The sequence below is a fragment of the Streptomyces sp. NBC_00249 genome, from assembly GCF_026342355.1.
Taxonomy (GTDB): domain Bacteria; phylum Actinomycetota; class Actinomycetes; order Streptomycetales; family Streptomycetaceae; genus Streptomyces.
Genome location: NZ_JAPEMV010000011.1, coordinates 169,892 through 225,361, shown reverse-complemented (window position 1 = coordinate 225,361; position 55,470 = coordinate 169,892). Strand labels below are relative to the sequence as shown.

Here is a 55,470-nt window from a genome sequence, read left to right as displayed (position 1 = left end):
AGAGCACCGGCTTGGTGTACCGCCGGCATTCGTCCGGGAGGAATCCGGGGTTCGCGGGCTTCTCCGGCGGCGTTCCGTAGCAGACCTTCTTGGGGTGCTGGACCACGATCTTCCAGCGGCCCGCGTACCGTTCGGGCTCCTTCTGCGGCACCTTGAACTCGATGATCCTCGTCTGGGGAGTCGCCCCGAATCGCAGCTGAAAGCCGGGGGGTACCGTCGACGGGTCGATCATCTCGCCCGCCGGTGACAGGCAGAAGAAGGGGAGGCGCATCCCCTCGTGGTCGTACACGACGACGAGGGCGCTGACATCACCGCGGAGGACGTCGAACTCGATCTCGTGGGTGTCCCCCGGGGCGATCGTGTACATGGGGTCCAGCACCGAGGACGTGTCGACGATCTCCATGAAGATCTGGGTGAAGTACTTCTCCAGCTGGAAGTACCGCATTCCGGTGAGGTCGGTGTCCACGCGGAAGACATGGTTCGGGTTTCCGTCGGCGAGCACGGTCAGCTGGCGCGTGTCGACGTCACCGCTCTTCCCGAGCCCGATGGCGTACGTCTGCACGCCTGCGGGGTGGGGCATGGGCTGGGTGGGGAAGGGCAGCCACGGAGCAGACGGGAACACGTCTTCGCCGAGGATGGTGTACGAGACGCCGGTGCCCGGCTTCAGATAGGCGGTGTTCTCCCTTCCGTCGGTCAGGACGACCAGGGCGCGGGTGAGTTTGGGTGGCGGTGTCGGGCGGGGTGTGGCGATCTCGTCGGCGCCGACCATGGCTCCGCCGGCGATGGCCGTCGAGCCGGCCGGCGGTGGGACGTCGTTCCGTACGTTCTGGAGGATGGTCGCCTGCGTGGGTGCGCTCGTTTTCGACACGTGCGTCATCGGCACCACGACTTCGGGGCCGTCGCTGAAGCGGACGACGGCGACGCGGTCGTCGAGATCCGGCCGCAGGAGTTCCACGAAGAGCTGGCCGGCCGAGACCGCCACGTCCATCTTGACCCGGGAGCCGAGCGGGTCGCTCATGCTGCCCGACCGGTCGATCACCAGGGCCACGTCGAGGGCCACGGGCGGGACGATCTCGGCGGTGAGGGGGAACGTCCATGTCTGGCCGGCCGGGGCGTTGGTCGCGTTGTGGCCGCTCAGCGTCAGCGTCGCGGTGGCGAGCCGGGGCGTGTCGTCGGCGAAGAAGGAGACCGCCACGAGGACGCGACCTGAGCCGGAGGCCCCGCCTCCGCAGGACGTCACGGGGGCGACGGCGTAGGAACGGCCGGGCGGGGTGACCGTCACCGAGCCGTTCGGGTCGGGCAGACCGAACAGCTGGGCATCGGGGCCGGTGATCGAACCGGTGAAGGTCAGCTGCCCGTCTCCGGCGTTGCCGACCTCGAAGACACGGACCATGCGGAAGCCGCGCTGGATCTGCCCGAAGCCGATGGGCGCCGCCGGGGGGACGTTGATCAGTGCGTTGGCCAGGCAGCCGTTGCCGGTGAGGGCGATCGTGTGGGGGCTGCCCGGGGCGTCGCTGTCCACGGTGAGCACGGCCGACTGGGGTCCCTCGGCCGGCGGAGTGAAGCCGACGGACAGGCTCCGCGTCTGGCCGCAGGTCAGGCTGCCGCTGAAGCCGGAGCACGAGAAGCCGGCCACCCCCAGCGGTGGGACGCTCACGTTCAACGGCTTGCTGCCGCTGTTGGTGATGACCAGGGTCTTCGCCGGAGCCGGCACGCCCACGGGGTGGGTGCCGAAGTTCAGGGCCGGGGAGCTGAACGCGATCTTGAACTCGGCGGGGAGGGCCTTCCCCTTGCAGACGAGCTGACTGGCGCCGTTGGCCGGAACCGTGGTCACCGGCAGCGCGGTGGCGGGCCAGGTCCCGACCGCCGTCGGCTCGAAGACCACGGTCACGCTCACGGTCTCGTTCTTGACGAGGCTGACGGGAAGGGGTTTCGATGTCGCCTGCACGCTGAAGGGGCTGACGTTTCCGATCGAGTTCACCGTCAGACAGTCGTCCCCGACGTTCTTGACGATGAACTGCCTCGTTTGCGGAGTGGACGGACAGCCGCCCAGGAAGGCATCCGGATACGACTGCACCGCGGGTGACACATCACATTTCCCGAGGGGCTTCGGGCAGGTATGCGTACGGCTCATTCCGCCGGTGGAGTAGTGGATGACCAGGCTGGTGGCGGTCGCCTCGCCGACGGTCTGTCCGGTCGGGACGATCGGCGATCCCAGCGGGCAGAGGACCGCTCCGGTGTCGCTGCGGTAGATGCCGACGCCCAGGACCTGGCTTCCGGTGCTCCCGTACGCGAGGAATGCTGCCCCTTCACCCTGGCTGGGATTGACCACGGGAAGCGACACGGAATTGGAGTTGGCCAGGACGGTCAGGATCGTGACCGCGGTCCATGTGGTGAAGTTGACGACGAACAGCGTGCGGGTGCTGCTGCCCGCTCCCGCTTCGGCGTCGACGATCACCAGGTACTTGTTCCCGAAGACCTGATAGCGGATCGAATGGTTCGCCAGCTGGGCATGGAAGAAGCTTTTGGTCCCCTGCTGGACGCTGATTCCCGGATTCGGGCCGCCGGCGGCCAGGGTGAGGGTCTTGCCGTCGAAACTGGCGCTCGGGGCGTTCTGCCAGGTGTTGGTGTTGATGAAGAGCCCGTTTTGAATGTTCAGTGGCGTACAAGCCATGAAGCACCTTCCCTGAATGCATCAGGCAGCTTCGTACTGTGCCGCCACGGGCTCTTGCGCAGTCGAGCCTAGGCATGCGGGAACAGGCGTGCCAGGCGGGCTGGGCCGTTCGGAGGGGCGGACGAACCGACCGTGCGGCGTGACTCCTCCTCCTACCACCGGGCATTGGGGCGGGAGTTGAGGGGGAAGGTGTAGGGGACGGCGGGCGCCTCGGCCTGCCACGATGGTGTACCCGTGTACCCGTACAGCCGTGTACCCGTGCAGCCGTGTACCCGTGTGACGACCTCGATTGCCAGGAGGACCCCAGTTGACCACTCCCGAAGCCGCAGGTCCCAAGACGCCCCCGTCCTACCCGCCGAAGACGCCCCCGCCGCCGAAGAAGCCCGTGGAGGCGCCGCGTCCGCAGCCGGTGCCGAGGCCCGCCGCGGCGCTGGCGCTGCCCCGGGCCCGGATGCGGATCAGGAACCGGCGGACGGCGGCGCTGACCTTCCGCGCGGATCCGTGGGCGGCGAAGAAGGCCGCCGCCCATGCCGTGGCGACGGCCCGGACCTGGGGATATCCGGGGCTCGACGAGCAGGACCTGGCGGCGGCCGTCACCCTTCTGGTGGACGCCACGGTGCGGGACGGCGGGAAGCGGGTGAGCCTGCACCTCGGTGACCAGGACGAGAAGATCCTCGTCATCGCGCTCAGCCACCAAGCCGGAACCGCCCCCGAGGGCGGCCTCTTCGGTGAACTCCGGGCCCTGGTGACCCTGGACAGCTGCGGCGACGACCTCGCGGACGACGGCCGCCGCATCTGGGCCCTCCTCGACGCCGCGCCCCGGCGCAGGCCGGACACGGCCGCGTAGTCGGACCGAACGAGAGGGGGTGTTCCGTGCCGGGACCTCACGCGGTGGTCGCCGGGGCCGGGATCGGCGGTCTCACCGCCGCCGTCGCACTGCACCGCCGCGGCTGGCACGTCACCGTCTGCGAACGCGCCCCCGGACCACCCGCCACCGGCGCCGGCATCGGCCTCGCCCCCAACGCCCTGCGCGCGCTCGACGCCATCGGCGTCGACGCCGCCCGTGCCGCCGGCAGCGCCGTCCCCGCCGGCCTGGCCCTGCGCGGCATGGACGACCTCTTCAACGGCTTCCGCCTGCCTAGTGCTGTGGCCGGAAAGGTTTGCCGGGTCGCGGTGTCCGGTGCGGTACCTCGCAAGGCGGAGGGCCGCCGCTCGTACTGGACGTACTCGGGTGGCCCGACAACGCGGCGAGGTGCCGTGCCGGGCGCCGCGACACGGTGAACCTTTCCGGCCACAGCACTAGGTCCCCGGCATCCGGGTGACCTCCGCGTCCCGCAGCGGGTTGCGCAGGACGTTCACCGCCCTGTCGAAGGCCGAGTCCTTCCTCTTGTCGAACTCCTCCTTCGTGAAGACCGGCTCCGTGAGGTGCGGGGGGATTCCCGGGCCGTCGAAGGTGCGGCCCGAGCGGGTCAGGAACTCCTCGTTCGGGAGCCCGAACGACATGCCGTTGGGGAGCTTGCGGACCATGACGTCCGAGAAGACGCCCTGGGTGGGCTGCCCGATGCGGACCGTCCTGCCCGGCCGGTCCAGGAGGGCCTGGGTGAAGGTCTCCCCCGCGCTGAAGGTCGAACCGCCGGTCAGTACGGCGACCGGGCCGGTGTAGCGGGTGCCCTGGGCGGGTGTGACGTACGCGGGCTGGGGGCGGGTGTGCCGGGTGGGGTCGGCGGGGTCGTTGCGGGCCCGCTTGGAGTAGGCGAGGTACGGGGTGTCGGTGAGGCGTTCGGCGATGTGGAGGCCCAGGGCGTCGGAGCCGCCGCCGTTGATCCGCAGGTCGATGATCAGGCCGGTCGGGGGCTGGGTGCGTCGGCGGCCGAGGGCGGTGTCCAGGGCCCTGTCGAGTTCGGCCAGCTCGGCGGCGTACGTGCCCTCCTCCGTGTACCCGGCAAAGCCGGAGATCCGCAGGTAGCCCTGGCCGCCGGGAAGGTCGGCGTAGGTGATCCGGCCCTGGGCGAAGTCCTGGACGTTCCGGGCGTCCTTGAGGTCGCGTTCCACGATGAACTTCTTGACCTCGGCGTCCAGGGTCCCGGAGGGCACGACGGTGCCGGGGCGGACCTGGTAGGAGCGGCGGGCGCCGTCCCGGACGGAGACGTGGGCGTCGTGGAGCGGCTCGACCATCTTGCCGAGGACGGCGTAGAGCTCGTCCGGCGTCGTCCCGGCGTGGACGGCGGGGCGGTACTGATCGCGGGCCTTGTGCCAGTCGACGCCCTTGGCCGCGAAGAAGGGGTAATTCTCCTCGAAGGTCTGCCAGAAGACGTCGAAGGCCGTCAGGGAGTCCTTGGCCGTCTCGTGTGCGCAGGCGTCGGGCAGTGCCGGGACGCGCCGGAGGGTGCGGCTGCCGACGTCGCCGTCCGCTCGGAGGGACGCGCGGTCGCCTTGGGCGCGCACGGTCAGGACGGTGTCGTCGGACGTGGTGTAGGTGCCGGGGGCGGTGCGCCGCGCGGAGTCGCCCTTGAGGCAGCTGACGGCGGTGGTCTGGTACTCCTGGAGGGTTCCGTCGCGGAGGGACAGGACGGTGCCGTAGCCGTCCGTGCGCCAGATTCCGTCGGTGGCCGAAGGGTGTTGGGCGGCGGTGGCGGCCGGTGCGACCTGGGCGGCGAGGGCCAGCGCGACTGCGGTGGCCGTGACGATGCGACGCACGATCTTGCCTTCTCTGTGGGCGAGTTGCTCGCAACAGCGAACAGACCAACCGTCGCCGACACGGCGCGGCCCCGGCCATCCGGCTGCCCGGTCGGCCGGGGGTGGGGCCAGCCCCCGCTACCGGCGGTACCTCGTCGGAGGTCAGCCGCCGGTGCCCGTGCGGGCGCCGTACTTGCCGCCGCGCGACGCCAGCTCCTTGATCACGACCGCGGTGCGCCCGGTGACGTAGGCCCGCCGCAGGGTGTGGCCGTTTCAGGGCGTACGCCGGGCGCCCGTGGAGAGGCGTGCGGAGGGTGGGGCTCCCCTTTGGTGGTGTTTGTCGTTTTCGGTCAGGTGAGACCGATTTCAGGTCGTTGTGGCCGAGGATCCGGCCCCCGGGGCGAAGGCGCCTCACGCTGGGACGGAGCCCCGCGCCCGCCGGGACGGGGCATCGCCGTCGAGGCGTACAGGGGGAAGGGGGAACAGCATGGGGGTACGTACACGGATGCGCGGGAGCGGCGTCGTGGTGGGGGCCGCGGTGTTGGCGGTGGGGGTGGCCTCGGGGCCTGCCGTGGGGGCGGACCAGTGGCGGCCGAGGCCGGGGACCCTGTACATCTCCGACCTGCCCAAGACCGAGTCGTGGCGCGCCGCCCCGGTCTCGCGCGGCTGGGGCGAGGCCTACGACTGCCTGGCGCGCTGGCCCGAGGGGCAGCCCGAAGTGAACGTCTGGAAGCGGGACTTCACCACCGCCGAGACCGCGTCCGCCCAGCAGAAGGTGGTGGTCTTCGCCACGGAGGCCGAGGCCATCACGTTCGCGGACACGACCCGGCGGAACTACGCCGACTGCGCGAACCGCCCGCAGGAGCCCGGTGTGACCGCGACCGGCTACGACCACGGCGTGGTGGACGTGGAGGAGGGCGCCACCCTCCAGGGGATGAGCACCTTCGACGCCGACGCCCAGGACCGCCCCGACTTCAACTACCTGTGGGGTGTGGGCCGTGACGGGGACACGGTCACGCTGGTCCTGTGGTCGAGCTACTGGGGCGAGCCTCCGGTGGCCGCCTGGAAGAACACCCTGCGGACCGCGGTGAACAAGCTGTACTGAGCGGACCCGCGCCGTGGGCTATTCCTCGCGGGCCGGACGCAGTACCCGGCGTACGGCGCCGCGCAGCCACTGGTGGGCCCCGTCGGCGGTGTGGCGCGGATGCCAGGCCATGCCGATCGTCAGGGGTGGCAGCGGCAGCGGGATGTCCAGCAGGCGCAGTCCCATCGCGTGCGCCGCGTCTCCGAGGGGTGAAGGGGGCTCGCCCGGCAGGGCGGTCGGCACCAGGCAGACCACGTCGCCGACCGCGGCCAGCGCCATCGCCGCCAGATGTCCGGGCAGGACGGCGCCGACCTGCCGGGCGAGCCCCCGCTCGGCCAGGGCCGCGTCCAGCGGGCCGGTGAAGCGTCCCCGGCGGCTGACCGCCACGTGCTCGGCCGCGGCCAGCCTGGCGGGCGTCAGGGTTCCTTCGGCGAGCGGGTGCCCGGCCCTGACGCCGGCCGCCATCCTCAGCGTGACCAGCTCCTCGACCCGGGTCTCCGGGTCGACGTGGTCGATGGCGCCGATCTCCAGATCGATCCGGCCGTCGCGCAGTGCGGGGCCCGCCTCCCACTCCTCGGCCAGCACCCGCAGCGAGACGCCCGGTGCCCGGCGCCGGGCCAGCCCGAGCAGCCCCGGGGCCAGCGCCGCACCGACCAGGTCCGAGGCCTGGACGGTGAAGGTGCGCCGCAGCGCGGCGGGGTCGATCCCACCGCTCGGGGTGAGCAGTGCCTCCAGCCGGCGCACCACCGCGGCGGCCTCGTCCCGCAGGGCCTCGGCGCGGGGTGTGGGCACCATCGCCTGCCCTGCCCGTACCAGGAGCGGGTCCTGGAGCACCCGGCGCAGCCGGGCCAGGGTGCGGCTCATCGCGGCGGGGGAGGTGCGCAGCCGGGCGGCGGCACGGGTGACGCTCTGCTCGGTCAGCAGGGCGTCGAGGGCTACGGCGAGGTTGGCGTCGAGGTTGGGGTTGGCGTCGAGGTTCGGGGTGGCTTCGGGGTTCGGGGCTGGGCTGCTGCTCACCGGCATCATTCCGTTCCGGGCAAGGATTGGTTGCTGAAGTTCCCATTGTGGCAATGCGGTTGGGGTCCGCACGATGAAGGGGCCGTACCGATCCGACCCCGACCCAGACCGTGAGGTTTTCATGATCGTCATTACCGCCCCCACCGGGAACATCGGCAGGCGGCTGCTGCCGCTGCTGGTCGAGGCCGCGCCCGCGCTCGGCGAGGAGTTGCGCGTCGTGGTCCGCGATCCTGCCCGGCTCCCCGAGGCCGTACGCGGACGGGTCGAGGTGGTCACCGGCTCGCACGGCGACGCCGCGACCGTCGAGCGCGCCTTCACCGGGGCCGACGCCGTCTTCTGGCTGGTGCCGCCGGACGCCTCGGTCGCGCCCGACGAGGCGTACAGCGGCTTCACCCGCCCGGCCGCGCGGGCGTTCGCCGCCCACGGCGTCGGCCATGTCGTGGGCGTCTCGGCGCTCGGCCGCGGCACCCCGCAGGCCGCCCGGGCCGGGCTGGTCACCGCCTCCCTGGCCATGGACGACCTGATCGCCGACTCCGGCGTCGCCTACCGCGCCCTGGCCAACCCGTCCTTCTTCGAGAACCTGCTGGAGGAGGCCGGCTCGATCCGCGAGAACGGCGTCTTCACCGACACCGCCGCCGCGGACCGTCCGGCCCCGCTGGTGGCCGTCGCCGACATCGCCGCGACGGCGGCCGCTCTGCTGCTGGACCGCTCCTGGACCGGCGTCGGCAGTGTTCCGGTGCTCGGCCCGCAGGACCTCTCGCCCGACGACCTGGCCCGCATCATGACCGAGGAGCTGGGCCGTCCGGTCCGCTACGAGCGCCAGCCGCTCGAGGAGCTGCGGTCCGCCCTGCTCGGCCACGGCCTCGACGAGGCGTTCGTCGAGGGCATGGTCGACATGAAGCGCGCCAAGGACCAGGGCCTGGACTCCGGTGTCGACCGCTCGCCGCAAGCGGGCCCGCAGGCGGGCCCGGCCACCGGATTCGCGCAGTGGTGCGCGCAGACCCTCAGGCCCGCCGTCCTCGCCGCCCCGGAGGCAGCCGATGCCCGCTGACCGAACCGAGCCGCCGGTCACCGCGTTCATGCTGGTCAAGACCACGCCCGAGTGGCTGGCGATGACCGTGGCCGAACGCGTCCACGCCTTCACCACCCACGTCGTCCCGGTGATCGAGGCCCGCACCCGCGGCGTCCGCTCCCGCTTCTACGACACGGAGTTCTACTCGGCGCGGGTCACCGACGTCTGGGTCTGGGAGGCGGACGACCACGACGCGTACCGGCTGCTGATCGACGCGCTGCGCGAAACGCCCTTCTGGGACCGCTACTTCGACGTGGTGGACCTGCTCGTGGGCACCGAGAACGGCTACGCCCGCACCTACGGCCTGGAGCCGGTGGCCACCCTCGCCACCTGACACCCTCCCCGGCCGGCCGTCAGCACGGCCCCGGAGCGGGATCAACGCCCCTGGTTCTGCCGCGTCGCCTGCTCGCGGAGGGCGTGGATGAGCGTCGTGACGTGGGGGCGGTCGCTGCGGCCGATCGCCGCGACGCCGATGTGCCGGACCGGTCCCGGCGGTGTGATCGGGACGGTGCGCAGGCCGGGGATCTCCGGGGTGAGCGCGATGGAGGGGATCAGGGAGATTCCCATGCCGGCGGCGACGAGGGAGCGGGCGAAGAAGTAGTCGGTGGTGGAGCCGCGCACTTCCGGGTCGAAGCCGGCGCGCTCGGCGTAGCGGCGTAGGTACGCCTCGGTCTTCAGGCAGCCCAGCACCCAGGGTTCGGCCGCCAGCTCGGCGAGGTCGAGGGCGTCGTGGCCGGCGAGCCGGTGCCCTTGCGGCAGGACGACGTGCAGGGGGTCTTCCAGGAGCGGCGTCCACTCCAGGCCGACGCCGGAGCCGGAGCCGGAGCCGATGCCCGGCCCGGCGGGCAGCGGGCCGTCGAAGTGGTAGGCGAGGGCGAGGTCCACGGCGCCCTGGCGGACCAGCGGCAGGGTGTCTTCCGGTTCGCCTTCCCTGATGTGGAGCACGGTACGGGGATGGGCCGCCATGAGCTGCGTGAGGGCGGCGGGCAGCAGGAGCCTGCCGCCGCTGGTGAAGGCGGCGACGGTGAGTTGGGTGCGGCCGGTGCTGAGCCGGGCGACCTGCCGTTGGGCGTGTTCGAGCTCCGCGGCGACGGATTCGGCGGCGCCGACCATGATCCGCCCGGCCTGGGTGAGGGTGACGCCGCGGGTGCTGCGGGCGACGACCTGCGTGCCGAGGCTGCGCTCCAGGGCGGCCACCTGCTGGGAGACGGCCGAGGGGGTGAGGCGCAGGACCGCGGCCGCCCGGTTGAAGCTGCCGTGTTCCGCCACCGCCCGCAGGACGCGGAGCCGCTGCACATCGATCAACAGTTTTCCTTAATGCGTACCCAGTAAGTCAGGACTTCTGCTGATGACGATAGGTCTCCAGGATGGGGGCATGCAAAGGATCTGCGTCATCGGCGGAAGCCGGTACTTCGGAAAGCTCCTGGTCAGGCGCCTGCAGGCGGCGGGCCACCAGGTCACGGTGATCAACCGCGGCTCCACACCGCCACCCCCCGGCGTCGAGCACCTCGTCGCCGACCGGAACGACGAGGCCGCCCTGACGGCAGCGCTCGGCTCCCGTACCTTCGACGTCGTGGTGGACCAGGTCTGCTACACGCCGGTGCAGGCCGCCATCGCCGCCCGCGCCTTCGCCGGCCGCACCCGGCGCTACGTCATGACCTCCACGATCGAGGTCTACGACCCCGCGAGCGCCGCGCTGCCGGCCGTCCCGGCCGGCACGCCGGTGCCGGAGGGGATCGTGGACCCGGCCGCCTGGCGGGTGGCCATGGACCTTCCCTGGCACGACGACGCGTACCTGGAGGCCCACTACGCCGAGGGCAAGCGCCAGGCGGAAGCCGTCCTCACCCGCGCCGGCGGCTTCGCGTTCGCCTCCGTGCGCAGCGCCCACGTACTGGGCGGCGGCGAGCGGGAGTTCACCGGCCGGCTCGCGCACTACACCGAGCGCGTCGCCGCGGGCGGGGCGATCGCCGTGCACGCGAAGCCGCTGCCCACGGTCTTCATCCACTACGCGGAACTGGCGGACCTGCTGCTGTGGGCGGCCACCGCCGAGTTCACCGGCCCGGTCAACGCCTGCTCCGACGGCCCGCTCGACGTGTACGCACTCACCGCGGCCGTCGCCGCGCAGGCCGGCCGGGAGCCCGTCCACCGGACGGTCCCGGCGGGCGAGGAGGCGTCGCCGTTCTCCTTCGACCGTCACTACGCGATGAGCAACGCCCGCGCGAAGGAGCTGGGTTTCCCCTTCTCCCGCACCACCGACTGGCTGCCCGGCGCCGTCGCCGAAGCCCTCACCACCGAGCCGTCCCCCAGCGTCTGAGGAGCAGGTCGCCACCATGCAGTACCGCACCATCGCAGGCACCGCCGTCAGCGCCGTCGGCCTGGGCGCCATGCCGCTGTCCATCGAGCACCGTCCGGACGAGGCGCGGGCGATCGCCACCGTCCACGCCGCCCTCGACGCGGGCGTCACGCTCATCGACACCGCCGACAGCTACCACTGGCACGCCGACGAGGTGGGCCACAACGAGCTCCTGATCGCCCGCGCCCTGGCCCGCTACGGCGGCGACACCTCCGGCGTCCTCGTCGCCACCAAGGGCGGCCGCGGCCGCCCCGGCGACGGCAGCTGGACCGTCACCGCCACCCCCGCCCACCTCAAGCGGGCCGCCGAGGCCTCCGCCGGGCGCCTGGGCGTCGACGCGATCGGCCTGTACCAGCTGCACAAGCCGGACCCGGCCGTGCCCTGGGCGGAGTCCGTGGGCGCGCTGCGCGAGCTCCTCGACGCCGGCACGATCCGGGCCGCCGGCCTCTCCAACGTCACCACCGCGCAGATCCTCGAGGCCCGTCGGATCCTGGGCGACGGGCTCGTCTCCGTCCAGAACCAGTACTCGCCGGCCGTGCGCGACAGCGAGCCCGAACTGCGGCTGAGCGAACAGCTGGGTCTGGCGTTCCTGCCCTGGAGTCCGCTCGGCGGCATCCGGCGCAGCTCCCTCGACGGCCCCTCCGGCCCCGCCTCGGCCGACACCGCCTTCCACCGCATCGCGGCCGAACGCGGCGTCAGCCCGCAGCAGATCGCCCTGGCCTGGCTGCTCGCCCGCTCCCCCGCGCTGATCCCGGTGCCGGGAGCCGGCCGCCCGGCCTCGATCACCGACTCGGCCGGGGCCGCGGAGCTCGAGCTGAGCGCGGAGGAGCTGACGCGGCTCGAAAGCTCCCTGCCGGGCTGAGGCGGGTACGTAGGTCACGGGCCGTGGCCCGGCCCGCTCCCGACCGGCGACCGCCCGGCAGCGGGCTCAATCCGCGGCGGCCTCACCCCGCTGGGCACGCCACGTCATCAGCGCGTGCACCAGCAGAGCCACGAAGGCGACTCCCGATGCGATGCGAACCGCGTTCCAGGTGATCGCGACGACCGGGCCCAGCCCGGCAGCCTCCGTCTCCAGCCGCATGGAGGTCTCGTAGAAGGCGGTCAGCGGGATGAGCAGCCGCAACGGGAGACCGACGACGCCGCGCGTCCGCGCAAGGTTCCCGAACAGCCCCACAGGGGCCCCGAGGACGAAGGCCGCCGTTCCCCAGGCAAAGATCTTGGAGCCGAGGTCCTCTCCGGACGCGTAGGCGACGCCCAGGCCGACGGGGGCGGTCGGGAACACGAACTTGAAGACGTAGTACACGATCACGGCCACGGCCAGCGTCGAGGAAGCCAGCAGCGCCGACTCGATCCTGGAGCGGCGCGAAAAACCGACCAGAAAGGCAAACCCCGCCCACGCCCACCCGCTGGAGAAGACGAGACCGACGGCTTGGCTGACCGGATGGTCGAACTTGCCCATGAGCGGGCCGACCACGCCGAGGACGACGGCCGCCGCGAGGGCGGACACGACGGGGATGACGCGGGTGCGCGGAATGTACACGATCGCTCTGTATCGATTCTGTTCTGTGGTCGGGGTTCTGCGCGGGCTGGGGGTGGGCGCGGGGTCAGAACCAGTGCAGGCAGTGCGGGGAGCGATCGGCGCGGAAGAGGGCGTCGGCGAGGCTGGCCGCGCCCGGGTGGTGGGCGCGGACGTGTCCGGCACGTACGAGCGTGCTCGGGACGGTGCCGCCGAGGTAGAGCGAGCCCAGGTCGCGGACGTCCAGGGACAGGTCGGGTTCCCGGTCGGTCGGTACGCAGTCGGCCTGGCCGCCGCGGACGGTCAGCAGGTGGCGGCCGCGCTCGCCGAGGAACGGGTCGTCGACGTCGAGGACGAGCTCGCCGTCGGTGAACCAGCCGCGCGCGGTCAGCGCACGCGGGACGTCCAGCAGCCGCACCGACAGCCAGTCGGTGTCGCGGCCCACCTCGCCGGCGCGGAAGTCAGCGAGCTGCCAGCGCAGCGGGTGGTCGGGCGGGACGTGCTTGAACACGACCTGGGAGACCAGGTCGTGTCCGAGTACGAACCGGGCCAGGGACGTGAAGACGGCGTCGTCGGTGGTGATGGTCTCGTCGACCGTCAAGGTCCTGGCCTCGTCGATGGAGTAGCTGGCGTACCCGTCGGGGACGCCGTCGGCGTCACGGTGGACGGCGATGTAGCGCGGCGCCGGCGATATCGGGGGCTGCCCCGCGCGCAGGGCCCACCAGCGGTGCGGCCGGGACAGCGCGCCGGGCTGGGCGCGGCGGTAGCGGTCGTAGACCCCCTCCAGGATCTCCGCGCACTCGCCACTGCGCAGCACCTCGACGGAGCCGGCGGCCTGACCGGTCGCCGGTACGTCGGCCACCGCGCGCGCCCGGGGAGCAGCGAGGGCGGCCTGCTTGCGCGGCACCGTCAGCCGCGCCGTGTACGTCGCCGGTCCGTAGCCGTACCTGCCGTAGATCGTGGCCTCGGAGGCCAGCAGCACGGAGAGGAACTCGCCGCGCGCCCGCAGCTCGGCGAGCTGATGCCGCATCATCGCGCTGAGCACGCCCTGGCGCCGGTGCGAGGGCAGGACGCCGACGGCGGTCACCCCGGAGACCGGGACGAGGGTGCCACCGGGGAGGGTGAGCTCGAAGGGGTGCGCGGCGGCGGTGCCGACGGGCCGCCCGTCCGCCGTCAGCGCGAGCAGGCCGCGGTCCGTCTCGAGCGCCGACCACCAGAGCCCGCCGCCCTCGATGGGGGTTTCCGGGAAGCGGCCGAACGCGGCGTGGAGCGTGTCGACGAAGACGTCAAGGTCCTCATCGGTAGTGGAACGTATCTCCATGGGTACCGCTGCCTCCTCGGGATGCCAGACACCACGACTCGCGGTGCCTGGCCACAGTGCAGCGACGACCCACGGCCAGGGCAACCGAATTACGGCCGGGACCGGGACCGGGGCCGGGGCCGATCGCCGCGACGAGGCCTCCGGTCGGGGGGCGCCGCTGCCCCGCCAGCGGGTCTGTCAGTGGCCGGCGGGCAGCTACGGGCGCCAGCGTTCGTAGAGGTGCCATGTGAGGTGGCCTGGGAGTTGGTGGCGCCAGAGCCACCAGGGCAGTCTTCGGCGCGGGACGAAGGTCCACAGATCGTCGTCGGCTTCGTTGCCGCGTGGCCGGGCACGCAGCAGGTCGAGGCATTCCTGGTTGACCGTGCGGTGCAGCCGTGCCACGTGTGCGAGGGCCACCGTGCCTTGATGCCGGCGTGTCGGGTCGGTGGCGCGTAGGGCCCGGGCGACGCGGGGCAGGATGGCTTCGGGGTCAGGATGGTTCAGGGCAAGCCCGATCACCGCGCAGCCGACGTGGGGTTCGCCGCGTTCGAAGGCGGCGTCGACCATGGCCGGGTCGTCGACGCCGAGGAGCCCGGTCCCGTTCTCCCAATCGGGGATCCAGGGCGGTTCTTCCCGGCTGTCTGTCTCATCCTCCATGGTCGGAGGGTAGGACGGCTTCCATGCCCCTGGCCACCGGGAATGCCGCTGACGACGTCCTCCGGCTCACTTCCGGGTCTGCGCTGGTCGGCGGGGCGGAGACCCCAGCCGGCTGCTCCCGCGGGGCAGTCGGGCCCTGGTCAGATCGTGACCGGGCCGTGGGCGGTGGCGAACTCGACCGAGACCAGGCCCGGTTCCTCATCCTCGACCCAGGTGACGTCGATCTGGTCGAGGGGGTGGTCGGCCGGTTCGCCGAGGAATTCGGCGATGGAGGCGGCGTCGCCGGCGATGGAGACCCCGTGGATGGTGGTGGAGGTGCGCGGGTCGGCGCTCGGGCGCTCCTCGATGGGGACCGACCACTGAAGGAAGTAGGGCAGTTGCGGGTCCTCCAGCAGTTCCAGCAGGCCGATCTGCTTCCACCTCAGGTCGAACCCGTCGGGGCGGACACGGTGGCCCTCGGCCGAGGTGCGGCCGAGGCGGGCCTCGACCGGGGCGATGTCGTCGACGGAGACCACCCAACCGAGCCAGCCGCCGCCCTCGGCGGCGCGGCGCGCGACCGCCTGGCCGAAGGGTGCGCGGTCGGCGGCGGGGTGGTCGAGTGTGGTGACGACCTCGACGTAGGTTCCGCCGCTCAGCGGGAGAATGAAGTTGCGGGTGCCGAATCGCGGGTGCACGCCCCCGTCGACGAACCCGGCGCCCAGGGCCGATCCGATCCACTGGACGGTCGAGACGAAGCTGTCGCGGGCCACCGCATAGGACACGTGATCAAGTCGCACCGCGCCATCATCACCCGACGACCCGCACAAATCCCGACGCCACGCCCGCCGCCCCGGCCGCGTCGGCCGTGGATTCAGACGTGGAGCGGATCGATCACCGTCATCCCGGCGGAGGAGGCCCGGTCGAAACCAGGCAGCAGCGCTGCCGCCTCGGCTTCCCCGAGCCGGCCGAGGCGTCATCCGTTCAGCAGACGTGTTCCTTGCTGTGGTCAGCGGAGACGACCTGCCAGGGGCCACGTCCGGCGACGTTTGGGGGTTCACCCGTGCGGGAGCGGCCCACGACGCTAACGTGAGAGGCCAGCATCCGGGCGGTGCTGGGGGAGGGCTGATGCCGACGACCGTGGTGGGGTTCCAGCTCGGCAACGACGACAAACACCGGCAGGTGACCGTCGTACTGACCGCGACCGGTGTGCTCCACCGCGCCCACGGCGCCCCCGGGCGGCTGCCCCGCATGCCGCGCCCTGACGTCCCGTTCCAGCTGACACACCCGGACCGGGGCTGGGCGAAGACCGAATCTCCCTTGGCCCGGCCGATCCTCTCCCTGCGCGAACTCCACACATCCTGGACGAAGAAGGGCTACACCCACCCGCTCGTCCCTCCGGCGTGCGTGCGCCTGGACGTGGAGGAACATCCGGTTGTGAAGGGGCAGTACGGTACCGCCCGCCCACATCCCGAACTGGCCCGGGCCTTTCTGAGTGCGGCGCCGTCGAACACCCAGCAGTCGCTGGATGAGGCCATCCACGACTTCCGCACAGCTCTCGGCCTGCCCACCCGCCCCAAGAGCGTCCTCTGGCGCCCCCGCCGGAGTCCGGTACCGCCCCGGACGGAAGCGATGCTGCGCACCCTCGCTCACGGCTCACAAATCAACTCGCCCCAACGGCTGGCCGTGGGCTGGAGCGTTTCACCGCAGGCCGTCACCCTTCGCGTTGGCAGGACAGGCGAAACCCTCGACCGCCCAGCCGTCCTCGAACTCCAGGCTGCACTCACCGCGTGGCTGCGCCTCACCCAGCCCCCGTCCCCATGACCCGCATGCCCGGGCATCCTCCCGGTGGCCCAGCCGCAGCGGTCGAGCACGACCTGCAGTGGCCCCTCGGGGCGCCGGCCACCCGTCGGATCAGCCGGCGTCGGTCAGGGTGACACCCAGCAGGTCCTCAAGCTGGGAGACCGTCTTCTCAGGCTGCAGCGCGTGCACCCCCGCGAAGCCGAGCTTCTCCGCCGCCCGCACGTACTCCTCGGTGTCGTCGACGAATACGCACTCTTCGGCCGACAGGCCCAGCAGCTTCAGCATGACCTCGAAGAGCTCCGGTTCGGGCTTGCGCATCCCGTGGCACTCGGAGATGACGACACCGTGATAGAGGGTCTCGAGCTCGTAGCCGTCGTACAGGTCCCAGGGGGCGAGTCCCACCGAATTGGACAGGATGCCGACCTTGATCCCGGCCCGCTTGGCCGCGGCGGCCGCGTCGAGCATGACGCGTTCGGGTCGCAGGTCGGTGAAGATCCGGCCCATCAGGTTGTCCGGAGAGACTCCGAGCTTGGGGGCAGCGGCCTCGTTCCAGTCGGTCTGGGTGATCGCACCACGCTCCAGCTCGTGGGTGAGACGTATGCCTTCTGCGTCCATGTACAGCGCCTTGATGCACGCGCCCTGGGCCAGCCCCTCGCGCTGTTCGAAGGCCAGCACGGCCGGCAGCAGCGGCGTGGTGAGCACCCCGCCGAAGTCGAGGACGAGGCCGGTGCGGTGAGACATACGGGAACTCCAGGGGTGTGAGGGGTAGGGGCGGGGCCGGGGGTACGGACGCGCGGTCGGCAGTAGTCCCGGCCCGTCGTCATCGGGGGCTGTCAGCCGCGGATGAAGGACTGCACGATGTGTGCGCTGTGCTTCGGGACCCGGTTGCGGTCGAACAGCCCGAAGGGAACGGTGTAGCCGTCGAGCCATTCGTAGTTGTCCACGCCATTCCACAGGTGCACGCCCGTGATGTCCATTCCGCCTGCGATGGCATCGCGGACCTGCGACCGCTGCGGTGAAGTAGTAGCTGAAGCCGTACTGGTCGAAGGCGTCCTCATAGCGCGGTGTCCGGGCCAGGTTCAGCCAGGTGTCCCAGATGACCGCGTCGATGAGAGCGGTGGCCCCCGCCGCTTCGGCACTGTCGTCAGCCGGGTGCAGGGACATCAGAGCTTCGTTGGTGGAGGTGGGCTTGCCCGATTGGCGCAGCCGGAGTGCGGCCTCGAAGTCCGCCTGGTGAACGGCCTGCAGAACGGTGAGGAACTCCTCCTGGGACGTGTGCCCGGGAGGGAACGTGCCCCGCAGGTAGGCCTTTTCCGCGTAGCCGGCCGGGTTGTTGACCGGCATCCAATCCTCGACGAGGTCGCCGAACGTCTCGGCGACGAAGTCGACGTGGCGGGCCCATGCCGCCGCGGCCGTCGGGGCGAGGAAGCCGCCCTCGGCCGCGAACCAGACGGGCAGGGCGGTGTGCAGCAGGCACGCCCACATCGTCAGGCCGGCCCGACGGCCGGCCCCGAGGATCTCCCGGTAGTGCCTTGCACCGCAGCCGAGGGGACCGGCCCACGGAAGTTGATCTCCGTGGAAACGTATCACCGGCGGTGCCGCGCAATTCCAATCCGGTGCACAAGGCAGGTGCTGTGGTCCGCCTGACGGATCTGGGCCCGGAGACGGAGCCTGTCGGCGAACGGGACTTCGGCGTCTCGCTCGACTTTGCCTCTGTGCGGGTCAGTACGCTGTCCGGCGGCAAGACCGAACGAGGCGGGACAGGGATCAGTCGGTATCGAGGCCGTCGATCAGGCGGTTGAGGAACCGGGTGAAAGTGGCTTCGGGGGTGACGGGACGCCCCGGGGCCGAAATGGCCTCGGCGAGTTCCGGGTGGTGGCCGTCCGTGGCGACGGCGACGAGGTAGCGGGCTTCGGCCGCTGCCCGGTCGGGGGACTGCGAGGCTTCGGCCTGCGCGATCTCGTGGCCGACGTGCCCGGCCACGAACCCCGTGAGCTGGGCGAAGATCTCCATCTTCGCCATCCCGTCCAGCCCGGCGGGCCGCAGGGCGGCGAGCGCATGCTCCAGGAAGGCCAGGGTGTTGGGCCCGGGGACGCGCCGGGTGGACAGCGCGGCGGGCAGCCAGCGGTGCCGCAGCATGTGGGCGCGCTGGAGGTGGGCGATGGCCTTCAGGTCGGCGCGCCAGTCGCCGGTGAGCGCGCCCGTGGTCGGCAGTTCGCCGCTGACGTGGTCGACCATCAGGTGCAGCAGGGTCTCCTTGTCGGGGGCGTAGCTGTAGAGCGACATGACGCCGGCTCCGGCCCGTTCGGCGACCTTCCGCATGGTGACCGCTTCGATCCCCTCGGCGTCCGCCAGGGCGACGGCCGCCTCGGTGATCGCCTCCCGGCTGTAGGTGGGCTTGCGGCCCCTGCGCGGCTGGCCAGAGCTCAGCCAGAGCTGCTGGGGGTCGACGCCCGGGGCGCCGGCCTCTCCGTCACGCGGCATGCTCCACGCTCCTTCCTTGATCGACAGCCCTTGTGGGCCTCAGTCAAGTATTCTATTCTCGTACACGGTACGAGAATAGAGGGGGAACGATGACGTCACGCACGCACGGTTCTGTGCTGAGCCCGACCTGGACACCGCCTTCCGGGAAGCCGCCCCTTTCCTCACGGATGATGAGGGCGACCTGGCGACGTCTCCCGGCCAAGCTGCACGATGTCGGGTGGGAGCCGGGACTGGTGGTGCCGGCCGCCGACGGCAGCCCGCTGATCACGGACCACTACTTTCCGCGCGCCGAAGGCGACTTCCCCACCCTCCTGGTGCGCTCGCCGTACGGCAGGGGCCTGCCGTGGTCCCCCATGTACGGGCTGCTCTTCGCCGAACAGGGCTTCCACGTGATCGTGCAGAGCTGCCGCGGCACCGGCGGTTCGGGAGGCACGTTCGACCTGTGGCGCAACGAGGCCGCCGACGGCCGGGCCACTGTGTCCTGGCTGCGCGAGCAGCCTTGGTTCAACGGCACGCTGGGTACCGTCGGCCCCAGCTACCTGGGCTACGTGCAGTGGGCCCTCGCCGCGGACCCGCCGCCGGAGCTGAAGGCGATGGTGGTGCAGGTGGGCCTGCACGATCCCCACGCCCTGTTCCACGCGCACGGTGCGCTCAACCTGGAGACCGCCCTCGCCGTCGGCGCGGGCATGACCTACCAGCACCAGGGCATGGCACCGTTCGTGAAGGCGACCCTGCGCCTGCAACGACGCCTGCGTGAAGTCACCACCGCGCAGCCGCTGCGCGGGGCGCACGCCTCGGCCCTCGGGGGCGAAGTGCCCTGGCTGGACGACGTGATGACGCACCCGGACGCCGAGGACGCGTACTGGCACGGCGCGTCCCTGGGTGAGGTGGCGGAGCGGCACAGCGTGCCCACGAGCCTGATCACCGGATGGCACGACGCGCTGGCCGACCAGACCTTCGAGCAGTACGACCGGCTGCGTCGGGCCGGATGCGAGACCTCCCTGCTTGTCGGCCCCTGGACCCACACCTCCGCCCTGCAACAGGGATGGCCCGAGGTGTTCGCCGAGAGCCTCGCCTGGCTGCGCGCCCACCTGTACGCCGACCCCTCAGACCTGCGTCCCACGAAGGTGCGCGTGCACGTAGGCGGCGAAGACGCCTGGCGGGACATGGACGAATGGCCGCCGACCACGGCCGTCAGCCCGTGGTTCCCCACCGCGCAGGGAGATCTCACCCAGCAGGCCCCCACGGACCGCGCACCAGTGACGTCGTTCCGCTACGACCCGAGCGACCCCACCCCGTCCCTCGGCGGCCCGCTGCTCTCCCGGACCGCCGGCCCTCGCGACAACAGCACCCTGGAGGCCCGGGACGACGTACTGACGTTCACCGGCCCCCCGCTGACCGAGCCCGTGGACGTCCTCGGGCCGATCTCGGCACGGTTGAGCATCTCCACGGACACCGGTCACACCGACGTCTTCACCCGCCTGTGCGACGTGGACGCGCAGGGCCGCTCCGTCAACATCTGTGACGGGCTGGGCCAGCTGCGGACGGACGGGCAGGAGCCGTCGCAGGTCACCGTGGAGATGAGCTCGACCGCCCACAGGTTCGAGGCCGGCCACCGCATTCGCTGGCAGATCAGCGGAGGCGCCCATCCGCGCTACGCCCGCAATCCCGGCAACGGGGAGTCGCCGGTGGACGCCACCACCTTCACACCGGTGCGCATCACGCTCCACGCGGACTCGGCGCTGGTGCTCGCGACGCCCGCCCACGGTTCCGGGCTCAGCCCTGCGGAGAACGGCTGACCAGCCGGCCCCGACGGCCCATCGCCGCCCTCCTGCCCGATCACACCGCCATCGAGCAGGGGGCGTCCCGGCGCCGGAACTGCCGGTCACCCTCGACATGCCGGACGAGGTCGCCGACTTTCTGCGCGCCGCCGACCGGAGCCCGTCGAGCGGGCCGCCCTCGACCACGGAGTGGCCGTACGACGCGGCCGGGCTGCACCCTGCGGTCGTGATCTCTCAGAACTACTCATTCATGAGAAGGACCGAGGTTCTCGGTGTCGGCAATCGTGGCCCATCGGCGTGTGAGACGGCGGCATGCGTGGACGAGTTCGGGTGGGTGGAGGTCGGTGAGTTCGGTGTCGAAGGTGGCGAGGATGCCGGCGATGCCGGCCCAGGACCAGGCGCCGAGAGTGAGCCGGCAGTACTCGGTGTCGAGGTGTTCCACGACGGAGCCGCCTGGTGCCCAGCGGGCCACGATGTGAGCGGGCAGGTTGAGCCGGGCGGTGCCGGTGCATTGCCAGACGGCGGGGGTGTCGCCGCGGTCGTGGGTGCTCATCACGAAGTGGGCGAGGTCGGGGTGGGGAAGCGCGCGGGCGGCGAAGCACTGTGTGGTGGGGCGGGGGTGGAGTCGATCTACGCGGCGCACTCGCCATTCGTTGTCGGTGAGGTCGTAGGCGACCAGATACCACCGGGCGGCCCAGAAGACCAGGTGGTGTGGCTCAATGCGGTGGGCGGGCAGGTGGTCGGGGTCACTGGGTTCGGGGCGTGTGCCGTCGGGACGCAGTGTCTCGGTGACGAGTAGGTGGCGGTGGCGTACCGCGGTTCCGACGGCGGTGAGGGCCGCCGGGTCGATGGGCGGCGCGGGGAACTCCCAATAGTTCTGCAGCCGCGTCAGACGCAGCGATTCCATGGATGCCCGCAGCGCAGGGGGCATGGCCTGGTGCAGAGCCGCCAGTGCCCGCGCCGCGTCGTCCCTCAGGCCGAACATCGCGCTTGGCGCGGTCTGCAGGGCCACCGCGACCGCGAGGGCCTGGTCGTGGTCGAACAGCAACGGCGGCAGGGTTCGCCCGGCTCCGAGCCGGTAGCCGCCATCGGGGCCGTGGATGGTAGCGATCGGGTAGTCGAGCGCGCGCAGAGTTTCGATGTCGCGGCGGACAGTGCGTTCGCTGGCCCCGAGCCGGGTGGCGAGCTCGCGCAGCGGCCACTGCCGTCCCGTTCCGAGCAGGGACAACAGCCGCAACGCCCGGTGTGAGGTGTTCGCCATCGTCCCACTCTGACACCGGTACTGGCCACTCGGTGTCCACTACCGGTGTCACGGTGGGTTCTGTTCAGTGAGCAGCGGCGGAAAGGACGGTGTCGGATATGCGGGTAGTCGTGGTTGGTGGCGGGATCGGCGGGCTTGCATTGGGGGCGGGGCTGCGTCGCCGGGGGTTCGAGGTGGCGGTATTCGACCGGGACACCGATGTGGCGGCGACGGGCGGCTACCACATCACCCTGGATGAGCGGGCGCAGGCGGCGCTGAAAGACCTGGTGGAACCGAAGATCATGCAGCGGCTGCTGGCATCGGGGTCGGCGCTGCGACTGCGCGAGCGCGACGCGTTCTGGGATCGCCGCGGCCGGCTGCTGGGCCACGGGCCGGACCTCAGCGACAGTGCAAGCATCGACGTCGATCGGATCACCCTGCGGATGCTTCTGGCCGAAGCCGTCGGAGATGACCTGCACTTGGGATGCAACGTGTCCGGCGTCGGCCACGATGACCACGGCGCGCCCCGAGTGCTGTTCACCGACGGGGCGCCGGTCTCAGCGGATCTGGTGGTGGGCGCGGACGGCACCCACTCGGTAGTCGCCCGCCACCTGGCGGGAGGCCCGACCAGCAGCCCGGCGGGCATCATCGGGTTCTCCGGCCGCACCCTCCGGCGAGACCTCGGCCCCGGCGAGCAGCAGCGGCTCAGGCCACGATCGGGGCTGGCGATCGGCCCGCGCGGAGGAGCGCTCTACGTCGGATTCCTCGACCCGGTCGGCAACACCGCGCTCGACGCTCCCGAGTTGCGGATGTCGGTCACCACCGGACCCACCTACATCTGGGGCGCCATGTTCCCCGAATCCACCAGCACCGATTCCCTGCGCGACCTGCGTGGCGGCGAACTGCAGGCCGCGCTGCTCGGCCGATTCCGCGAGCGGGGCTGGGCCGAGCACACACTCGAGGTCATCGCCCAAGCCGACCCGCACAGCGTGGCCGGATTCCGCTTCAACGCCGCTTCCACCCGCGCGGAGGATCTCGCACCCTGGCCTGCGGGTCGTATCACCGCGCTGGGCGACGCTGTCCACGCCACACCGCCCACCGCCGGAATGGGAGCGGGCGCGGCCATCCGCGACGCCGCCAGCCTGCTCACGCACGTCAGCGCCGCTGCCGACGGCACCGCCACCCTCACCGACGCCGTGGACCATTTCGAGGCCGGCATGCGCCAGCGCGGCAGCGAAGTCCTCACTCTGGCCATGAAGACCGTCCGGTGGATCCTGGCCACCGACACCACGCTCGGCGCCGCAGCCACCGTCGTGAGCACCCCGATTCTGGCCGCAGCCGCCCGGCTACGTCACTGACGAGCCGCGCGACGCCCATGCCCTGCACTCAGAACAAGAGGTCGCGCACGGGCCGGTCGCCGCTCGCGGGAAGCCAGGTTCATCAGGTAGCCCGGGACCAGTGGATGCCCCTTCAACGGCTACGGGCGGATCCCGTAGCCCGTTTGCCGATCAGTGCGCCCCCGCGGGATCCGTTCCGGTGGGGGCGCACTGCTGGGCGCGGTCAGCCGTTGCAGACGCGGCCCCGGCAGTACCGCGGATTGCCGCGCCCACGGTCATCGCCATCGTCGTCGCCGGTCTCGGGGACGTCCGGGACCTCGGGCGCCTCGAACGTCGGCACCGGAGCCGGCGGCGGAGTGGGGGTCGGCTCGGGGTCGCCCGGAGCGCGGCCGGTGAGTGTCTTCCACCAGACGGGGCATTCGGCGTCGGGGGCTACGACTTGGAGGTAGGCCCAGCCGAAGCCGGTCAGGGTCCCGACTTGCTGTCCGGCTTGCGGGTGCGTACTGCACACCTTCCAGGGGCGGGGGTCGGTAATCTCTGTCCAGTGCTGGCTTTCCTCGTACATGGGGTCCAGCCACACCCGCTTGTCGGGCGTGTACCCGGGGATCAGCGCGAGGGCTTCGGCCGGGGTCTTGCCTTTCAGGTCCGGCATGACCGGCATGACCGGTGGGGGCGGTGGGGGCGTCCACGACGGCACCGGGGCCCGGGTCGAGCTGCTTACCGACGGCGACGGCCACGGCTTCGGGTCCGCCTCGGGTGCCTCGCAGCCGGACAGCGCCGAGTAGACGAACAGGAACAGCACGAGCAGGCCGCCGACGCAGCCCAAGCATGCTTCCCGGTCCTCCTTCTTCTTCTGGGGGGTACTCAACAGGATGCCTTCGGTCGCGTCTGAGGACATGCCAGATCCGGCATGGGGCAGTGGGCAGGGCGTCGCTGGGTACGGCGCCGGGGGTGTGGGGCGCTACGGCGGGGCGGTCTGCCACCGTCATGCGCATGCTGCGTGAGCACGACGAGCACACAACCGCGATGGAAAGCGCCGGCTGACCCGCGGCCCAGCCCTTGACGCTGACTCCGCGAGATGAGTGATCACCTCGTGCCCGTATTGGCTTGTGCGCCCACCAACTACCAGTAAGGCCCCTGGGGATGGGCGCCGCGCAAGAGGCCAGTGATCGTCACGGCGGGGGTTGAAACACCCCCGTCAGGCTTCGGGCGGAGACGGCGCGGCATGGTCTCACCAGAGAATCGGCCCGTCCTCGGCCAGAAAGGCGCCCGTCGGGCCGTCCTCGCCCGCCGTCGCCAGGTCAACCGCGACGGCCGCGCCCTCCTCCGCCGTGCGTATCCCGCTGTGGCGGTTGAGGTCGGTCGCGCAGTAGCCGGGACTCACCGCGTTGACCAGGATCCCTTCGGCGCGCAGTTCATTGGCGTAGAGCACGGTGATCGCGTTCAGCGCGCTCTTCGAGGTGCAGTAAGGGAGGAGGATCGAGGAGTAGGCGGACCACGGGCTGCCCGGGTCGGCCAGGTGGGTGAGGGAGCCGAGTTCGCTGGACATGTTGACGATGCGTGCGGCGGCGGAGCGGCGGAGCAGGGGGAGCATGGCGTGGGTCACCGCGATGACGCCGAACACGTTGGTCTCGTAGACCTGCCGGACGGTGGCGGCGGGGGTTTCACTCGGCTTTTGCGGTCCGGCGGCGATCGCGGCGTTGTTGACGAGGATGTCGAGGCGGCCGAACGTGGCGTCGATGTGCTTGGCGGCGGCCTGGACCGAGGTCTCGTCGGTGACGTTCAGCGGAACGAACCGTACGTCGGCGCCGCCCGCGCGAAGCTCCTCGGCCGCCGCCTCGCCACGCTCGGCGTTGCGGGCGCCGATCAGCACGGTGATGCCGAGGGCTGCGAGCCTGCGCGCCGTTTCCTTGCCGATGCCCTTGTTCGCGCCGGTGATCAAAGCAGTCTTCTGCGAAGTCGTCATGGCACCCAGCCTCCCCTCACCCACGGGCGGCAGGGAAAGACCAGAAGACTCTGGATCTATAGTCCACAGATATGAGTGAGCTGGAGGTGCGGGAGCTGAGGTACTTCATCGCGGTCGCCGAGGAACTGAACTTCAGCCGGGCCGCGCAACGCCTGGGGATGGCGCAGCCCCCGCTGTCGAAGGCGATCGCTCAGATGGAGTCCCGGCTCGGGGTACGCCTGCTGGAGCGCACCACCCGGCAGGTGAGGCTGACCACCGCCGGTCAGGTGCTGCTCGACCAGGCCCGGATCGCGGTCGACGCGGTGCACGCGGCGGCCCGGCGTGCACGCCGGGCCGGTCAGCCGACACCCCAGCTCGTCGTGGCGGTCAAACCGGGAGGCGATGCCGGGCTGCTGCGGGAGATCCTCGCCGCCTACCGGGGAACGGGTTCGCATCTGCCGCCGCCTGAAGTCGTCGTCGGCGGCAGCGGAGAGCCGATCGCCATGCTGCGGGACGGCCGTGCCGACGTAGCGCTGCTGCGCAGCCCGTTCGACGGTCAAGGGCTGGATTCCCAGACGCTCGTGGTCGAGCCGCGACTGGCCGTCCTCCCCGCCGCGCACCGCCTGGCCGGACGCCGGCGACTGCGGCTGACCGACCTCAAGGGCGAACCGATCCCGCGCTGGAAAGGGGCCGCCCCCTCCACCACCGCCTACTACACCGGATGCGACGGAGCGGAAGCAGGCGATGGCCACACAGGCTTGGCGCCGGCCGACACTCCTGAGGGGCCGCTCGTGGCCAGCGTCGAGCAACTCCTGGAGGTGGTCGCGCTGGGCCAGGCGGTGGCGTTCCTGTCACTCTCCACCACCGAGCGGCACCAGCGCCCGGACATCGCATACCGGCCGGTCACCGGCCTCAGCCCCAGCGCGGTCATGGTCGCCTGGCCGGAGACCTCGCGATCCGCGGCCGTCGCCGCCTTCGTCCAAGCCGCCCACGACGTCGCCGCCCACCAGCCTGACCACATGACCGCACTGGCCTGACCGGCGTACTCAACCCCTGGTCGCGCCGCCCACGCGCTTCTTTCCTCGCCCCGATACCAGACAGCAACCGGCGCGAAGAATGGCCAGCCCCCACCCGTCACCGCCATGCGCATGCCGCGGGAACACGACCAACAGGCAGTGATGACGACTGACCGCGGACGCCGGCACCGCCCGGCTGCTGCCCCGGCTGCTCAAGGGCCGCACCGGCGGGCCGGTGTTCGTCACTCACCGCCGCCCCGGACCGGGGAAGGTCGTCAGCCCGCGCGGCGTATGCCCTGACATCGGCTTCGCCCGGCTGTCGTACGGGCAGGCCCGCGCGCTGCTGGACGAGTGGCGATGGCCGTGAGCATGTACGCCATGTACGCCCCCCATTAGCCCGCAGCCACTGACCTGGCCACCAACAGAGTCACCCCGCGGTCTCCGCGCGTCATCCGACTGTGCCGGAGATCGGACGGCAGAATGCGCCTGAGGGCCTTGGTGTAGGCGCTGTCGGAGTCGCATCTCGTTTGTCTGTGTCATCGGCCGGCCTAACAGGCGGGCCCGTGTCGGGTGGCGGGTCCGGGTCTCTCGGGCTGGACGTTCCCCGAGGGCGCACCCTGATGTTCCCGTCCGTCGGCCGCCGCCACGGCTCCAACGGACGACGGGAGATTCTTATGAGCGCCTACCCGGCGATCGCCGATCACGGGATGGTCGGTGACCTCCAGACGGCCGCGTTGGTGTCCTCCGACGGGACGATCGACTGGTGGTGCACGCCCCGGTTCGATTCGCCCAGCGTGTTCGCGTCGCTGCTCGACAGCGAACGCGGGGGTTACTGCCGGCTGGCCGCGCACCTCCCCGGCGGGCAGGAGCCGGTGGTCCGACAGCTCTACCTTTCCGATACCGCTGTTCTGGTCACCCGTTTCATGGCGCCGAGCGGAGTCGGCGAGGTCGCCGACTTCATGACCCCCCTGACCACCGGGACCCCGACGGACCGGCACCGCCTGGTGAGGGTGGTGCGGGTGGTGCGGGGCAGCATGGACTTCCGCCTGACCTGTCGGCCGCGGTTCGACTACGGTCGCGCCTCGCACACCCTGGAGCGGACCGGCGAGGCGTCCACGGTTTTCCACGGCCCCGGCACCGACCTGCACCTGCAGGTCACCGGCCCCTTCGTGCTCCACCCCGATGACGACGACCTCACCGCCCGCTGCACCCTCACCGCCGGGCAGACCGCCGCCGTGGTCCTGACCTCCGACGCGAGCGGCGCCGCCGCCCCGGCGGAGCTGGTACCCGACGAAATCCGGGCGGAGCTGGAGGCGTGCCGGAGGTTCTGGCACGGGTGGTTGCGCTCCTCCACCTACCGCGGCCGGTGGCGTGACATCGTCAACCGCTCCGCGATCACCCTCAAGCTGCTCACCTATGCCCCCACCGGTGCTCCGATCGCTGCCGCGACCATGGGGCTGCCCGAGCAGATCGGCGGCGAACGCAACTGGGACTACCGCTACACGTGGGTCCGTGACTCCTCCCTGGCGGTCAGGGCGCTGTCCGATCTCGGGTTCACCGAGGAGGCCGCGGCCTTCCGCCGGTGGCTGCGCGATCGCCTGGAGGCCGGCGGCACCGCCTCGGGCGAGCCCCTTCAGATCATGTACCGCATCGACGGGGAGCCCCACCTGACCGAGGAAGTCCTGGACCACCTGGAGGGCTACGAGGGCTCGGCCCCGGTACGGGCGGGCAACGCGGCCGCCGACCAGATCCAGCTCGACATCTACGGTGAGGCCGCCGACGCCCTGGCCCAGGCCGGAGAGATGGGAGGAATCCGTGGCTGGAAGAAGTTCGCCGACGTGCTGGACTGGCTCGCCGACCACTGGGACCGGCCCGACGAGGGCATCTGGGAGACCCGCGGCGGGCAGCAGGAATTCACCTACAGCCGCCTCATGACCTGGGTCGCCTTCGACCGCGGCATCAAACTCGCCACCCTCCACTCCCGGCCCGCCGACACCGCTCGCTGGGCGCAGGAGCGCGACGCCGTGTTCCGGCAGATCGTCGAACGCGGCTGGAACGAGGAGCGGCGGGCCTTCGTCCAGCACTACGCCACGGACGTCCTGGACGCCTCCCTGCTGCTGATGCCCCGTGTCGGATTCCTCTCGCCCACGGACCCGGCCTGGCTCAGCACCCTGGACGCCATGGAGCAGGAACTCGTCAGCGACAGCCTCGTCTACCGGTACAACCCCGAGGCATCCCCGGACGGACTGCGCGGCTCCGAGGGCACCTTCAACCTCTGCAGCTTCCTCTACGTCGAGGCACTGGCCCGCTCGGGCCGCCTCCACCAAGCCCGCTACGCCTTCGACAAGATGCTGACCTACGCCAACCACGTCGGCCTGTTCGCCGAGGAGATCGGCCCGTCCGGCGAACAGATGGGCAACTTCCCCCAGGCGTTCACGCACCTCGCGCTGGTGGCCGCGGCCATCGCCCTCGACGAGCAACTCGACACGGCGGAACGCGGTGGCACCGATGGCTGACCCCACCCCCGCCCCGAACACACCCGCCGCCCTGCGGAGGGTCATCGCCCCGCTCGCCCTCGCCCAGTTCATCTGCAGCTTCGCCGGCTCCAACATGAACGTGATGATCAACGACATCAGCGAGGACCTCGACACGACGGTGCAGGGCGTCCAGGTCGCCATCACGATCTTCCTGCTGGTCATGGCCGCCCTGATGATCCCCGGCGGCAAACTGACCGACCGCTACGGCCGCAAACGGTGCTTGCTCACCGGCCTCGTCGTCTACGGCGTCGGCGCCCTGCTCAGCGCCGCCGCACCGGGCCTGGGCGTCCTCATCCTGGGCAACTCGATCCTCGAAGGCGTCGGCACCGCCCTGCTCATCCCGCCCGTCTACATCCTCACCACACTGCTCTTCACGGAGATGACCTCACGCGCCCGCGCATTCGGGACGATCATGGCGCTCGGAGGCATCGGCGCCGCGGCCGGCCCGCTGATCGGCGGACTCATCACCTCGGCACTCAGCTGGCGGGCCGCGTTCGTGTTCCAGGCCCTGGTGATCGTCGTGATCATCGTCCTCAGCCGCCGCATCGAGGACCCCTTGCCGCCGGACCCGACCCGCCCCTTCGACACCGTCGGCACCGTCCTGTCCGCCGTCGGCCTCGTCCTGGTCGTCACCGGAATCCTGGCCGCCGACGACAACGGCTGGCTGATGCTCGCCCTCCTCGCCCTCGGCGCGCTCTTCCTGTTCGCCTTCTTCCGCTGGGTCCGAGCCAGGGAACGCGCAGGCAAGGAACCGCTGCTCTCCACCAGCCTGTTCCGCATCCGCAGCTCCAACCTCGGCCTCGTCACCCAGAACACCCAGTGGCTGCTCCTGATGGGGGTGTCCTTCACCGTGGCCTCCTACCTGCAGGTCGTCCGCGGCTACGACGCGATCCAGACCGGAGTGATCTTCACCGCGGCCACCCTCGGAATCCTCGTGTCCTCCCTGGCAGCCGAACGCCTCGCCAAGCGCCACGCCCAGCGCACCCTCATCCTCACGGGATTCGTCACCACCATCGCCGGCATCGTCGTCCTGATCGTCGTGGTCGGTGGTTCCCCCAGCCCCTGGGCCTTCGCACCCGGACTCCTCCTCATCGGCCTCGGACTCGGCGTGATGCTCACCCCCTCGGTCAACATCGTCCAGTCGAGCTTCGCCGAGGACCAGCAGGGCGAGATCTCCGGCCTGTCCCGCAGCGTCTCCAACCTCGGCTCCTCCCTCGGCACCGCGGTCGCCGGCACCATCCTCGTCGCCGGCCTCACCAGCCACGCCTACGCCGCCGCGATGATCACCCTGGCAGCCGTCGGACTCATCGGCCTCACCGCCGCCGTGCTCCTCCCCCACCACCCGCCCCACACCCCCGCCCCCACCGGCCGACAAGCCTCACCGAGCCCGACCGGCGATGAGTGAGGAAGAGGTTGCCTGTCCGTCGTCCCGGAGGTGGTGGTGCGGCGCCGAATCGCTCCCTGCCGACCTCATGCCGGGTGGATGAGGCGGCTTTCGTAGGCGAAGATCACGGCCTGTATCCGGTCGCGGAGTTCGAGCTTCTGCAGTATTCGCCCCAGATGGGACTTCACGGTCGCCTCCGCCAGGTACAGGGTGGCCGCGATCTCGGTGTTGGACAGGCCGCAGCCCACCTTGATGAGCACCTCGCGCTCACGGGCGCTGAGTCGGCTCAGCCGCTCGTTGCGGTCGGCGCTGCTGCCGTCGGGGATGTGCGGGCGGAAGTTCTCCAGCAGGCGGCGGGTGATCCGCGGTGAGACCACCGCGTCGCCCGCGGCCACACTGCGTATCGCGGTGAGCAGTTCCTCGGGCCTGGTGTTCTTCAGCAAGAAGCCCGAGGCTCCGGCGTTGAGCCCGGCGAAGGCGTATTCGTCCAGGTCGAAGGTGGTGAGGATCAGTACTCTGCTCTTCGGGGAGATCCGGATGACCTCTCGGGTTGCCTCGATCCCGTCGGTCCCGGGCATCCGGACGTCCATGAGGACGACGTCGGGGCGCAGATCCCGGGCGAGGCGTACGGCCTGGATGCCGTCCGCCGCTTCGCCGACCGGTGCCATGTCGGGCTGGGTCTCCAGGACCGTGCTGAAGGCCATACGGAGCAGCGCTTCGTCGTCGGCGATCAGGATGCGGATCGTCATGCGGACGCCGCTCCGCTGCTGTCGAGGTCGAGGTCGAGGCGGGTGTGGACTCCCCAGCCGCCGCCCGGGAGCGGTCCGGCCCGCAACGTCCCCCCGTGGGCGGCCGCGCGCTCGCGCATGCCGGAGATGCCGTGGCCGGACGGTGTGGCGCCGGGAAGCGGCGGGCGGGGGCCGCTGTCGGTGACGTCCACTGTGACGGTCTCGGTCGAGCACCGTATCCGGACCTTCGCGTGTGTGCCGGTGGGTGTGTGCTTGAGGGTGTTGGTCAAGGCTTCCTGTACCAGGCGGTAGACGGTCAGTTGTGCGGTGGCGGGTATGTGGGTGTGGCCGCCCTGGACGTCGACGCGGGTCGGCAGCCCGGCGGCGCACATCTGGTCGGCGAGGGCTGCCAGTTGTGCGATGCCGGGCAGCGGGTGGCGCTCCGCGTCCGGTTCGTCGGTCCGCAGGACGCCCAAGGAGCGTCGCATGTCGGTCAGGGCCTGCCGGCCCGTCTCGGAGATCTGGAGCATCGCGGTGGTGGCCTTGTCGGGCGACCGGTGCTGCGCGTAGACGGCGGCGTCGGTGAGCGCGACCATGACGGACAGGTTGTGGGTGACGATGTCGTGCATCTCCCGGGTGATACGTGTCCTCTCCTCGGCGACGGCCAGCCGCTCCTGCTGGTCATGCTCTTGCTCCAGACGTGCGGACCGTTCCTCCAGGGCCGCGAGGTAGGCGCGTGTGGTCCGCACGTTCACCCCCAGGACGGCGGCGGCGACGACCATCGCGGTCACCGCGACGAAGGGGGTCAGGAACGCGCCTTCCGTCGCCCAGCTCAGACAGGCCAGCAGGGCCCCGCCCTCCACGATGGCACCGGCGACGAGCGTGCCGCGCCGGCCCGAGTTCGCGGCCACCGTGTAGAGAGCCACCAGCAAAGCGATGTCCGCCGGCAGTTGGACGTCCATCAGCCACTGGACGAAGGCTGCGGCTGCCACGACGCCGAACACCGTGAGCGGGGCCCGGCGCCGCCACACCAGGGGCAGCGCAAGGGCCGCGGTGAGGGCCACGGCCACCGGCAGCTCCTGCGGCGCGCGCGTGGTCATGACGTTGAGCAGGAGCAGCGCCGGCAACAGCCAGTCCCACACCATGGGCGGCAGCCGGAGGCCCCAGCGCCGGACGGCTCTCCCCGGTCGCGCCGCTCGCACGGGGGCCGGGTCGGCGTACCTCGTCAGCCGTACGGTCGTCCTCGTCAGCCGTACGGCAGTCCTCGTCCGCCGCGCGCGGTCCCGGTAGCGAACCGGGTGGGCATCGCCCGGCTCTGAGGCCGCCTCGGTCATCACACGTCCCTGTCGATTTCAGCAGCATGGTGGCCCCGGCCGGGGCCACCACCGCGTACAGCCGGAGCCGGGTCGGGTCGGGTACAAGGAGCGCACACCCCGCGCTCCCCGGCGCGTACCGCGGCTCTGTCACGGTAGGCCGCGGGCCCGCGAAGCACATGAGCCCACCGTCTGATGGCACCGCGCCGACGTACGACCGCAGGATGAGTCCCGCTACCTTCCGCGGTCGCAAAGCGGCCGTTCACCTGGCGTGCTCGATTGCGACTCCGGTTGCAACACGGTGGCGACCCGGGACCGATGTGGCAGCGCGTACCCCGCGCCGAGGATGGCCGGGTGACCGAGATCATCACGGGACTGCACATGTCCCCCCTGGAAATCCTTGCCTTGCTGGGTGCCGCCGCGCTGGTAGTGGCGCGCTGGCTTCCCCTCGCTGCCCGCCCACGCGTCACGATCGCGGCGGGGGCGGTTCTCGTGCTGTCCGCGATCGTGCTGGGTGTGGTGGGGATCCGCTGGCAGATGCTGCCGGTACTGGCAGGCGCCGCCTTCGCGTTGCCGTTCGCCGTCTCTCCTCTGATTCGACGACGTACCGGCCGGCCGGCGTGGCGGGCCCGGTGGTGGCTGGCGTTGCCGGGATCGGTGGCCTGCGTGGGCCTGATCGCCACGGGCCCGTCGGCCGCCTGGGCCTTTCCCGTACCCGTGTTCCCCGAACCGTCCGGCCACTTCGCGGTCGGCACCCGCGTGATGCAGTGGACCGACCCGGACCGCCCCGAAACCGCCACCGCCGACCCGCACGACCGGCGCACGGTCGTGGTCCAGCTCTGGTACCCCGCGCAGAAGAGCCCCGCAGGCGCGCAGCGGGCCCAGTACCTCGGACGCACGGAGCACGAGGCGCGCACCGTCTCCGACGCCCTCGCGCGCTATGCCGGCCTGCCCGGCTTCCTGGTCGACGGCGTCCCGCGTGCCCACACCCATTCGGTCTTCGACGCTCCGGTGGCCGACAAGGGCGGACGGTTCCCGGTCGTGCTGTTCTCTCCCGGGCTGGGCGGAGTGCGCACCCAGAACACCGCCTGGGCGGAGGAACTGGCCAGCAACGGCTATGCGGTCGCCGCCCTCGACCACCCGTACGACTCCGCCGCCGTCGTCCTCGCCGACCGCCGGACGATCAACACCAAGATCGTCTCCACCGGCGACGACGACGAAGACAACAAACGGGCCGCCGAAACAACGGGAATTCGGGCCGCGGACCTCAGCTTCGTCCTCACTCAGCTGGACGGTCTGGGCCGAGGTGAGATCGCCGGCCCGCTGACCGGACGCCTGGACACCGGCCGGGTCGCGGTCACCGGCCACTCCGTGGGTGGTGCCGCCGCCCTGCAGGCAGCCCGGCAGGATCACCGGTTCGATGCCGTCATCGATCTGGACGGCTACCCGCACGGCCCCACCTCCCCCTCCCTCCACCAACCGACGCTCGCGCTCACCCAGGCCATCACCCCCGCAACCGACCCGCAGTACATACCCCGCCTCACCAAGGCCCTCGAGCTCAACACCGCGACGAGCTACCGGCTCACCATCCCCGGCGCCGCACACCTCACCTTCATGGACGGCCCCCTGTACCTGCCGCCTGTGCCCTCGATAGCCGGCTCCCTGGGCCGCACCGAGAGCCCGCGCGTCGTCGCCGCAACCACTCTCGCCTTCCTGGACACCACCCTGCGGCACAAACCCGGTGACCTGCCCGGCGTTCTGTCGGCCTACGGCGGCCTCAGCGTCTACGGCCCGAGCAACAACCGCTGATCAGCTGTGTGGCGGCAGCCGAACGGCACGGCCGTTTCCCGTTCCCCAGCCGGAGTGCGGTCCGCGGTGCCGTCCCCACCGCGGACCAGCGCGCCGGGCCGGCCTGTCGGCAAACGCTGCCGGCCCCTCGACGGCACCGCGGCGGTCCCGGCCCAGCGCAAGAGCCGCCGCGCGTACGAGAACCGCGTCAGCACCCTCACCCCGACCGGACCATGATCCGGGTCAGCGGCTACCGCTGATTTCCGTTCCTCGCGGGGGGGTGATGGAGCGGTGCGCGATGCTCGCGTCCGCTCCCGGCCCCTCCGTACGGGGTGCTTCTTCGAGCCGGAACGTGTCGAGGAGCAAGCGCAGTCGGTCGGGTGTCAGCTCGCCCTGGGAGAGGGCGCGGAGCGCGGGCCACAGCATGGCGGGAGTTCCCTTCTGCAGCGGACCGGGTCGGCTACCGGGACAAGTGGATCGGGTTGCTCCAGGCACGCCGCCCGTGCGCGTCCTCGACGGTGACCCGGCAGTGGCCGTCGCCGAACATCTTGAGCGGCAGGGAACACTCCGTCAGGCCCTCCCCCTCCACGAGCTGCACGCCCGGTACGCCTCCCGTGACCATCACCTTGCGCGCCGGGGAGCAGCGGACCGTAAGGGCTTGGCCCTGTCCTCCCGAAGCTGCCACGAAGTGACAAGTAGCTCTCTCTAGCAAATCCGGGGTGAGCTTGTCCGGGTTTTCGATCTTTCCGGATTCTTGAGGAGCCGCTCGGCGACGTTGGTCCGGTCACGAAGACCGGCGGGAGTGCGGAGTGCGGCAGGAGTGGGAGCCGGAGGACTTGATCGAGGTCTGGACGCTGTGTGGAGGAGGACCAGGAGCGGCTTCGGAGCAAGTCGGGGGCGGCGAACCGGCTGGGTTTCGCGCTGTTGCTGAAGTTCTTCTGCTTCCGAAGAACTGCCGAGGAACACGGAACTGACCGGGGCGCCCCATACGTTGAGCAGGGCAGGGCCACGCCGTGCGCACCCGGCGAGCACCGAAGGGATGGGGGGACGCGTGCCGCAACAGAGCCGCTCCGCGCGCCTGGCCGCGTCCGCGCTGACCCTCGTCGTCACCGTCCTCGCGCTGTTCGTCCCCGTGGCCGGGGCGCAGAGCATGCCCGTGCCCGCCGACAGGCCGCTCGCCCACCACACTGTGGCGGGGCACGACGGACAAGGGGCAGGACCGGACGACGTCCCGGCGCGGCATGTCGCGGTCACGCACCGACCTGACGCCCACATCCCGGGCCCGCAGCCTGCGGGCCCCGCGCGTACGGCCGTCGACACGGCCCCGCGCCGCGCACTGGGCGGGCCCGACACGGGCCCCGCCACCGCACTCGCGCCGCCGCGCAGGCCGGCCGAGTCCGCCGCCCCGCGCGGCCCGCCCCACCGATGAGCACGCAGACCGTCATCGACGCCTGACCCTTCTGACCCGGCGCACACCGCGCGGGGCCGGTCACGCGTCCCTCCGTCCTGCCCTCATCGTGGAGTACGCATGTCTCGCGCACCCTTGTCCCGCCCACCCTTGTGGAGAGCGATCGTCGCGCTGGCAGCCGTCGCGCTGTCCCTCTACATCGCCCTCACCCAATCCGCCCGCCTCGGCCTCGATCTGCGCGGCGGCACCCAGATCGTCCTGGAGACCCGGGACTCACCCACCGTCAAGGCCGACGCCGCATCCACCGACCGCGCTCTGGAGGTCCTCAGGCAGCGCGTCGACGCCCTCGGCGTCTCCGAACCCGGCATCGCCCGCTCCGGCGAGAAGCGGATCATCGTCGAACTGCCCGGAGTGCAGGACCCACGCAAGGCCGCCGAGGTCATCGGCCGCACCGCACAGCTCACGGTCCACCCGGTGACGGGGGCGACACCCGACAAGGGCTCCGCGAAGCCCGAGGCCGACGGATCGCGCACCCTGCCCGACCCGGACCAGCCGGGCAACCACCTGAAGCTGGGCCCCACCGCCCTCACCGGCGAGGGGGTCGAGGACGCCGAGGCGGTCCTGGACCAGCAGTCGCTCAGCGGCTGGATGGTCTCCCTCGACTTCCGCAAGGGCGCGGGCGACACCTGGGCGAAGATCACCTCGGACGCGGCCTGCGCGCCTCAGGGCGCTCCGGAACGCCGCGTCGTCATCACCCTCGACAACAAGATCATCTCGGCGCCCGGCGTCACCGCGGACGTGGTGTGCGGGACCGGTATCACCGGCGGCTCCACGCAGATCAGCGGCGACTTCGGCCGGGCCGAGGCGCGCGACCTGGCGGCGCTCGTGAAGGGCGGCGCGCTGCCGGTGCCCCTCGACGTCCTGGAGCAGCGCACGGTCGGCCCGACGCTCGGCGCCGACGCAATCGAGGCGAGCACCAAGGCCGCGCTCATCGGCATCGCCCTGACCGCACTGTTCATCACCGTCGTCTACCGGCTCCTCGGCGCGCTCGCCGCCTTGGCCCTCGCGCTGTACGGCCTCATCTCGTACGCCGCTCTGGTGGCGCTCGGCGCGACGCTCACGCTGCCGGGGCTCGCCGGGTTCGTCCTGGCGATCGGCATGGCGGTGGACGCGAACGTCCTGGTCTTCGAACGGGCCAGGGAGGAGTACCTGGGCGTCCGTTCCAAGGACTTGGCGAAGCCGGTGAAGACCGGCTTCGCGAAGGCGTGGAGCGCGGTGATCGACTCGAACGTGACGACGCTGCTCGCCGCGGGATTGCTGTTCTTCTTCGCCACGGGCCCGGTCAAGGGCTTCGGGGTCACCCTGTGCATCGGCGTCCTGGCATCGATGCTCACGGCGCTCGTGATCACCCGCGCGCTCGCGGACTTCGCCGTCGCCCGCAGCTTCGTACGCAAGCGCCCCGGCCTGACGGGCATCGCCTCGACGGGCCGGGTCCGCACATGGCTGTCCCGCCGCAACCCGAACCTGGTCCGCCACCGTCGCCGCTGGCTCGGCGCGAGCGCACTCCTGGTGGCGGTGGCCGTCGCAGGAATCCTCATCCGCGGCCTGGACTTCGGCGTGGAGTTCACCGGCGGCCGCCTCGTCGAGTACAGCACCAGCAGGTCCGTCGACGCGGACACGGCCCGCAACGCCCTGTCCGACGCGGGGTTCCCGCGCGCGGTGGTGCAGGAGTCCGGCGACGGCGACATCACCGTACGCACGGAGAAACTCACCGACGACGAACAGCAGCGCGTCAAGGCGGCCTTGGAGGAGCCCGGCGGAACCGTCACGGTGGAGCGTGACGAACAGATCGGCCCGAGCCTCGGCAGCGAACTGCGCCAGAAGGCGCTCCTGGCCCTGGGCATCGCGGTGGCCGCCCAGCTGATCTACCTCAGCGTGCGGTTCCGCTGGACCCTGGCGGCAGCGGCAGTCTCTGCGATGGTCCACGACGTCCTCCTCGTGGTGGGCCTGTTCGCCTGGCTGGGCAGGCCGGTGGACAGCGTCTTCCTGGCGGCGCTGCTCACAGTGATCGGCTACTCCGTGAACGACACGGTGGTCGTCTTCGACCGCGTCCGCGAAGCGCGCCGCCGAGACCCCCGAGGCGACCTGGAGAAAACGGCCAACCACGCGGTGGTCCAGACACTCCCGCGCACGGTGAACACGGGCATGGGAGCCCTGTTCATCCTGACCGCACTGGCGGTACTGGGCGGCGACTCGCTGGCGGACTTCTCCGTGGCGCTGATCGCGGGCGTCCTGGTCGGCATCGCCTCGACCATCTTCACCGCGGTCCCGATCGCGATCGCCCTGGAACACCGCAACCCGACACCCCCACCGGCACGGGGCCGCCGCGCCGCGAAGGAAGTCCCTGACGGGTACAGCTCGTTGGAGGCACGGAGGAAGAAGGAGAGGGGGACGGGGGCGGCCGTCTGAGCCCGCGAGGACGGCCCTGAGGTCGAGGGCAGCCTCCATCACACGCCGACCGGGCCTCCACGGAGCTCCGACAACCGCGGCCACGCTCCGCGGAGGCCCGGTCGGCACGATGCCCGGGGAAGCAGCATCTCTGTCACCATCATGACTTTCGGTCACGGGATGTGACGCATTCGCTTCCGGATTTCCTCATCAAAGGGTGTTAGCGGGTTCTTGAAGGGCCGTCTTCGAGCGGGTGCACTGGACTGCGGCCCCCGCTGCTGCCCGGCGATGGGGTCGCCCGCCAAGTAGTGGACCGCAACAGTCACCGACGGCGCCACCGGATGCGAGGCCCCCGCACCCGGGGCCAGGGTCGGCAACCTCCCACCGGCTAGTTTGGTCGGATGGATCACGACGTCACCGCGCTGGTCGAGGAGTGGCTGGCCGGCCCGAACTCCGAGGCGAACGGGTACTTCGGCTACCAGGCCCTCGAGCACTACCGTCCCGCCGTCCTGCACTGGCTGACCGTCGGCTGCAGGCTCGACGGCAGCCCCGACCCGGACCTGTACCTCCAGCCCACCCCCATGGCTCTCCAGAACTGGGCCATCGGCTACGCCGGCGCCGCCCGCTCCCGCGACGCCGCCTGTGGAGCCGTCCGCTCCTTCTACCGCTGGGCCGAGACGCCTGCAGTCGGCGGCGGGCCCGGCCTCGTACCGCCAGGCACCGCCAAGTCGCTCCAGTTCCAGCGTGGCGGCAACTTCGCAGCCGGCCTGCCCGGCCGCGAACTCCTCACCCCCGACCAGTGCCGCTGGCTCGCCCAAGCCGCCGACCGCTACCCCGGCACCCGCCGCGAAGGCCCCCACCGCGCCCGCGCCCTCGTCTACCTCTGCCTCAACCACTACCTCTGGGGCCGCCACAGCGACGACGACGTCCTGCGCCCCGGCCAGATCACCGCCATGCGCCTCAGCGGCCGCCACCAGGAACAGCACCGCACCACCTGGGACGTCCCCCAGAAGAACGCCTCCAGCGACGCCACCCGCGCCATCGACGAATACCTTCCCCACCGCGCGACGGCCCTTCCCGACACCGGACACCTCTTCACCACCGTCAACGGCCGCCCCCTCGAACCCCAATCCCTCATCCGCATTCTTCGAACCGTCGCCGCCACCCACCCCGACCTCGAAGAAACCGCCCCCAAACTCTCCGCCGACGCCGTCACCCACTCCCCAGCCACGTGACGCTTCTTCACACCGTTGTACCCACGCCTCGGTGTTTGTGCTGCCACACGGTCCGGGCGTGTGCGGATGCGAGCCAGTCGTGTGCGGCGAGGGCGTCGGCGATCGGTTCGGCGGTGGTGCCGAGGACGAAGGGGAACGTGGGCGGGCAGGAGCGCGGCCGAGGCCGAGCATCGCGACCGGGTGCTTCGCGGCGGCGGTCACCTCGGCCATCACGCGGGCAGGACCGTGGATGGCGACGAGGAAAGCCGCGTCCTGCAGGTAGAACCGTTCGTCGGTCATCGTGCATCGCGCCGGGCTCGTCGCCACCTGTCAAGGTGAGGCAGGAGCGAGGGCTGACGGCGCTGCGGCACCGCCGGCCGCTGGTGAACCAGGATGCGGAGGAGCTGCCGGAGGCGGAGTGCACGTACTCACCCTGGTCGTACGAGTGAGCGTTAACAGGGCGAAGCCCCTGTTCCTGGTGCTCGGAGAGGGGGCTTCGTGATGACGCGGTCAGTCTGCGGACGGCCGACGATGGCGCTGGCTGTCACGCCCTTCGGTGCTTGATCAGGGGTTCGCCATCCTCAGCCCGGGACCGGTGGAAGGTGGTTGACCGTACGCGGAGCCTGATCGCGTGCGCGGAAGCCGAAGCTGACGAGGATGACGCTCTCTCCGGCACCGAGGGGCGTCCGGCCGTGCGGCGTGATCGCTCCGTCGAACACGACGCATTCTCCCGGTGCCAGGTCGCATTCGAGGTAGCCGTCGGCGTTCATGAAGACGGTGCAGCTCACGGTAGGGGAAGCGGTGAGGCGGTCGTGCTTGAGGCACAGGATCAGGTTGGCTTCCCCGAAGCCGAATTCGTCGAGGTGGAAGTCGAGGAACTGGCCTTCTTCCAGGTAGGCGATGTAGACGCCGGTGTGAGGCTGCTCGACCTCCAGACCGGTCGCCCGCGCTACGACAGCGGCGAGATCGACTTGTCCCGCGAATCGGCTCGCCGCCTCGCCGACGGGCGCGTTCCACTTGCCGTTGTGCAGGTATCCGCCACCGGCCAGGGCCTCCTCGGCCTCCTCCGCCATGCCGGCGAGCAACTCGACGGGGAACGACTGGTCACGCAGGTAGCGGGGGCGCACCCGTTCGTGAGCGGTGAGATCGCGTACGGCGTCCCGGAGAGTGGGAAACCCTTCCTCCCACCCGGCCGGCGTGCGGGCCGTGGTGCGGGACTGGAGCCAGGAAGTCCATCGCCTGCTCCATTGTGCCGCTTCTGCGCCATCACCCTCGGGCGCGTCCGGACTGGTGCCTGCTTGGCTGATCAGCAACTCGACGCGGTCGAGCGCGGCCTGGGTGGATTCGATCAGGCCGGTGTCGCCCTTGGCGATCCGCAGTCGCCGGGCTTCCCACAGGTGGGCACGAGCTGATTCGACGTCACCGCGCTCCATCAGGTGCTTGCCGAGGTGCTGGAGCGCGAAGTCAGCCAGCTCAGGGTGCTGGTTCTGGGCGGCGTCCAGGGCTTTGCGGTAGAGCCCGTCGGCGGTCTCGGCTGCACCGGCGTAGCGGTACGCGTCGGCGAGGTTGAGTTCGGTGGCGATGACAGCGCGGGTGTTGCCACTGGCCGCCGCCAGGTCGAGCGCCCGGCGTAGGAACGTGCGCGCTTCGTCGTGGTGGCCCAGGCTCAGCAAGCCGATGCCGGTCCACCGGGCCAGAACTCTCGCCCGTGCGGCATCCGTACCTTCGGGAAGTGCCAGGAGTTCCTCGCGGAGCTTCTCCATGGCGGTGGTCAGCTGGTCGTGGTCGGTGGGGACCATGCGCAAGTCCTCGCCCTGTGTGATGAGGTGCTGGAGCACTCATCCCTCCCTCGTTCGGTTTCCCGGTCCGGTCGCTGAGGCTAGAGCTGGTCGGTCTGGTGACGCAGGTCGGCCAGCAGTTCCCGGCCGTGCACGGTGAAGTGCTCTTCCAGGAGTTCGAGCTGGCCCATGAGGTAGCGGACGGCCGGCATGCCCTCGTCGTAGGCGGCCTGGATGCTCGCGCGCTCGCTGGCGGTCAGGTCGTCGCGGTCGAGTTCGATGCTGCGGAACCGGAGGAGCTGGTTGTATACGCAGGTCGCGTGGAAGGCCCGGTCCACCTCCCAGAACTGGTTGCGGGCCACTCCCTGCGTAGCGCGCCACGCGATCTCGATCTTGGGGGAGATCTTCGAGGAGTACCCGTCGGCGAAGACCTGGCGCTGGAGGACGTGGAAGCTGACCGACTGGTGGACGGCCTCGTGCAGGAGGTTCTCCGCCAGGAAGAGGTGGGACGGTTCGTCGCTGACGGTGTTCGGCGGGATGTGGTGCCGCGCCTTCTCGGAGAACACAATCACGTAAGGCAGCGCCGGATCGCTGGAGCTGGTCAGGGACGAGGTGCGGACGCCGGGCTTGAGACCCACCCACAGCAGCCCCCGGTCGAATTCCTTGACGCGGGCGAAGCCTTCGGGGTGGACCGAGGCCAGCCGCTCCAGCGCCTGGGTCAGCGCGGTACGGCGCCCGTCGGTGTGCTCGGCGATCTCGTAGTCCGCCAGGCTGATCTCGCGGGCGATCTGCTCGGGCAGCTCGGCGGCGAACCAGTCGAAGCGGGCTCCGGCCACGTCCACGCTGTCGCTGCTCAGGGCGCGGGCGTGCTCGGCGTAGGGGATGCCGGACTTCACGAGGCGCTCCATCAGGGCGAAGGGAAGGGCCTGCTCGGCGCCCTCCTCACGCAGACGAGTCAGCTCCGGATCCTCCCGGTCGAGATCGAAGAACGAGCCGGCCTCTACGCGGATGGCGATGGTGGTCTGCACTGTGGGCCCTCCTTGGTCGAGATGTGCAGGTGGCGGAGCAGGCGGTGGCGGAGACTGATGCGGGGCGCCCCGGGATGAGTAGCGAGACGCCCCGCCGTGCCGTCAGTCAAACGGCATCAGTGAAAATCAGCCGTCAGACCGCGGTTCCCGTCGGCGCGAAGTCTCCGTCCGGCACGGAGTGGTCCAGACGCCGCGTCAGGGACTCGACACGCGTCTCCGGCGCGAAGTCTCCGTCCGGGACCGAGTGGTCCAGGCGCCGGGTCAGGTTGTCGATCTCGATGCTGCTGGTCATGGTGGTGCTCCCTTCGGTGTACGCGAGTGGTGCAGGGGGTGGTGCATCCCGTCCCGGGCGGTGGTGCTGTAGGAGGTGCCGGGCGGGAAGCCGATGGGTTCAGCGGGCGTCGGCCTGGCGGAGCGCTTGGTGGTCGTCGACGACCCACTCGATGCCGCCGCCCTCGGCGCGCAGGAACACGGCCTCGGGGATCACTCGGCGGGTGCGGGGGTCCTCCCACTCGCCGATGAACTGCACGATGCCCTCGCGGGGTCCAGCACGCGGGCGCCTTCGTGGAGCCAGGAAGGGCGGCGGGTCATGCCGGGCCGTCCTCGGTGGTGTTGTCCTCGCCGGCCTGGCCGAGGCGGGCGTGCAGGGCTCCGAGCCGCTGGCAGCCCCGCTCTGCTCGCGCCCTCAGGGCCGGGGAGGGCTGGCCGTACGCCTCGGTGACGTCGGCCCCGACCGTGAAGGCGTGCCACGGGACGGGTTCGGGCTGGTCTTCGGGCTGTCGGGCCAGGGGGCGGCGGGGGAGTTCGGGGCCGGGCATCGAGCGCTCCTCTCCGAGGGGCTGCAGCGGGAAACAGGGACCGGGAGGGCGACTGCGCCCCCGCTGCCGGGGTGGTGCGGCGTCAGCCTCGGTCCCGCACAAGGGGCCTGGTCGATCCCGCGAGATGAACGTACGGTCGCGCTGCGTGCGGTAGGACTGACTGTGGGTACGTGTTATGGCAGGGGCCGCACCGGGGAGCGCGCGATGGCCACGAGACCAAGCACCGGCACGATCGCGGGCTTTGTGCTGCGCACGGCGCGGGAGTCGGTGCCGCTCACTCAGGCGGGGATGGCCGAGGCCCTGGGCGTGGACCTGGCGACGATGCAGGGCTGGGAATCGGGCCGGCGACCGATCGCCAACATGAGGGCGGTTGATCTGCTCAGGCTCCGGCGGAGGCTGGCCGGGCTCGGTGCGGACGCGGCGATCGTCGCCCTGCTGGACGCGGCGATGGACGCGGACCGGATCATCGCCGCCACGCTCCAGCCTGGCGAAGGGCCGCACCCTCTGGCCGAGTGGGTGCACACGCGGGACACCGCCCACATGCTCGCCTGGGCGCTCACCGGTACCCGGCCGCCCTCCCTTGCAGGTATCCCGTCCCCGCGCCGGCGGGGGCCAGCAGCGGCTTCTCCGCTCCTCCCCGCACCAGACCGGTCGGCGTTCTTCGAGCGGCTGCGGACCACGGCGGAGGCGGCTCCTCGGACCGACGCCCAGGGCGTGCTCCTGCACCGCCAGGCCCTGTACCTGACCTCGTACGACAAGAGCCCCGAGGCGGTGGCCTGGACGGCGCAGGCCCTGCACGCCCGGCGTGGCCTGCTGGCCCGTAGGGGGTGGACTCCGCAGTGGGCGGAGGCCCGCTCGACGGCTACTGCCCTGGCCCGGCTCGGTGACCCGGTCCCGCTGCTCGACTTCATCGAGCGGGCGATGGTGGACGACGACGCGGGCGAGGCCGCGAACTTGAACTACTGGGCGTACTGGCTGGGCGGTACCCCGTTACCGCAGTCCGACGACATGTTCATGCGGGACCGGCAGCTCACCGGCTGGGATCCCGTCACGCTGCTGCGAGGGCTGACGTACGGCCTGCACCACGCCCCCGGGTACGTCGACCTGTACGCCCACACGATGTGGGCTCTGCTGACGGCCCACCCGTGGCTGCCGCAGGCATCCGCTCTGCTGGTGCGGGACCTGGCGGAGCGTACCGAGCGACTGCTGGACGGTGGCGGGATCTCCGAAAGATCCCGGCGCGAACTCACCACCGTGAACTACGTTCTACGTGATCGAACCTGAAACCGGAGGTCAGCAGATGGCAGACGAGACGGCGAACGCCCAGGGCACCGCTGGATTCCTCTTCGAGATGGGCGTGCTCAAGAACGCGAAGCGGACCGGCTGGTGGTTCACCGGGAACAACAACCCCGAGAGCATCGCCGAGCACTCGTTCCGCGTCGGCATCGTCGGCGCCGTGCTGGCCATGATGGAAGGTGTCGACCCCGCGAAGGTCGCGCTGATGTGTCTCTTCCACGACACGCAGGAGACCCGGATCGGGGACATCCCGCACATCGGGCGCCGGTACATCGACGCGGCCTCGAACGAGACCGTCACCGCGGACCAGGTTTCCGCCGCGCACCCAGCGGTCAGGGCCGGCGTGCAGCGAGTGGTGGGCGAGTACGAGAACGGCGACACCCCTGAGGCGATCGTGGCAAAGGACGCCGACAAGCTCGAATGCCTGGTGCAGGCCGTAGAGTACCGGGCCCAGGGCTACAGCCTCGTACAGGACTGGATCGACACTTCGTTGAACAGCCTCAAGACGGCGTCGGCGCAGGCCCTCGCCGAGGCCGCCTTGACCATGTCGCCGCTGGAGTGGCGGAAGACCTTCCTGGGGCAGTAGCCGAGCCCGGAAACGAAGAAGCCCCTGCCGCACGTTCGTCCTCATCGCTGGCGGCCTCGGAACCGGCCCATCTCGCCGAACTCTAAACGCGGGGTCTGACAAGGGTCGGAACCGCGAAACAAGCTCAGGCTGCGTCGTCTCGTTCTCGTTCGATGGCGGCGAGTCGGTCTTGAGGCCCTACCCTCCGACCATGGAGGATGAGAGAGACAGCCAGGAGGAACTGCCCTGGGCTTGCACTGAACCATCCTGACCCCCGAAGCCATCCTGCCCCGCGTCGCCCAGGCCCTACGTACCACCGACCCAACCGCGGCTGCACCGCACGGTCAACCAGGAATGCCTCGACCTGCTGCGCACCCGGCCACGCGGCAACGAAGCCGACGACGATCTGTGGACCTTCGTCCCGCGCCGAAGACTGCCCTGGTGGCTCTGGCGCCACCAACTCCCAGGCCACCTCACATGGCACGTCTACGAACGCTGGCGCCCGTAGCTGCCCGCCGGCCACTGACAGACCCGCTGATCAGCGGCTTTCGTCGGTTGCCCGACGCAGGTCCCGGAACTGGGAAATGGGGTGCACGGCCGATGCTGCTGGGGCGCCCGTGCACCACGGGCACCCCAGCAGCGGTTCTTACCGGAAACCCAAGTAGCGGCAGGATCGGTTCACCCTTGGGACCGCACGACACAGCAGCGGACAGCAGGGGCCCTCCCCCCGACAACGTGCGGATCTACCCACCCAGGGAGACGAGCAGGACCCCTGTTATCGTGCGCCAATGTCAACGATCAAACAGTTCCAAGTGACCTTCGACTGCGCGGAGCCTGCGCGCCTCGCCGCTTTCTGGTGCGAGGTGCTGGGGTACGTCGTACCGACGGTCCCGGAGGGCTTTGCCACGTGGGAGGAGTACCACCGCTCGCTGCCGCCTGAGGATGAGATCTACTTCGCGTGCACTGATCCCTCCGGTGTGGGTTCACGCCTGCTTTTCCAGCGAGTTCCCGAAGGCAAGGTCGTCAAGAACCGGGTGCATCTCTGTGTGCGGGCCGGCGCCGGGCTCGTGGGTGACGAGCGCCTGGCCACACTCGAGGCCGAATGCGCACGGCTGACGGCTCTCGGCGCGAAACACGTGCTGACGCAGCGCGCCGATGGCGTCAACGAGTCGTGCATCACGATGCAGGACATCGAGGGCAACGAGTTCTGCCTCGCCTGAATCTCCTCCAAGACTGCGAGGTGGGGAGCCGTCTCCCGTGGACCTCTCAGGTCCCGCATGCGGCAGGAGCTTCACGCGGATCTTCCACCGACTGGTCGAGGAACACGGCGTCGAGGTCTCTTACCAGCAGATTCGGCGCTACGTCGCGGACCGCAAGCCGCAGATCCTGGTGGAGTCGGGCAAGACTCCGCTGGAGGTGTTCGTCCCGCAGACGCACCAGCCCGGCATGGAGGCCGAGGCCGAGGTCGACTTCGGCGACGTGACGGTGCGCGAGGACCGGCCTCCGGCACCAGCTCACCGCCGCTGCGATCAACCTCTCCTGCATCGACGCCCACCTCACCCGGACACCCCGGGCCCTCACCAGCCACTTCGCAGCACTTCGCCCCGCCTCGCTGGAACACCAGCTCGGCGGGGCAAAATGACCAGGATCCCACTTAGCCAACAGCGTCCGCGGGTGTGCGCGAGGGGCCGTCCCGGACGGGGGTGACTGTCACGTGCGCCAGTCGACGGGGGTCATGGCCCCGTCGAAGTCCTGGACGATCCTGGAGATCGGCTGGACCGTCGACATTTGCTCCCCGTTGACGATTGCCGAGCCGATCAGGGTACCGGCGGCCTTGGTTCCGTACAGGACGGCTCCCCCGCTGTCGCCGCCCTGCGTGGCGACGTGCCTGACGACGACGACGCCGGACGTGGTCGTGCCGTCCCTGTTGGTGAAGCTCCACCCCGACGCGAAGTACTTGCCGCACTGCCAGCCGCCGGCCGCGCCGGAGATGCAGGTGTACAGACTGCCCACCATGTCCGCCGCCGGGTTCGCGATGTAGCCGCTGTAGATGTTGAACCACTGCCCCTCGGACTTGGCCTGCCCTCCCGACGGGCTCCAGTCCCGAGGGTGGTCCACCTTGATCAGTGCGTAGTCCGAGGTGGGGTACTGCTTGACGGCCACCCTGCCGATGAGGCCGTTGCCGTTCCTGTCCGTGCTGCCGTCGTTCCGCCGGATCTCGTTGCCCATGTCGACGCAGTGGGCGGCCGTCGCCAGGTAGGTGTCGCCACCCTTCTGGAGCATGATCCCTGCCGAGCAGAGGCCCCTGCCCGGAATCGACAGACCGTCACCGCCGACGAGTCCGGTCTGGTGGTTGGCGGTCCTCTGATGCGTGGAGACCGCGACCTTTGCGCGCTCCTCCCCGGTCACACCGGCCTCGCGCAGCAGCGCCTCGCCGTCCGCGGAGGCCGGAAGCTCCAGCCTGACGCGGTTCGCCTGGGTGTCCACCCCCCAGGAGCTGTCCTTCGGGATCAGTCCCTTGGCGCCCGCGGCATCCAGCCGCGCCTGGACCTCCTTCAGGACGGCGGTGGTGTACGCGGCGCGCTGCGGGATGACCCCGGCGGCCTTCGCCGCGCGCTCCCCTTCGTCGTCGACGACGTTCGCGTGGACCTCGCCGCGCATCACGTTGGCCCAGACGCCTGCGGCATTCGCGCCCTGACTGCCCTCGAACGCCTTGGCGGTGGCCGCCAGCCCGTCCTGCGCGGCGAGCCGCTGCGCCACCTCGGCCTCCGGGAGGCCGACTTGGGCCGCCACCGCACGCGCGGCGGCCTGCGGGGTGAACGGGGCCGGCAAGGCGAGGCTGCCGGCGGCGGAGCTCGACGCCACGCCGGGCGCCATGGCGAGCCCGGCGAGCAGGACCGCGACCGCGCCCTTGGCGAGCGCCTTCCTGGGGACCTTCATGGTCATCTCCTTGAATGGATGTCACGTGCGGGGGTGCGGGCCCTTGCTCAGGCGAGCAGGTTCATGTGCGAGGACAGCAGGCGGTACTGGCCGGACGCGTAGTCATAGGAGACGTAGCCCGTCCAGTACGTGCCGATGAGCGAGTCGCTGAGCGCCCGGGTGAAGGTGTACGAGGTGCCGGACGAGGCCCACTGCCAGGCGCCCGAGACGTACCTGTTCACGCCGCACTCCTGCGGGTCGCAGGAGTACAGACCGACCCAGTCGTACTTGCCGACCGGGTTGCCGCCGTAGTCCCAGCCGATCGTCACGACCTGGGTCTCCTTGACGTGGATGGCGGCGGCCCAGGTGCCCGGCGTGGACGAGGCGGCGGCCGCTGCGGCCGCCGCAGGGACCGCCGGCCCGGCCGCCGAGGCGGCCTGGACCGGCAGCACGCACAGCAGCGCGAGGGCCGTGGCCGCCGCCCTGGTGAGCACGGTCATGACTCAGTCGATCTTGTCGTGGGAGGAGGTGACGATGCGGTACTGGCCCGAGGAGTAGTCGTAGGAGATGTAGGCCGTCCAGTAGTCCCCGCTGACCGCCGGGATCTTGGACACGTACGAGGTGCCGTGCCCGTAGGCCCACTGCCAGTCCACGTAGTTGTTGAGGCCGATGACGCCGGGGTCCTGCTTGTAGAGACCGACCCAGTCGTACTTGCCGACGTTGAAGGGCGGGTTCCAGTTGATCTGGACGTAGCCGCCGTTCTTGGTCGCCCAGCTCGTGGGCGAGTCCCCGGACTGGAGCGGGCTCTGTACCTGCTGGACGCCGGTCGGCACCGCCGCCGACGCGGTGGCCGAGCCCGCGAGGGGCAGCGCGACGGCCATCGCCAGGGCCGCGACGGCCGCGGCGCGGGTGCGGAAGGGGATTGCGGACATGGGAGTCCTCCTGATCGTCTGCCGGCGCCCCGAACCGGTGGGCGCCGGTGTCCGTGACCGGACTCCGACAACGGTCGTGGACGTTGGCAGACGGTCAGTCAACACGCATGTCAGCGCGGGGATTAGTGCCCCAACGACGTCGAAGTAGACGCCCGATGGACACCGATCCGGAAGACAGCCCTACGGCTCCAGCCGGTGCGGCCCCCGGAACAGGAACGTCGCTTCCCGGATCGACCACCTGGTGCGACGCTGCAGCCGGAGCATGTTCACCCAGCCGTAGACAGTGACCGTCTCGCCGACGCGTGACACGCCGGGACCTCCAAGAGCCCGGGCGCGATTCACCGCCGCCCCGTACAACCTGGGGGATGAGGACCGGTCGCACGTCTCTTCCCTGGTGGAGGCCGACCCGCGGCTCGGTGCTTCCTACGGATCGGGCTGGTACGGGTACGGCACGAAACAGGTGCTCCTGTGGCGCCGGGACCGCATCACCGCGGTCGTGGCAGCCGACCTGCCGAAGAACGCGTTGTAAGGTCCGCGCTCTCCCCGGATCCGAGGATTCGGCCTGCCGGAACAACGCCGCGGAGAGTCCGGTGGGAGGACATGGGCCGCCCGGGTCGCTGTCCAGGCCCACGGATTGGCGCCGCGGCCCGGCGCGGCCGGGCCTGCTGCTTCCCCCCCCATACGGCCTTCGGGGAGGATCGGTCCGGATTTTGGCGGTAGCGGTCAAGACCGGCCCCGCCAGTCCGAGGGTGGCGGGGCAGCCTGGCGCTCACACCCTGTCGACGCCCGTCATGATCCGGACCATGCCCCGAACGCTGATGTGGCCCGGGCCTCGGCCTACCGGCCTCACGGTGACCCCGCCGCCGGCGCGCTGCTCGGGGACCTCGGACGCCTCGGCCTCCAGGACGACGACCCGTTGCCCCGGCGCGGCCTGCCCCGAGATACGGGCCGCCTCCCGCTCCGTCGCGGCGAAGAACACGAGCCCCTCCAGCTCCCGCCGCAGCGCAGGCAGACGGCTGGCCACCGGGCAGATCACCCCGCACAGCTCACCGTGCACCGTCACCGGCAACCCCATGGCGAACGCGGGTTCCGGGTCCTTCCCCGTACGGACGGCGGCGACAGTATCCCCGGTCTCCTGGCACACCCACGCTCGGACCGGGCGGCGAAAGCCGGCCTGGCGGGCCTCCAGCTCCCGGATACGCGCCATGTGGTCGGCCTGGTCCTGCTCCCGCCGCCGCTCGGCGGCCGCGGCCCGCTCGGCCGCCCGCCGGTGCGCCTCGGACGCCGCCAGCTGCTCGGCCTCCCACTCGAAGTACTGCCGGGCGATCCACCGGAGCACCGGTTCCCCGACCCGAAGCCGGTACGGGCGCACGGTGTTCGCGACCAGGGCCGCCACGAACTGCCCCAGCGCCAGCTCGGCGACGTCCACCCACCGGCCGTGTCCACCGCATGGGAGCGCCCCCTGGACGCGTTCGCACAGCGGCCGCTGGACGCACCACTCCCGTACGAACCGGGCCGCCCCGGCGACGAGCAGGAGCGGGCCGCCGTTCTCGGCCCGGGCCAGCTGGACCGCCGGCACGGCGCCGAGCCACGGCACGGTCTTCCGGTCCGTGAACCAACAGACCTCCACCCCGGCCGCCGAGTACCGGGCGGTGCGCTGCTCGATGTCCTCCACCGCGATCGGGTCCCAGTAGTTCCCGCCGAAAAAACAACGCTAAGCCCGCGAGGCCCCCCTGATCTGGGGTGATCTCGGAGAAGGCGGGGCGGTGGCCCGTTGCCGGGCGCAGGGTGGCTCGTTGGGCTGACCGGGTGACGGTGACGGGAGGGCGGGCGGATGGCGACGAGGGTTTTCAGCGATGAGGAGCTGAGGCTCTGCGGTCGTTCCCAACGATCGGCAAGGACGAGCTGATCCGGTACTTCACCCTCACCCCGGCGGACGAGGCGTTCCTGCGGAAGTTCCGTCGGGCCCAGAACGTGCTCGGCGCCGCTGTGCAGTTGTCTGCCCTGCCTTGGCTGGGTTTCGTCCCCGATGATGTGCCCGCCGCTCCGCCTGCGGCGGTCGGCCGCCTGGGTGGCCAACTTGGGCTCGCTGTCGCTGATCTGGCGGGCTACGGGGAGCTGTCGGCGACATTCGTCCACGCCGGCGGCAAACAGGCCCGCTCTCCACAGCTCAAAAGGAACCTGATCGCCTGCCTGATCGGGCTCTCCACGAACCTCGGTCTGCACGGCATGGCCGCGTCCTGCGGCATCCCGTATGACGTGCTGGCGTGGACCGCGGAGTGGTACATCCGCGAGGAGACGCTCCGCGAGGCGAACATCTGCCTGGTCAACTACCACCACAAGCTGCCGGTGACGGCCATGTTCGGCTCCGGCACCCTGTCCTCCTCCGACGGGCAGCGGTTCCCCACCCGGGGCAAGTCGATCACCGCCCGGCACCTGAACAAGTACTTCGTGTCCGAGGGCATCTCCACCTACACCCACGTCTCCGACCAGCACTCCACGTTCGGCACGAAGGTGATCGTGGCCACGCACCGCGAGGCGCACTACGTGCTGGACGAGATCCTGGGCAACGCCACCGACCTGCCGATCACCGAACACGCCACGGACAGGCACGGCGTCACCCTGGTCAACTTCGGCCTGTTCGACCTGGTGGGAAAGCAGCTCTCGCCCCGTATCCGCGATCTGGGCAAGATCACCCTGTACGGGGTGGGCGCCAAGAGCGACTACGAGGAGCCGTTCCCGAAGGCAGGACCGCTGCTGACGAAGAAGGCCAACCTCGACCTGATCGCCGATCACTGGGACGACCTGCTGCGGCTGGCGGGGTCGCTGAAGTACGGGCACGCCACCGCCTCCCTGATCGTCGGCAAGCTTTCGGCGTCTTCCCGGCAGAACGCGCTGGCCGCCGCGCTGAAGGAGTACGGGGCGATCCGCAGAACGCTCTACGCCGCGAAGTACCTGTCGGACGAGGGCTACCGGCGCAAGATCGCCCGGCAGCTGAACAAGGGCGAGTCCTTGCACGCCCTGCGCCGCCAGCTCCACTACGCCCGTGAGGGCAAGGTCCCCCGCCGTCAGCCGGAGCAGCAGAACGAGCAGGCGTGGTGCCTGACGGTGGTGACGAACGCGGTGGTCTGCTGGCACACCGAGTACATGGGCCTGGCCGTCGGCGAACTGCGCGGGGCCGGCCGCGAGGTGGACGCCGAGGTCCTGGCACACATTTCGCCGGCCCGCAGCTCGGTGGTGAACTACTACGGTTCCATCACCGTCGACTACGAGCACGAACTGGCCCAGCTCGACGAGCGGGGACACCGGCCGCTGCGGACCGTGGCGATGGACGATCCCGGAGCCGGGCTGTAGAGCAGCGAATCGGCCCCGGTGAGGTGCGGGCGCCCGGGGCGTACGGGCGCGTCAGGGATTGGGTAGCGGAAGGCCGGACGTCTGCGGGTGCCGCAGATTGCTTTCCGTCGTAGACGTGCAGGGTGGTAGAGCTGGGAGTCGGGGGCCGATGACGGAGCCTCCGGGGAGGCTGTGCGGCACGGTGGGGGCGCCGTACTGCTGGTGCTCACCTGCCAGGTTCGTACGGCCGGCAGAACCGCGTCCGGCAGGCGCAGATGACCGCCGCGGCCACCCACAGCGTCGCCACAGCGCCGGGGTGGTCCACCAGCACCACGGACAGGCCGGACACCACCGCGACCAGCAACACCATCAAGGGCCAGTCCCGCTTTCGGTACCGCCCGAGCCGCGCGGCGATGGCCCCGTCGAGGCTCTCGCCGAGGAGCTCGTCGAGAGCCTCGGCCACACGGTCGTCGATGAGGTCGCCGAAGCGGCCCTCAAAGAGAAGCGGATCGCCGCAGGACACCCGAGTGGTGGTCATCGACCTGTCCTCCGTCATCAACTGGTTCGCTGCCATGGCCACAACTCTGCCCGTCACAGCCTCCGCTGCCAGTCCTGCCTCCCCACGGACCGGCGGTGGGTTTTCCCTACCTCGCACTCGTGGGTTGCCCGCGTGCCGCTGACGCGGGCCTCCCGCCTAGTGTTCTCGGAGTCAGCGGATGAATCGAGAAGCATGGGACCACGATGGACGAGTACAGGAGCCGGGATGCCGGCCCCGACAGGTGGTGCGGGCCGGATCAGGTGACTGGGAAGCCGAGTTCGCATACGGGGACCGCGGGCCAGGTCCTGCCACGCAATCCCGTGCGGGCTCTGAAATCGCCCCAACTGTGGTTGGCGTCCGCGCACCTGGCGGCCGACAGCGTATCCGCGCTCGCCGGCTTCGCCGTGCTGATGCTGCTGGTGACCGGCATCTGCCTGCTGCCGGTCGCCCTCATCGGCGCACCACTGGTGATCGCGGCGGCCTGGCTGCTGCACCGGCTCGCCGATGCCGAGCGCGACCGGTACGCCACCCTGTGCGGGCTGGAGATTCCCGCACAGCCGGCTCCGGAACTGTCCGTGAACCTGCTGCGGTCCACGCTCACCGTGCTGACCAGCCGCTCGACGTGGCGGCAGGTCTGCTACTTCGCGCTGCTGATCCCGGTGTCTGTCCTGAACGTGGTCGCGGTCGCCCTGGCCTGGGCCGGCCCGACGATGCTGGCCCTGCTGCCCTCCTACTACGCGGAGCTGCCCCTGGGGCGGGCCGCGATCGGTCCGCTGAACATCGACAACACGGGCACGGCCCTGGCCGTCGCGGCGGTCGGAGTGCTTGCCGGCCTGACGGTGTCACCGGTGGTGGTACGCACCCTGCGGGCCCTGGACATCTCCCTCGCCCGCACTCTGTTCGCCCCGTCCCGGGACACCCGACTCACCCAGCAGGTCGCGTACCTGACGGCCAGCCGGGCACGGGTGGTCGACGCCGCGGAGGCCGAGCGGCGGCGGATCGAGCGCGATCTGCACGACGGTGCGCAGCAGCGTCTCGTCGCCATGGCGATGACTCTGGGCCGGGCCAGCTCGCGGCTCAGGGGCGCCGGACACCCCGAGACCGTGGAGCTGATCGAGAGTGCCCGCAGTGAAGCCCGCCAGGCCATCACCGAGCTGCGTGACCTGACCCGGGGACTGCACCCGCCGGTCCTCACCGACCGGGGGCTGGACGCCGCGCTGTCCGCGGTGGCCGCCCGTTCCCCGATCCCGGTCACGATCGACGTCGATGCCGTACCGAGGCCGTCCACCACGGTCGAGGGCATCGCCTACTTCGTGGTGAGCGAGGCCCTGACCAACGTGGCCAAGCACGCCGCGGCGAACACCGCCTGGGTGACGATCCGCCGTATCGACGACCGGCTGACGGTGACGATCGGCGACAACGGTATCGGCGGGGCGACCCTCGGGAGGGGCAGCGGCCTGAGCGGCCTCGCGGACCGGGTCTCCGGGGTCGACGGCAAGCTGACGGTCTCCAGCCCGGTCGGCGGGCCGACCCTCATCGAAGTGGACATGAAATGCGCGTAGTGATCGCTGAGGATTCCACGCTGCTGCGGCAGGGGATCGTGCTGCTCCTGGAGGAGCAGGGCATCGAGGTGGTGGACGCGGTCGGCGACGGCGAAGCCCTGCTGAGAGCCGTCGCCGAGCACCATCCCGACGTGTGCGTTGTCGACGTACGCATGCCGCCCACCTTCGTCGACGAGGGTCTGCGCGCCGCACTGGTCATCCGTAACCGCTGGCCCGAGGTCGGCGTGCTCGTCCTCTCCCAGTACGTCGAGGAGAGCTACGCCATCGACCTGATCGCCGACGACACCAGAGGGGTCGGCTATCTGCTCAAGGACCGGGTCTCCGACGTCGACGACTTCGTCGACGCCCTGAAGCGGATCACGCTGGGGGACACCGTCCTCGACCCCGAGGTGGTCAAGCAGGTGCTGGCGCGCACCCGCAAGCGGGACCCGCTCGCCGCGCTGTCCCCCCGGGAGAAGGACGTCCTGTCAGGCATGGCCGAGGGCCGCTCGAACTCGGGGATCGCCGCACAACTGGTCATCGGTCCCGCCGCAGTCGAAAAACACATCAGCAACATTTTCGCGAAGTTCGGACTGCACCCGGAGGACGGCGAGAACCGCCGGGTCCGCGCAGTCCTGCGCTACTTGGGAGCTTGAAAACAATGTCTTCTGTCAAGAGCCGGTTCATCATCAGCAGCGGCCTGATCGTCCTGCTCGTCGTCGTCGCCGTGGGCGCCTGGTCCGTGGTCAGCGTAATGAAAGCCCGCGACAGCTTCTCCGCAGCCGACCAGGCCGACGCGTCCGCCGCCACCCTGCTGAGCATCGACACCGCGAACGCGGGCGTCTCACTGAAGGCGAGCAGCGACTCCTTCGTGCATGTCTCCGCCACCGGCAAGTACACCGGCAGCACCCCGCCGAAGCTGACGACCAGCACGGCCGGCGCGACCATCACCGTGTCCCAGTCGTGCACCGGCGACTGCGACGATTTCCGTCTCGACATCTCGCTGCCGGAAAAGCTCGCGGTGAAGGTGACCACCGTCGACGGGGGGACCACCGCGCGAGGCCTCGCCGGCAGTCTCGACATCAGGACGCGCTCCGGGGGCATCGACCTCACCGACCTCTCCGGGCCGCTCGCCCTGAACAGCACCACCGGCCAGATCCTTGTGGCCGGCGCCACGTCCGACCGGTTCGAGGCCACGACGACGGACGGCGAGGTCAGGGCCGCATTCCGCACTGCCCCCACAATGACGAACGTGACCACCGGCAACGGCGGCGTCGACCTCACCCTGCCTTCCTCCGGCTACTACATCCAGGCCACCAGTGCCAACAGCAATCCCAAGATCGACATCCCGGTCGACCGCAAGGCCAACCACACCGTGACGGTGAAGACGAACAACGGCGGTATCGACATCCACCATTGATGGAGGCCAACCGGGATACACAGGAAATAGACAACAGGCGTGCCGTCAGGCGGACGGGCAGACGGCAATCGGCCGGGAACCGCGTGGGCGTGTTTCATATGTGGTCGCTCAATGCCGCGAAGTTAAAGGTCTCCAGGCATCTGTCAAGGAGGGGCGAGCACGCGATGTTCATGCGCCGTGACGTGGCTTCGGGGGGCCCGGGGTAGGTCTGGGTGTTCTGTCCGGATCGAGAGTCGAGGCATCGTTGGATGACCCGTCTGCTGTCCCCTGCCGCCCTGCTCTCTCGGCCGTGGGTGACATTTTCGCCCCTGGGCACCTGGGTGAGCTGACCCAGGTGGTTCCGTTCGAGCTCGTGGACGCCGTGCTGGAGGAGACGGGCCGCACCGAGTGCCGCCTGCGGATACTGCCGTCGCGTGTGGGGGTGTACTTCGTCCTGGCGCTGGGCCTGTACGGGCATGCCGGCGCCAGCCTGGTCTGGCAGAAGCTGACCCATGGTCTGAGCGGGCTGGTGATCCCGGTCCCGTCGGAGAAGGCACTGCGGGACCTGCGGC

At 70.7% G+C, this 55,470-nt stretch carries 52 protein-coding genes and 5 pseudogenes (2 of these 57 only partly in view); 27 read left to right on the top strand and 30 right to left on the bottom strand.

Annotation, left to right across the window (positions count from 1 at the left end):
* Positions 1-2,674: the 5' portion of a choice-of-anchor D domain-containing protein gene (locus tag OOK31_RS36680; RefSeq protein ID WP_267091759.1), read on the bottom strand. Its footprint begins 470 nt before the window's first position; the window shows 2,674 of its 3,144 coding nt (coding positions 1-2,674); the start codon lies at positions 2,672-2,674; the stop codon falls past the left edge of the window.
* A 307-nt stretch (positions 2,675-2,981) separates the two neighbouring features.
* Between OOK31_RS36680 and OOK31_RS36675 the strand changes: the two genes are divergently transcribed.
* Positions 2,982-3,521, top strand: coding sequence for a hypothetical protein (locus OOK31_RS36675; RefSeq protein ID WP_267091758.1), 540 nt, complete (start codon positions 2,982-2,984; stop codon positions 3,519-3,521).
* A gap of 26 nt (positions 3,522-3,547) precedes the next feature.
* A pseudogene (locus OOK31_RS36670) lies at positions 3,548-3,739 on the top strand (FAD-dependent oxidoreductase); the annotation flags it as partial.
* 234 nt (positions 3,740-3,973) lie between these two features.
* Here the strand turns inward: OOK31_RS36670 and OOK31_RS36665 are convergent.
* Positions 3,974-5,371: a S41 family peptidase gene (locus OOK31_RS36665; RefSeq protein ID WP_267091757.1), complete on the bottom strand. Its 1,398-nt coding sequence runs from the start codon at positions 5,369-5,371 to the stop codon at positions 3,974-3,976.
* 466 nt (positions 5,372-5,837) lie between these two features.
* Between OOK31_RS36665 and OOK31_RS36660 the strand changes: the two genes are divergently transcribed.
* The gene (locus OOK31_RS36660) at positions 5,838-6,455 is read left to right on the top strand and encodes a hypothetical protein (protein ID WP_267091756.1); all 618 of its coding nucleotides are present in this window, start codon (positions 5,838-5,840) and stop codon (positions 6,453-6,455) included.
* Positions 6,456-6,473: 18 nt separating this feature from the next.
* On the opposite strand, the gene OOK31_RS36655 is transcribed toward OOK31_RS36660, so the two are convergent.
* A complete protein-coding gene (locus tag OOK31_RS36655) occupies positions 6,474-7,451 on the bottom strand; it encodes a LysR family transcriptional regulator (RefSeq protein ID WP_267091755.1) in 978 nt (325 codons plus the stop codon).
* A 121-nt stretch (positions 7,452-7,572) separates the two neighbouring features.
* Between OOK31_RS36655 and OOK31_RS36650 the strand changes: the two genes are divergently transcribed.
* Positions 7,573-8,502: an NAD(P)H-binding protein gene (locus tag OOK31_RS36650; protein WP_267091754.1), complete on the top strand. Its 930-nt coding sequence runs from the start codon at positions 7,573-7,575 to the stop codon at positions 8,500-8,502.
* Positions 8,492-8,857, top strand: coding sequence for a darcynin family protein (locus OOK31_RS36645; protein WP_267091753.1), 366 nt, complete (start codon positions 8,492-8,494; stop codon positions 8,855-8,857). Before OOK31_RS36650 ends, OOK31_RS36645 begins: the two co-directional genes overlap by 11 nt.
* A gap of 41 nt (positions 8,858-8,898) precedes the next feature.
* On the opposite strand, the gene OOK31_RS36640 is transcribed toward OOK31_RS36645, so the two are convergent.
* Complete coding sequence (locus OOK31_RS36640) at positions 8,899-9,828, bottom strand: LysR family transcriptional regulator (RefSeq protein ID WP_267091752.1); 930 nt, start codon at positions 9,826-9,828, stop codon at positions 8,899-8,901.
* A 70-nt stretch (positions 9,829-9,898) separates the two neighbouring features.
* Here OOK31_RS36640 and OOK31_RS36635 point away from each other — a divergent pair, with 70 nt between their 5' ends.
* Together OOK31_RS36635 and OOK31_RS36630 are read left to right on the top strand one after the other, a co-directional pair.
* A complete protein-coding gene (locus OOK31_RS36635; RefSeq protein WP_267091751.1) occupies positions 9,899-10,837 on the top strand; it encodes an NAD-dependent epimerase/dehydratase family protein in 939 nt (312 codons plus the stop codon).
* 16 nt (positions 10,838-10,853) lie between these two features.
* Positions 10,854-11,738: an aldo/keto reductase gene (locus tag OOK31_RS36630; RefSeq protein WP_267091750.1), complete on the top strand. Its 885-nt coding sequence runs from the start codon at positions 10,854-10,856 to the stop codon at positions 11,736-11,738.
* Between the two features lie 66 nt (positions 11,739-11,804).
* On the opposite strand, the gene OOK31_RS36625 is transcribed toward OOK31_RS36630, so the two are convergent.
* The 4 genes from OOK31_RS36625 to OOK31_RS36610 all read right to left on the bottom strand — a co-directional run bounded on the left by OOK31_RS36625 (position 11,805) and on the right by OOK31_RS36610 (position 15,125).
* Positions 11,805-12,416, bottom strand: a complete 612-nt coding sequence (locus tag OOK31_RS36625) for a hypothetical protein (RefSeq protein ID WP_267091749.1) — start codon at positions 12,414-12,416, stop codon at positions 11,805-11,807.
* Between the two features lie 64 nt (positions 12,417-12,480).
* Entirely contained in the window at positions 12,481-13,713 is a 1,233-nt protein-coding gene (locus OOK31_RS36620; protein WP_267091748.1) for a GNAT family N-acetyltransferase, read from the bottom strand.
* 195 nt (positions 13,714-13,908) lie between these two features.
* The gene (locus OOK31_RS36615; RefSeq protein WP_267091747.1) at positions 13,909-14,349 is read right to left on the bottom strand and encodes a hypothetical protein; all 441 of its coding nucleotides are present in this window, start codon (positions 14,347-14,349) and stop codon (positions 13,909-13,911) included.
* A gap of 140 nt (positions 14,350-14,489) precedes the next feature.
* Positions 14,490-15,125 carry a VOC family protein gene (locus tag OOK31_RS36610; RefSeq protein WP_243339124.1) on the bottom strand — a complete coding sequence of 212 codons (636 nt, stop codon included), beginning with the start codon at positions 15,123-15,125 and terminating at the stop codon, positions 14,490-14,492.
* A 328-nt stretch (positions 15,126-15,453) separates the two neighbouring features.
* Between OOK31_RS36610 and OOK31_RS36605 the strand changes: the two genes are divergently transcribed.
* Positions 15,454-16,149 (top strand): hypothetical protein, encoded by a 696-nt coding sequence (locus tag OOK31_RS36605; RefSeq protein ID WP_267091746.1) that lies wholly within the window; start codon positions 15,454-15,456, stop codon positions 16,147-16,149.
* Positions 16,150-16,239: 90 nt separating this feature from the next.
* On the opposite strand, the gene OOK31_RS36600 is transcribed toward OOK31_RS36605, so the two are convergent.
* From OOK31_RS36600 to OOK31_RS36590, 4 genes and pseudogenes are all read right to left on the bottom strand, one after another.
* The gene (locus OOK31_RS36600) at positions 16,240-16,869 is read right to left on the bottom strand and encodes an HAD-IA family hydrolase (RefSeq protein ID WP_267091745.1); all 630 of its coding nucleotides are present in this window, start codon (positions 16,867-16,869) and stop codon (positions 16,240-16,242) included.
* A gap of 92 nt (positions 16,870-16,961) precedes the next feature.
* Positions 16,962-17,186, bottom strand: a complete 225-nt coding sequence (locus OOK31_RS36595) for a family 1 glycosylhydrolase (RefSeq protein WP_267091744.1) — start codon at positions 17,184-17,186, stop codon at positions 16,962-16,964.
* 25 nt (positions 17,187-17,211) lie between these two features.
* Positions 17,212-17,718: pseudogene (locus tag OOK31_RS39605) on the bottom strand (family 1 glycosylhydrolase); the annotation flags it as partial.
* Positions 17,719-17,895: 177 nt separating this feature from the next.
* On the bottom strand, positions 17,896-18,612 hold the full coding sequence (locus tag OOK31_RS36590; protein ID WP_267091743.1) for a TetR/AcrR family transcriptional regulator: 717 nt from the start codon (positions 18,610-18,612) through the stop codon (positions 17,896-17,898).
* Positions 18,613-18,782: 170 nt separating this feature from the next.
* Here OOK31_RS36590 and OOK31_RS36585 point away from each other — a divergent pair, with 170 nt between their 5' ends.
* Positions 18,783-20,411 carry a CocE/NonD family hydrolase gene (locus OOK31_RS36585; RefSeq protein WP_267091742.1) on the top strand — a complete coding sequence of 543 codons (1,629 nt, stop codon included), beginning with the start codon at positions 18,783-18,785 and terminating at the stop codon, positions 20,409-20,411.
* Between the two features lie 226 nt (positions 20,412-20,637).
* On the opposite strand, the gene OOK31_RS36580 is transcribed toward OOK31_RS36585, so the two are convergent.
* A complete protein-coding gene (locus OOK31_RS36580) occupies positions 20,638-21,654 on the bottom strand; it encodes a YafY family protein (protein ID WP_267091741.1) in 1,017 nt (338 codons plus the stop codon).
* A 98-nt stretch (positions 21,655-21,752) separates the two neighbouring features.
* On the opposite strand from OOK31_RS36580, the gene OOK31_RS36575 reads away from it, so the two are divergent.
* Positions 21,753-22,991, top strand: a complete 1,239-nt coding sequence (locus OOK31_RS36575; protein ID WP_267091740.1) for an NAD(P)/FAD-dependent oxidoreductase — start codon at positions 21,753-21,755, stop codon at positions 22,989-22,991.
* Positions 22,992-23,193: 202 nt separating this feature from the next.
* Here the strand turns inward: OOK31_RS36575 and OOK31_RS36570 are convergent, their stop codons facing one another.
* On the bottom strand, positions 23,194-23,868 hold the full coding sequence (locus tag OOK31_RS36570; protein WP_267091739.1) for a hypothetical protein: 675 nt from the start codon (positions 23,866-23,868) through the stop codon (positions 23,194-23,196).
* A 333-nt stretch (positions 23,869-24,201) separates the two neighbouring features.
* Entirely contained in the window at positions 24,202-24,936 is a 735-nt protein-coding gene (locus OOK31_RS36565) for an SDR family oxidoreductase (RefSeq protein ID WP_267091738.1), read from the bottom strand.
* A gap of 71 nt (positions 24,937-25,007) precedes the next feature.
* Here OOK31_RS36565 and OOK31_RS36560 point away from each other — a divergent pair, with 71 nt between their 5' ends.
* The 4 genes and pseudogenes from OOK31_RS36560 to OOK31_RS36545 all read left to right on the top strand — a co-directional run bounded on the left by OOK31_RS36560 (position 25,008) and on the right by OOK31_RS36545 (position 29,873).
* Positions 25,008-25,952 (top strand): LysR family transcriptional regulator, encoded by a 945-nt coding sequence (locus OOK31_RS36560; RefSeq protein ID WP_267091737.1) that lies wholly within the window; start codon positions 25,008-25,010, stop codon positions 25,950-25,952.
* Positions 25,953-26,109: 157 nt separating this feature from the next.
* Positions 26,110-26,283: pseudogene (locus OOK31_RS36555) on the top strand (site-specific integrase); the annotation flags it as partial.
* 322 nt (positions 26,284-26,605) lie between these two features.
* Positions 26,606-28,447, top strand: coding sequence for a glycoside hydrolase family 15 protein (locus OOK31_RS36550; RefSeq protein WP_267091736.1), 1,842 nt, complete (start codon positions 26,606-26,608; stop codon positions 28,445-28,447).
* Positions 28,440-29,873 carry an MFS transporter gene (locus OOK31_RS36545; RefSeq protein ID WP_267091735.1) on the top strand — a complete coding sequence of 478 codons (1,434 nt, stop codon included), beginning with the start codon at positions 28,440-28,442 and terminating at the stop codon, positions 29,871-29,873. The genes OOK31_RS36550 and OOK31_RS36545 overlap by 8 nt, the downstream gene beginning before the upstream one ends.
* Positions 29,874-29,938: 65 nt before the next feature.
* On the opposite strand, the gene OOK31_RS36540 is transcribed toward OOK31_RS36545, so the two are convergent.
* Positions 29,939-30,601 (bottom strand): response regulator transcription factor, encoded by a 663-nt coding sequence (locus OOK31_RS36540; protein WP_267091734.1) that lies wholly within the window; start codon positions 30,599-30,601, stop codon positions 29,939-29,941.
* Entirely contained in the window at positions 30,598-31,782 is a 1,185-nt protein-coding gene (locus tag OOK31_RS36535) for a sensor histidine kinase (RefSeq protein ID WP_267091733.1), read from the bottom strand. The genes OOK31_RS36540 and OOK31_RS36535 overlap by 4 nt, the downstream gene beginning before the upstream one ends.
* A gap of 429 nt (positions 31,783-32,211) precedes the next feature.
* Between OOK31_RS36535 and OOK31_RS36530 the strand changes: the two genes are divergently transcribed.
* A complete protein-coding gene (locus OOK31_RS36530; RefSeq protein WP_267091732.1) occupies positions 32,212-33,702 on the top strand; it encodes a dienelactone hydrolase family protein in 1,491 nt (496 codons plus the stop codon).
* A gap of 222 nt (positions 33,703-33,924) precedes the next feature.
* Here OOK31_RS36530 and OOK31_RS36525 read toward each other — a convergent pair whose 3' ends face one another.
* Both OOK31_RS36525 and OOK31_RS36520 read right to left on the bottom strand, forming a co-directional pair.
* Entirely contained in the window at positions 33,925-34,107 is a 183-nt protein-coding gene (locus tag OOK31_RS36525) for a hypothetical protein (RefSeq protein WP_267091731.1), read from the bottom strand.
* A gap of 34 nt (positions 34,108-34,141) precedes the next feature.
* The gene (locus tag OOK31_RS36520) at positions 34,142-34,279 is read right to left on the bottom strand and encodes a hypothetical protein (RefSeq protein WP_267091730.1); all 138 of its coding nucleotides are present in this window, start codon (positions 34,277-34,279) and stop codon (positions 34,142-34,144) included.
* Between the two features lie 453 nt (positions 34,280-34,732).
* Between OOK31_RS36520 and OOK31_RS36515 the strand changes: the two genes are divergently transcribed.
* The 3 genes from OOK31_RS36515 (at position 34,733) to OOK31_RS36505 (ending at position 38,772) form a co-directional block, all read left to right on the top strand.
* Complete coding sequence (locus OOK31_RS36515) at positions 34,733-35,110, top strand: hypothetical protein (RefSeq protein WP_267091729.1); 378 nt, start codon at positions 34,733-34,735, stop codon at positions 35,108-35,110.
* Between the two features lie 99 nt (positions 35,111-35,209).
* Positions 35,210-37,558, top strand: a complete 2,349-nt coding sequence (gene secD, locus OOK31_RS36510; RefSeq protein ID WP_267091728.1) for a protein translocase subunit SecD — start codon at positions 35,210-35,212, stop codon at positions 37,556-37,558.
* 380 nt (positions 37,559-37,938) lie between these two features.
* Entirely contained in the window at positions 37,939-38,772 is an 834-nt protein-coding gene (locus OOK31_RS36505; RefSeq protein ID WP_267091727.1) for a hypothetical protein, read from the top strand.
* 162 nt (positions 38,773-38,934) lie between these two features.
* Here OOK31_RS36505 and OOK31_RS39600 read toward each other — a convergent pair.
* The 6 genes and pseudogenes from OOK31_RS39600 to OOK31_RS36480 all read right to left on the bottom strand — a co-directional run.
* A pseudogene (locus OOK31_RS39600) lies at positions 38,935-39,051 on the bottom strand (type I-E CRISPR-associated protein Cas5/CasD); the annotation flags it as partial.
* 281 nt (positions 39,052-39,332) lie between these two features.
* A complete protein-coding gene (locus tag OOK31_RS36500; protein WP_267091726.1) occupies positions 39,333-40,589 on the bottom strand; it encodes a tetratricopeptide repeat protein in 1,257 nt (418 codons plus the stop codon).
* A gap of 41 nt (positions 40,590-40,630) precedes the next feature.
* Complete coding sequence (locus OOK31_RS36495) at positions 40,631-41,557, bottom strand: hypothetical protein (RefSeq protein ID WP_267091725.1); 927 nt, start codon at positions 41,555-41,557, stop codon at positions 40,631-40,633.
* Positions 41,558-41,690: 133 nt separating this feature from the next.
* Entirely contained in the window at positions 41,691-41,849 is a 159-nt protein-coding gene (locus OOK31_RS36490; RefSeq protein WP_267091724.1) for a hypothetical protein, read from the bottom strand.
* Between the two features lie 99 nt (positions 41,850-41,948).
* Entirely contained in the window at positions 41,949-42,086 is a 138-nt protein-coding gene (locus tag OOK31_RS36485) for a hypothetical protein (protein WP_267091723.1), read from the bottom strand.
* 58 nt (positions 42,087-42,144) lie between these two features.
* Positions 42,145-42,375, bottom strand: coding sequence for a hypothetical protein (locus tag OOK31_RS36480; RefSeq protein WP_267091722.1), 231 nt, complete (start codon positions 42,373-42,375; stop codon positions 42,145-42,147).
* A 204-nt stretch (positions 42,376-42,579) separates the two neighbouring features.
* Between OOK31_RS36480 and OOK31_RS36475 the strand changes: the two genes are divergently transcribed.
* From OOK31_RS36475 to OOK31_RS36460, 4 genes and pseudogenes are all read left to right on the top strand, one after another.
* Positions 42,580-43,659: a DNA-binding transcriptional regulator gene (locus OOK31_RS36475; protein ID WP_267091721.1), complete on the top strand. Its 1,080-nt coding sequence runs from the start codon at positions 42,580-42,582 to the stop codon at positions 43,657-43,659.
* A gap of 16 nt (positions 43,660-43,675) precedes the next feature.
* On the top strand, positions 43,676-44,257 hold the full coding sequence (locus OOK31_RS36470; protein ID WP_267091720.1) for an HD family hydrolase: 582 nt from the start codon (positions 43,676-43,678) through the stop codon (positions 44,255-44,257).
* A 767-nt stretch (positions 44,258-45,024) separates the two neighbouring features.
* Positions 45,025-45,456 (top strand): VOC family protein, encoded by a 432-nt coding sequence (locus OOK31_RS36465; protein WP_267091719.1) that lies wholly within the window; start codon positions 45,025-45,027, stop codon positions 45,454-45,456.
* A gap of 76 nt (positions 45,457-45,532) precedes the next feature.
* A pseudogene (locus tag OOK31_RS36460) lies at positions 45,533-45,724 on the top strand (IS21 family transposase); the annotation flags it as partial.
* A 222-nt stretch (positions 45,725-45,946) separates the two neighbouring features.
* On the opposite strand, the gene OOK31_RS36455 reads toward OOK31_RS36460, so the two are convergent.
* From OOK31_RS36455 to OOK31_RS36440, 4 genes are all read right to left on the bottom strand, one after another.
* Entirely contained in the window at positions 45,947-47,176 is a 1,230-nt protein-coding gene (locus OOK31_RS36455; protein WP_267091718.1) for a S1 family peptidase, read from the bottom strand.
* Positions 47,177-47,223: 47 nt separating this feature from the next.
* On the bottom strand, positions 47,224-47,655 hold the full coding sequence (locus OOK31_RS36450; RefSeq protein ID WP_267091717.1) for a hypothetical protein: 432 nt from the start codon (positions 47,653-47,655) through the stop codon (positions 47,224-47,226).
* Positions 47,656-47,658: 3 nt separating this feature from the next.
* On the bottom strand, positions 47,659-48,087 hold the full coding sequence (locus OOK31_RS36445; RefSeq protein ID WP_267091716.1) for a hypothetical protein: 429 nt from the start codon (positions 48,085-48,087) through the stop codon (positions 47,659-47,661).
* A gap of 769 nt (positions 48,088-48,856) precedes the next feature.
* Complete coding sequence (locus OOK31_RS36440) at positions 48,857-49,762, bottom strand: hypothetical protein (protein WP_267091715.1); 906 nt, start codon at positions 49,760-49,762, stop codon at positions 48,857-48,859.
* A gap of 197 nt (positions 49,763-49,959) precedes the next feature.
* Between OOK31_RS36440 and OOK31_RS36435 the strand changes: the two genes are divergently transcribed.
* Positions 49,960-51,441 carry a Tn3 family transposase gene (locus OOK31_RS36435; RefSeq protein ID WP_267091849.1) on the top strand — a complete coding sequence of 494 codons (1,482 nt, stop codon included), beginning with the start codon at positions 49,960-49,962 and terminating at the stop codon, positions 51,439-51,441.
* Between the two features lie 205 nt (positions 51,442-51,646).
* On the opposite strand, the gene OOK31_RS36430 is transcribed toward OOK31_RS36435, so the two are convergent.
* A complete protein-coding gene (locus OOK31_RS36430; protein WP_267091714.1) occupies positions 51,647-51,994 on the bottom strand; it encodes a hypothetical protein in 348 nt (115 codons plus the stop codon).
* 314 nt (positions 51,995-52,308) lie between these two features.
* On the opposite strand from OOK31_RS36430, the gene OOK31_RS36425 reads away from it, so the two are divergent.
* The 4 genes from OOK31_RS36425 to OOK31_RS36410 form a co-directional block, all read left to right on the top strand.
* Entirely contained in the window at positions 52,309-53,520 is a 1,212-nt protein-coding gene (locus tag OOK31_RS36425; protein WP_267091713.1) for a sensor histidine kinase, read from the top strand.
* Positions 53,511-54,155 carry a response regulator transcription factor gene (locus OOK31_RS36420; RefSeq protein ID WP_267091712.1) on the top strand — a complete coding sequence of 215 codons (645 nt, stop codon included), beginning with the start codon at positions 53,511-53,513 and terminating at the stop codon, positions 54,153-54,155. Before OOK31_RS36425 ends, OOK31_RS36420 begins: the two co-directional genes overlap by 10 nt.
* Positions 54,156-54,160: 5 nt before the next feature.
* A complete protein-coding gene (locus OOK31_RS36415) occupies positions 54,161-54,919 on the top strand; it encodes a DUF4097 family beta strand repeat-containing protein (RefSeq protein WP_267091711.1) in 759 nt (252 codons plus the stop codon).
* Between the two features lie 289 nt (positions 54,920-55,208).
* A protein-coding gene (locus OOK31_RS36410) for a transposase domain-containing protein (RefSeq protein ID WP_323188300.1) crosses the window boundary here: on the top strand, positions 55,209-55,470 show its beginning. It continues 926 nt past the right edge of the window; the window shows 262 of its 1,188 coding nt (coding positions 1-262); it begins with the start codon at positions 55,209-55,211; its stop codon lies off the right edge, out of view.

What these genes read in the sequence shown, in the direction of transcription:
- OOK31_RS36660 (WP_267091756.1), top strand. Translation starts at nt 5,838, where the DNA reads ATGGGGGTACGTACACGGATGCGCGGGAGCGGCGTCGTGGTGGGGGCC.
- OOK31_RS36650 (WP_267091754.1), top strand. Translation starts at nt 7,573, where the DNA reads ATGATCGTCATTACCGCCCCCACCGGGAACATCGGCAGGCGGCTGCTG.
- OOK31_RS36645 (WP_267091753.1), top strand. Translation starts at nt 8,492, where the DNA reads ATGCCCGCTGACCGAACCGAGCCGCCGGTCACCGCGTTCATGCTGGTC.
- OOK31_RS36635 (WP_267091751.1), top strand. Translation starts at nt 9,899, where the DNA reads ATGCAAAGGATCTGCGTCATCGGCGGAAGCCGGTACTTCGGAAAGCTC.
- OOK31_RS36630 (WP_267091750.1), top strand. Translation starts at nt 10,854, where the DNA reads ATGCAGTACCGCACCATCGCAGGCACCGCCGTCAGCGCCGTCGGCCTG.
- OOK31_RS36620 (WP_267091748.1), bottom strand. Translation starts at nt 13,713, where the DNA reads ATGGAGATACGTTCCACTACCGATGAGGACCTTGACGTCTTCGTCGAC.
- OOK31_RS36615 (WP_267091747.1), bottom strand. Translation starts at nt 14,349, where the DNA reads ATGGAGGATGAGACAGACAGCCGGGAAGAACCGCCCTGGATCCCCGAT.
- OOK31_RS36605 (WP_267091746.1), top strand. Translation starts at nt 15,454, where the DNA reads ATGCCGACGACCGTGGTGGGGTTCCAGCTCGGCAACGACGACAAACAC.
- OOK31_RS36600 (WP_267091745.1), bottom strand. Translation starts at nt 16,869, where the DNA reads ATGTCTCACCGCACCGGCCTCGTCCTCGACTTCGGCGGGGTGCTCACC.
- OOK31_RS36595 (WP_267091744.1), bottom strand. Translation starts at nt 17,186, where the DNA reads ATGAGGACGCCTTCGACCAGTACGGCTTCAGCTACTACTTCACCGCAG.
- OOK31_RS36590 (WP_267091743.1), bottom strand. Translation starts at nt 18,612, where the DNA reads ATGCCGCGTGACGGAGAGGCCGGCGCCCCGGGCGTCGACCCCCAGCAG.
- OOK31_RS36585 (WP_267091742.1), top strand. Translation starts at nt 18,783, where the DNA reads ATGAGGGCGACCTGGCGACGTCTCCCGGCCAAGCTGCACGATGTCGGG.
- OOK31_RS36580 (WP_267091741.1), bottom strand. Translation starts at nt 21,654, where the DNA reads ATGGCGAACACCTCACACCGGGCGTTGCGGCTGTTGTCCCTGCTCGGA.
- OOK31_RS36575 (WP_267091740.1), top strand. Translation starts at nt 21,753, where the DNA reads ATGCGGGTAGTCGTGGTTGGTGGCGGGATCGGCGGGCTTGCATTGGGG.
- OOK31_RS36570 (WP_267091739.1), bottom strand. Translation starts at nt 23,868, where the DNA reads ATGTCCTCAGACGCGACCGAAGGCATCCTGTTGAGTACCCCCCAGAAG.
- OOK31_RS36565 (WP_267091738.1), bottom strand. Translation starts at nt 24,936, where the DNA reads ATGACGACTTCGCAGAAGACTGCTTTGATCACCGGCGCGAACAAGGGC.
- OOK31_RS36560 (WP_267091737.1), top strand. Translation starts at nt 25,008, where the DNA reads ATGAGTGAGCTGGAGGTGCGGGAGCTGAGGTACTTCATCGCGGTCGCC.
- OOK31_RS36550 (WP_267091736.1), top strand. Translation starts at nt 26,606, where the DNA reads ATGAGCGCCTACCCGGCGATCGCCGATCACGGGATGGTCGGTGACCTC.
- OOK31_RS36545 (WP_267091735.1), top strand. Translation starts at nt 28,440, where the DNA reads ATGGCTGACCCCACCCCCGCCCCGAACACACCCGCCGCCCTGCGGAGG.
- OOK31_RS36540 (WP_267091734.1), bottom strand. Translation starts at nt 30,601, where the DNA reads ATGACGATCCGCATCCTGATCGCCGACGACGAAGCGCTGCTCCGTATG.
- OOK31_RS36530 (WP_267091732.1), top strand. Translation starts at nt 32,212, where the DNA reads ATGTGGCAGCGCGTACCCCGCGCCGAGGATGGCCGGGTGACCGAGATC.
- OOK31_RS36525 (WP_267091731.1), bottom strand. Translation starts at nt 34,107, where the DNA reads ATGCTGTGGCCCGCGCTCCGCGCCCTCTCCCAGGGCGAGCTGACACCC.
- secD (WP_267091728.1), top strand. Translation starts at nt 35,210, where the DNA reads ATGTCTCGCGCACCCTTGTCCCGCCCACCCTTGTGGAGAGCGATCGTC.
- OOK31_RS36505 (WP_267091727.1), top strand. Translation starts at nt 37,939, where the DNA reads ATGGATCACGACGTCACCGCGCTGGTCGAGGAGTGGCTGGCCGGCCCG.
- OOK31_RS36490 (WP_267091724.1), bottom strand. Translation starts at nt 41,849, where the DNA reads ATGACCAGCAGCATCGAGATCGACAACCTGACCCGGCGCCTGGACCAC.
- OOK31_RS36480 (WP_267091722.1), bottom strand. Translation starts at nt 42,375, where the DNA reads ATGCCCGGCCCCGAACTCCCCCGCCGCCCCCTGGCCCGACAGCCCGAA.
- OOK31_RS36475 (WP_267091721.1), top strand. Translation starts at nt 42,580, where the DNA reads ATGGCCACGAGACCAAGCACCGGCACGATCGCGGGCTTTGTGCTGCGC.
- OOK31_RS36470 (WP_267091720.1), top strand. Translation starts at nt 43,676, where the DNA reads ATGGCAGACGAGACGGCGAACGCCCAGGGCACCGCTGGATTCCTCTTC.
- OOK31_RS36465 (WP_267091719.1), top strand. Translation starts at nt 45,025, where the DNA reads ATGTCAACGATCAAACAGTTCCAAGTGACCTTCGACTGCGCGGAGCCT.
- OOK31_RS36455 (WP_267091718.1), bottom strand. Translation starts at nt 47,176, where the DNA reads ATGAAGGTCCCCAGGAAGGCGCTCGCCAAGGGCGCGGTCGCGGTCCTG.
- OOK31_RS36450 (WP_267091717.1), bottom strand. Translation starts at nt 47,655, where the DNA reads ATGACCGTGCTCACCAGGGCGGCGGCCACGGCCCTCGCGCTGCTGTGC.
- OOK31_RS36445 (WP_267091716.1), bottom strand. Translation starts at nt 48,087, where the DNA reads ATGTCCGCAATCCCCTTCCGCACCCGCGCCGCGGCCGTCGCGGCCCTG.
- OOK31_RS36430 (WP_267091714.1), bottom strand. Translation starts at nt 51,994, where the DNA reads ATGGCAGCGAACCAGTTGATGACGGAGGACAGGTCGATGACCACCACT.
- OOK31_RS36420 (WP_267091712.1), top strand. Translation starts at nt 53,511, where the DNA reads ATGCGCGTAGTGATCGCTGAGGATTCCACGCTGCTGCGGCAGGGGATC.
- OOK31_RS36415 (WP_267091711.1), top strand. Translation starts at nt 54,161, where the DNA reads ATGTCTTCTGTCAAGAGCCGGTTCATCATCAGCAGCGGCCTGATCGTC.